Annotated in this window: 57 protein-coding genes, 2 tRNA genes, 1 other RNA gene and 1 pseudogene (1 of these 61 only partly in view); 24 read left to right on the forward strand and 37 right to left on the reverse strand. The window is 50.0% G+C overall.

All coding sequences use genetic code 11. The features are described from left to right. Positions 1-117: 117 nt before the first annotated feature. Entirely contained in the window at positions 118-1329 is a 1212-nt protein-coding gene (yedE, locus tag ACMGGH_RS18380) for a selenium metabolism membrane protein YedE/FdhT (RefSeq protein WP_048960531.1), read from the forward strand. Next, complete coding sequence (yedF, locus tag ACMGGH_RS18385) at positions 1326-1559, forward strand: sulfurtransferase-like selenium metabolism protein YedF (RefSeq protein ID WP_232948341.1); 234 nt, start codon at positions 1326-1328, stop codon at positions 1557-1559. The genes yedE and yedF overlap by 4 nt, the downstream gene beginning before the upstream one ends. A 43-nt stretch (positions 1560-1602) precedes the next feature. On the opposite strand, the gene ompW is transcribed toward yedF, so the two are convergent. After that, the gene (gene ompW / locus ACMGGH_RS18390; protein WP_232948342.1) at positions 1603-2235 is read right to left on the reverse strand and encodes an outer membrane protein OmpW; all 633 of its coding nucleotides are present in this window, start codon (positions 2233-2235) and stop codon (positions 1603-1605) included. A gap of 281 nt (positions 2236-2516) precedes the next feature. Here ompW and ACMGGH_RS18395 point away from each other — a divergent pair, with 281 nt between their 5' ends. From ACMGGH_RS18395 to yciA, 4 genes are all read left to right on the forward strand, one after another. Continuing rightward, on the forward strand, positions 2517-2921 hold the full coding sequence (locus ACMGGH_RS18395; RefSeq protein WP_052682991.1) for a YkgJ family cysteine cluster protein: 405 nt from the start codon (positions 2517-2519) through the stop codon (positions 2919-2921). Positions 2922-2946: 25 nt separating this feature from the next. Beyond that, positions 2947-3690, forward strand: a complete 744-nt coding sequence (locus ACMGGH_RS18400; RefSeq protein ID WP_045630546.1) for a YciC family protein — start codon at positions 2947-2949, stop codon at positions 3688-3690. A 56-nt stretch (positions 3691-3746) separates the two neighbouring features. Beyond that, positions 3747-4286 (forward strand): septation protein A, encoded by a 540-nt coding sequence (locus tag ACMGGH_RS18405; RefSeq protein WP_150144055.1) that lies wholly within the window; start codon positions 3747-3749, stop codon positions 4284-4286. Positions 4287-4390: 104 nt separating this feature from the next. Further along, a complete protein-coding gene (yciA, locus tag ACMGGH_RS18410; protein ID WP_041909616.1) occupies positions 4391-4786 on the forward strand; it encodes an acyl-CoA thioester hydrolase YciA in 396 nt (131 codons plus the stop codon). Between the two features lie 38 nt (positions 4787-4824). Here yciA and tonB read toward each other — a convergent pair whose 3' ends face one another. After that, positions 4825-5547, reverse strand: a complete 723-nt coding sequence (gene tonB, locus ACMGGH_RS18415) for a TonB system transport protein TonB (RefSeq protein ID WP_232948388.1) — start codon at positions 5545-5547, stop codon at positions 4825-4827. Positions 5548-5769: 222 nt separating this feature from the next. On the opposite strand from tonB, the gene ACMGGH_RS18420 reads away from it, so the two are divergent. Together ACMGGH_RS18420 and ACMGGH_RS18425 are read left to right on the forward strand one after the other, a co-directional pair. Continuing rightward, a complete protein-coding gene (locus ACMGGH_RS18420; protein WP_045260670.1) occupies positions 5770-6066 on the forward strand; it encodes a YciI family protein in 297 nt (98 codons plus the stop codon). 440 nt (positions 6067-6506) lie between these two features. After that, positions 6507-10322, forward strand: coding sequence for a DNA-binding protein (locus ACMGGH_RS18425; protein WP_420299192.1), 3816 nt, complete (start codon positions 6507-6509; stop codon positions 10320-10322). 103 nt (positions 10323-10425) lie between these two features. On the opposite strand, the gene ACMGGH_RS18430 is transcribed toward ACMGGH_RS18425, so the two are convergent. The 3 genes from ACMGGH_RS18430 to ACMGGH_RS18440 all read right to left on the reverse strand — a co-directional run bounded on the left by ACMGGH_RS18430 (position 10426) and on the right by ACMGGH_RS18440 (position 12246). After that, a complete protein-coding gene (locus ACMGGH_RS18430) occupies positions 10426-10647 on the reverse strand; it encodes a DNA-binding transcriptional regulator (protein ID WP_072202539.1) in 222 nt (73 codons plus the stop codon). A gap of 76 nt (positions 10648-10723) precedes the next feature. Then, on the reverse strand, positions 10724-11617 hold the full coding sequence (locus ACMGGH_RS18435) for a GPW/gp25 family protein (protein WP_332909143.1): 894 nt from the start codon (positions 11615-11617) through the stop codon (positions 10724-10726). After that, positions 11614-12246 (reverse strand): phage baseplate assembly protein V, encoded by a 633-nt coding sequence (locus ACMGGH_RS18440; RefSeq protein WP_232948345.1) that lies wholly within the window; start codon positions 12244-12246, stop codon positions 11614-11616. Before ACMGGH_RS18440 ends, ACMGGH_RS18435 begins: the two co-directional genes overlap by 4 nt. A gap of 77 nt (positions 12247-12323) precedes the next feature. Here ACMGGH_RS18440 and ACMGGH_RS18445 point away from each other — a divergent pair, with 77 nt between their 5' ends. Beyond that, positions 12324-13547: a hypothetical protein gene (locus ACMGGH_RS18445; RefSeq protein ID WP_232948346.1), complete on the forward strand. Its 1224-nt coding sequence runs from the start codon at positions 12324-12326 to the stop codon at positions 13545-13547. A gap of 97 nt (positions 13548-13644) precedes the next feature. On the opposite strand, the gene ACMGGH_RS18450 is transcribed toward ACMGGH_RS18445, so the two are convergent. From ACMGGH_RS18450 to ACMGGH_RS18505, 12 genes are all read right to left on the reverse strand, one after another. Beyond that, positions 13645-14598 (reverse strand): nucleoside 2-deoxyribosyltransferase, encoded by a 954-nt coding sequence (locus ACMGGH_RS18450; RefSeq protein ID WP_232948347.1) that lies wholly within the window; start codon positions 14596-14598, stop codon positions 13645-13647. 45 nt (positions 14599-14643) lie between these two features. Then, positions 14644-15072 (reverse strand): phage virion morphogenesis protein, encoded by a 429-nt coding sequence (locus tag ACMGGH_RS18455; RefSeq protein ID WP_232948348.1) that lies wholly within the window; start codon positions 15070-15072, stop codon positions 14644-14646. Continuing rightward, positions 15065-15532 carry a phage tail protein gene (locus ACMGGH_RS18460; protein WP_232948349.1) on the reverse strand — a complete coding sequence of 156 codons (468 nt, stop codon included), beginning with the start codon at positions 15530-15532 and terminating at the stop codon, positions 15065-15067. Before ACMGGH_RS18460 ends, ACMGGH_RS18455 begins: the two co-directional genes overlap by 8 nt. Next, on the reverse strand, positions 15495-15740 hold the full coding sequence (lysC, locus tag ACMGGH_RS18465; protein WP_232948350.1) for an Rz1-like lysis system protein LysC: 246 nt from the start codon (positions 15738-15740) through the stop codon (positions 15495-15497). The genes ACMGGH_RS18460 and lysC overlap by 38 nt, the downstream gene beginning before the upstream one ends. After that, complete coding sequence (gene lysB, locus ACMGGH_RS18470) at positions 15628-16053, reverse strand: Rz-like lysis system protein LysB (RefSeq protein ID WP_232948351.1); 426 nt, start codon at positions 16051-16053, stop codon at positions 15628-15630. Before lysB ends, lysC begins: the two co-directional genes overlap by 113 nt. Next, entirely contained in the window at positions 16050-16559 is a 510-nt protein-coding gene (locus tag ACMGGH_RS18475) for a lysozyme (RefSeq protein WP_232948352.1), read from the reverse strand. The genes lysB and ACMGGH_RS18475 overlap by 4 nt, the downstream gene beginning before the upstream one ends. Beyond that, positions 16543-16764 carry a hypothetical protein gene (locus tag ACMGGH_RS18480; RefSeq protein ID WP_014170137.1) on the reverse strand — a complete coding sequence of 74 codons (222 nt, stop codon included), beginning with the start codon at positions 16762-16764 and terminating at the stop codon, positions 16543-16545. The genes ACMGGH_RS18475 and ACMGGH_RS18480 overlap by 17 nt, the downstream gene beginning before the upstream one ends. Further along, positions 16755-16958, reverse strand: a complete 204-nt coding sequence (locus tag ACMGGH_RS18485) for a tail protein X (RefSeq protein WP_232948353.1) — start codon at positions 16956-16958, stop codon at positions 16755-16757. Before ACMGGH_RS18485 ends, ACMGGH_RS18480 begins: the two co-directional genes overlap by 10 nt. Further along, a complete protein-coding gene (locus ACMGGH_RS18490; protein ID WP_232948354.1) occupies positions 16958-17464 on the reverse strand; it encodes a head completion/stabilization protein in 507 nt (168 codons plus the stop codon). Before ACMGGH_RS18490 ends, ACMGGH_RS18485 begins: the two co-directional genes overlap by 1 nt. Before the next feature lie 99 nt (positions 17465-17563). After that, positions 17564-18319, reverse strand: coding sequence for a terminase endonuclease subunit (locus tag ACMGGH_RS18495; RefSeq protein WP_232948355.1), 756 nt, complete (start codon positions 18317-18319; stop codon positions 17564-17566). Between the two features lie 3 nt (positions 18320-18322). Then, positions 18323-19390, reverse strand: a complete 1068-nt coding sequence (locus tag ACMGGH_RS18500) for a phage major capsid protein, P2 family (protein WP_232948356.1) — start codon at positions 19388-19390, stop codon at positions 18323-18325. Positions 19391-19445: 55 nt separating this feature from the next. Next, a complete protein-coding gene (locus tag ACMGGH_RS18505; protein ID WP_232948357.1) occupies positions 19446-20300 on the reverse strand; it encodes a GPO family capsid scaffolding protein in 855 nt (284 codons plus the stop codon). A gap of 166 nt (positions 20301-20466) precedes the next feature. On the opposite strand from ACMGGH_RS18505, the gene ACMGGH_RS18510 reads away from it, so the two are divergent. The 3 genes from ACMGGH_RS18510 (at position 20467) to ACMGGH_RS18520 (ending at position 27679) form a co-directional block, all read left to right on the forward strand. Next, a complete protein-coding gene (locus ACMGGH_RS18510) occupies positions 20467-22236 on the forward strand; it encodes a terminase ATPase subunit family protein (RefSeq protein ID WP_232948358.1) in 1770 nt (589 codons plus the stop codon). Between the two features lies 1 nt (position 22237). Further along, positions 22238-23263 (forward strand): phage portal protein, encoded by a 1026-nt coding sequence (locus tag ACMGGH_RS18515; RefSeq protein ID WP_232948359.1) that lies wholly within the window; start codon positions 22238-22240, stop codon positions 23261-23263. 432 nt (positions 23264-23695) lie between these two features. After that, positions 23696-27679, forward strand: a complete 3984-nt coding sequence (locus ACMGGH_RS18520) for an NACHT domain-containing protein (protein WP_232948360.1) — start codon at positions 23696-23698, stop codon at positions 27677-27679. Between the two features lie 197 nt (positions 27680-27876). On the opposite strand, the pseudogene ACMGGH_RS18525 reads toward ACMGGH_RS18520, so the two are convergent. Together ACMGGH_RS18525 and ACMGGH_RS18530 are read right to left on the reverse strand one after the other, a co-directional pair. Next, positions 27877-28722: pseudogene (locus tag ACMGGH_RS18525) on the reverse strand (replication endonuclease); the annotation flags it as partial. Between the two features lie 249 nt (positions 28723-28971). Continuing rightward, the gene (locus tag ACMGGH_RS18530) at positions 28972-29247 is read right to left on the reverse strand and encodes a regulatory phage cox family protein (protein ID WP_032667449.1); all 276 of its coding nucleotides are present in this window, start codon (positions 29245-29247) and stop codon (positions 28972-28974) included. Positions 29248-29367: 120 nt separating this feature from the next. Here ACMGGH_RS18530 and ACMGGH_RS18535 point away from each other — a divergent pair, with 120 nt between their 5' ends. Beyond that, entirely contained in the window at positions 29368-29667 is a 300-nt protein-coding gene (locus ACMGGH_RS18535) for a helix-turn-helix domain-containing protein (protein WP_062935724.1), read from the forward strand. Between the two features lie 96 nt (positions 29668-29763). Next, the gene (locus ACMGGH_RS18540; protein ID WP_420299193.1) at positions 29764-30774 is read left to right on the forward strand and encodes a phage integrase; all 1011 of its coding nucleotides are present in this window, start codon (positions 29764-29766) and stop codon (positions 30772-30774) included. Positions 30775-30884: 110 nt separating this feature from the next. Here ACMGGH_RS18540 and leuE read toward each other — a convergent pair whose 3' ends face one another. Then, complete coding sequence (gene leuE / locus ACMGGH_RS18545) at positions 30885-31520, reverse strand: leucine efflux protein LeuE (protein WP_048999271.1); 636 nt, start codon at positions 31518-31520, stop codon at positions 30885-30887. Between the two features lie 106 nt (positions 31521-31626). Further along, positions 31627-31800: a YciY family protein gene (locus tag ACMGGH_RS18550; protein ID WP_086379783.1), complete on the reverse strand. Its 174-nt coding sequence runs from the start codon at positions 31798-31800 to the stop codon at positions 31627-31629. A gap of 144 nt (positions 31801-31944) precedes the next feature. Here ACMGGH_RS18550 and cls point away from each other — a divergent pair, with 144 nt between their 5' ends. Together cls and ACMGGH_RS18560 are read left to right on the forward strand one after the other, a co-directional pair. Next, positions 31945-33405 (forward strand): cardiolipin synthase, encoded by a 1461-nt coding sequence (gene cls / locus ACMGGH_RS18555; protein ID WP_028013424.1) that lies wholly within the window; start codon positions 31945-31947, stop codon positions 33403-33405. A gap of 33 nt (positions 33406-33438) precedes the next feature. Then, on the forward strand, positions 33439-33768 hold the full coding sequence (locus tag ACMGGH_RS18560; RefSeq protein ID WP_006810881.1) for an HI1450 family dsDNA-mimic protein: 330 nt from the start codon (positions 33439-33441) through the stop codon (positions 33766-33768). Positions 33769-33799: 31 nt separating this feature from the next. Here the strand turns inward: ACMGGH_RS18560 and ACMGGH_RS18565 are convergent, their stop codons facing one another. The 7 genes from ACMGGH_RS18565 to ACMGGH_RS18595 all read right to left on the reverse strand — a co-directional run bounded on the left by ACMGGH_RS18565 (position 33800) and on the right by ACMGGH_RS18595 (position 41688). After that, on the reverse strand, positions 33800-34636 hold the full coding sequence (locus tag ACMGGH_RS18565; RefSeq protein ID WP_028013425.1) for an ion transporter: 837 nt from the start codon (positions 34634-34636) through the stop codon (positions 33800-33802). A 48-nt stretch (positions 34637-34684) separates the two neighbouring features. Beyond that, positions 34685-35689 (reverse strand): murein tripeptide/oligopeptide ABC transporter ATP-binding protein OppF, encoded by a 1005-nt coding sequence (gene oppF / locus ACMGGH_RS18570; RefSeq protein WP_041909608.1) that lies wholly within the window; start codon positions 35687-35689, stop codon positions 34685-34687. Continuing rightward, on the reverse strand, positions 35686-36699 hold the full coding sequence (locus ACMGGH_RS18575) for an ABC transporter ATP-binding protein (protein ID WP_028013427.1): 1014 nt from the start codon (positions 36697-36699) through the stop codon (positions 35686-35688). The genes oppF and ACMGGH_RS18575 overlap by 4 nt, the downstream gene beginning before the upstream one ends. A gap of 11 nt (positions 36700-36710) precedes the next feature. Then, a complete protein-coding gene (gene oppC / locus ACMGGH_RS18580; RefSeq protein WP_028013428.1) occupies positions 36711-37619 on the reverse strand; it encodes an oligopeptide ABC transporter permease OppC in 909 nt (302 codons plus the stop codon). Positions 37620-37633: 14 nt separating this feature from the next. Beyond that, positions 37634-38554: an oligopeptide ABC transporter permease OppB gene (gene oppB / locus ACMGGH_RS18585; RefSeq protein WP_028013429.1), complete on the reverse strand. Its 921-nt coding sequence runs from the start codon at positions 38552-38554 to the stop codon at positions 37634-37636. Positions 38555-38637: 83 nt separating this feature from the next. Further along, the gene (oppA, locus tag ACMGGH_RS18590; protein WP_028013430.1) at positions 38638-40269 is read right to left on the reverse strand and encodes an oligopeptide ABC transporter substrate-binding protein OppA; all 1632 of its coding nucleotides are present in this window, start codon (positions 40267-40269) and stop codon (positions 38638-38640) included. A gap of 771 nt (positions 40270-41040) precedes the next feature. Next, positions 41041-41688, reverse strand: a complete 648-nt coding sequence (locus ACMGGH_RS18595) for a YchE family NAAT transporter (protein ID WP_232948362.1) — start codon at positions 41686-41688, stop codon at positions 41041-41043. A 478-nt stretch (positions 41689-42166) separates the two neighbouring features. Here ACMGGH_RS18595 and adhE point away from each other — a divergent pair, with 478 nt between their 5' ends. After that, complete coding sequence (gene adhE, locus ACMGGH_RS18600) at positions 42167-44845, forward strand: bifunctional acetaldehyde-CoA/alcohol dehydrogenase (protein ID WP_048999273.1); 2679 nt, start codon at positions 42167-42169, stop codon at positions 44843-44845. Between the two features lie 66 nt (positions 44846-44911). On the opposite strand, the gene tdk is transcribed toward adhE, so the two are convergent. Next, positions 44912-45526 (reverse strand): thymidine kinase, encoded by a 615-nt coding sequence (tdk, locus tag ACMGGH_RS18605; RefSeq protein ID WP_028013433.1) that lies wholly within the window; start codon positions 45524-45526, stop codon positions 44912-44914. Positions 45527-46074: 548 nt separating this feature from the next. Here tdk and hns point away from each other — a divergent pair. Further along, the gene (hns, locus tag ACMGGH_RS18610) at positions 46075-46488 is read left to right on the forward strand and encodes a histone-like nucleoid-structuring protein H-NS (RefSeq protein ID WP_028013434.1); all 414 of its coding nucleotides are present in this window, start codon (positions 46075-46077) and stop codon (positions 46486-46488) included. Positions 46489-46686: 198 nt separating this feature from the next. Here hns and galU read toward each other — a convergent pair whose 3' ends face one another. The 3 genes from galU to rssA form a co-directional block, all read right to left on the reverse strand. Next, the gene (galU, locus tag ACMGGH_RS18615; protein ID WP_028013435.1) at positions 46687-47595 is read right to left on the reverse strand and encodes a UTP--glucose-1-phosphate uridylyltransferase GalU; all 909 of its coding nucleotides are present in this window, start codon (positions 47593-47595) and stop codon (positions 46687-46689) included. Between the two features lie 200 nt (positions 47596-47795). Next, positions 47796-48809, reverse strand: coding sequence for a two-component system response regulator RssB (gene rssB, locus ACMGGH_RS18620; RefSeq protein WP_028013436.1), 1014 nt, complete (start codon positions 48807-48809; stop codon positions 47796-47798). Positions 48810-48900: 91 nt separating this feature from the next. Further along, positions 48901-49803 carry a patatin-like phospholipase RssA gene (gene rssA, locus ACMGGH_RS18625; protein WP_047368711.1) on the reverse strand — a complete coding sequence of 301 codons (903 nt, stop codon included), beginning with the start codon at positions 49801-49803 and terminating at the stop codon, positions 48901-48903. Between the two features lie 114 nt (positions 49804-49917). Between rssA and ACMGGH_RS18630 the strand changes: the two genes are divergently transcribed. The 5 genes from ACMGGH_RS18630 to ACMGGH_RS18650 all read left to right on the forward strand — a co-directional run bounded on the left by ACMGGH_RS18630 (position 49918) and on the right by ACMGGH_RS18650 (position 51803). Then, a complete protein-coding gene (locus ACMGGH_RS18630; protein ID WP_041909602.1) occupies positions 49918-50376 on the forward strand; it encodes a YchJ family protein in 459 nt (152 codons plus the stop codon). 46 nt (positions 50377-50422) lie between these two features. Continuing rightward, a complete protein-coding gene (gene purU / locus ACMGGH_RS18635; protein ID WP_028013439.1) occupies positions 50423-51265 on the forward strand; it encodes a formyltetrahydrofolate deformylase in 843 nt (280 codons plus the stop codon). 158 nt (positions 51266-51423) lie between these two features. Then, a tRNA-Tyr gene (locus ACMGGH_RS18640) sits at positions 51424-51508 on the forward strand. Positions 51509-51543: 35 nt separating this feature from the next. After that, positions 51544-51628: transfer RNA gene (locus ACMGGH_RS18645), tRNA-Tyr, on the forward strand. A gap of 44 nt (positions 51629-51672) precedes the next feature. Continuing rightward, a non-coding RNA gene (locus tag ACMGGH_RS18650) (RtT sRNA) lies at positions 51673-51803 on the forward strand. A gap of 84 nt (positions 51804-51887) precedes the next feature. Here the strand turns inward: ACMGGH_RS18650 and ACMGGH_RS18655 are convergent. Beyond that, positions 51888-52331, reverse strand: a complete 444-nt coding sequence (locus tag ACMGGH_RS18655; RefSeq protein WP_041909598.1) for an Lrp/AsnC family transcriptional regulator — start codon at positions 52329-52331, stop codon at positions 51888-51890. A gap of 107 nt (positions 52332-52438) precedes the next feature. Between ACMGGH_RS18655 and ACMGGH_RS18660 the strand changes: the two genes are divergently transcribed. Continuing rightward, on the forward strand, positions 52439-53335 hold the full coding sequence (locus ACMGGH_RS18660) for a DMT family transporter (RefSeq protein WP_232948363.1): 897 nt from the start codon (positions 52439-52441) through the stop codon (positions 53333-53335). Here the strand turns inward: ACMGGH_RS18660 and narI are convergent. The 4 genes in view from narI to ACMGGH_RS18680 are tightly spaced (each overlapping or abutting the next) and all read right to left on the reverse strand, a layout consistent with a single transcriptional unit that may run on beyond the window. Further along, entirely contained in the window at positions 53332-54009 is a 678-nt protein-coding gene (narI, locus tag ACMGGH_RS18665) for a respiratory nitrate reductase subunit gamma (protein ID WP_021240339.1), read from the reverse strand. The two genes, ACMGGH_RS18660 and narI, sit on opposite strands and share 4 nt — an antisense overlap. Next, positions 54009-54719 (reverse strand): nitrate reductase molybdenum cofactor assembly chaperone, encoded by a 711-nt coding sequence (gene narJ / locus ACMGGH_RS18670; protein ID WP_028013443.1) that lies wholly within the window; start codon positions 54717-54719, stop codon positions 54009-54011. Before narJ ends, narI begins: the two co-directional genes overlap by 1 nt. Further along, a complete protein-coding gene (gene narH, locus ACMGGH_RS18675) occupies positions 54716-56251 on the reverse strand; it encodes a nitrate reductase subunit beta (protein WP_028013444.1) in 1536 nt (511 codons plus the stop codon). Before narH ends, narJ begins: the two co-directional genes overlap by 4 nt. Beyond that, a protein-coding gene (locus ACMGGH_RS18680; protein ID WP_193051683.1) for a nitrate reductase subunit alpha crosses the window boundary here: on the reverse strand, positions 56248-57134 show its final stretch. The gene runs 2857 nt beyond the window's last position; only the last 887 of its 3744 coding nucleotides appear in the window; its start codon lies beyond the right edge, outside the window; the stop codon is at positions 56248-56250. The genes narH and ACMGGH_RS18680 overlap by 4 nt, the downstream gene beginning before the upstream one ends.

Genomic DNA, 57134 nt, shown 5'->3' on the forward strand with positions numbered 1-57134 from the left:
TTACGTCAAAATTGATCCCGTCGATATTTTCGGTGTGAATAGCTTTTCAAACTTTCGCGTAAGCGTATGATCTGGACTCTTTTTAGCACTAATCCTTCTGAGTTCAGAGGCTTATTCATGTCATGGCAATCCTTCAAACAGACTTACCTGGTTAAGTTCTGGTCACCTGTTCCGGCCGTCATCGCGGCAGGCATTCTCTCTACTTATTATTTCGGCATTACCGGCACCTTCTGGGCCGTCACCGGTGAATTCACCCGCTGGGGTGGGCAACTGCTGCAGCTCGCAGGCGTACACACCGAAGAGTGGGGATACTTCAAACTCATTCACCTGGACGGTACCCCTCTTACCCGCATCGACGGAATGATGATTATCGGCATGTTCGGCGGCTGTTTCGCTGCGGCGCTGTGGGCAAACAACGTTAAGCTGCGCATGCCCAAAAGCCGCGTTCGCATCATGCAGGCGGTAGTCGGGGGTATGATTGCCGGGTTTGGCGCCCGCCTGGCGATGGGCTGTAATCTGGCCGCGTTCTTTACGGGGATTCCGCAGTTCTCCCTTCATGCCTGGTTTTTTGCCGTGGCCACGGCGATTGGCTCTTACTTCGGAGCAAAATTCACCCTTCTGCCGCTGTTCCGCATTCCGGTGAAAATGACAAAAGTCAGCGCGGCGTCCCCGCTAACCCAAAAACCGGAGCAGGCAAAGCGCCGTTTCCGCCTGGGTATGCTGGTCTTTTTTGCTATGATCGCATGGGCCATTTGCACGGCGATGAATCAGCCGAAGCTTGGCCTGGCGATGTTGTTCGGCGTCGGCTTTGGCCTGCTGATCGAACGCGCGCAGATCTGCTTTACCTCTGCGTTTCGCGATATGTGGATCACCGGAAGGACGATGATGGCGAAGGCAATCATTGCCGGCATGGCGGTGAGCGCTATCGGCATTTTCAGCTATGTTCAGCTCGGTGTTGAACCGAAGATCATGTGGGCTGGCCCGAACGCGGTGATTGGCGGTCTGCTGTTTGGCTTCGGGATTGTGCTGGCGGGCGGGTGTGAAACCGGCTGGATGTACCGCGCGGTTGAGGGACAGGTGCACTACTGGTGGGTCGGGCTTGGGAATGTCCTTGGATCCACACTCCTCGCATACTTCTGGGACGACGTGTCCCCGGTGCTTGCCACAAACTGGGACAAGGTTAACCTGCTGAGCGCTTTCGGCCCTCTCGGCGGCCTGCTGGTGACTTATGCCCTGCTGCTGGTCGCTTTTTTACTGGTTGTCGCGCAGGAGAAACGCTTCTTCCGCCGTGCCGTCGTCAAAACTGAAACGCAGGAGAACGCTGCATGAAAGAGCTCGTCCCCGACTATCGTCTGGATATGGTCGGTGAACCCTGCCCGTATCCGGCGGTTGCCACGCTTGAGGCACTGCCGCAGCTGGAAAAAGGTGAAATTCTGGAGGTGGTGAGCGATTGTCCGCAATCCATCAACAACATTCCGCTGGATGCAAAAAACCACGGTTATACGGTGCTGGATATCCAGCAGGACGGGCCAACCATTCGCTATTTGATTCAGAAGTAATAGACGAAATGCGCCCCCTCGGGGGCGCATTAAACATACAGAATTAGAAACGATAACCCGCAGAGAACATGAACACCCACGGATCCAGACGCGTATTGATGCTTTGCTGCTCGCCGCCCGCCTTGAAGCGTACGTCCGTATCAATATCCATATACCAGACCGAGGCGTTGATCAGCCAGTCGCGGTTAATCAGATAGTCCAGACCAACCTGCCCAGCCATACCCCACGAGTCTTTCAGGCTGAGATCGGAGAGTCCTGCCTCTTTACCGGTATCGTTGAATTTCTCATCGAAGAAGGTGGTGTAGTTCACACCCGCGCCAATATATGGACGCACCTTGCTGCTGGCATCGCCAAAGTACCATTGCGCCATCAGCGTTGGCGGTAAATGGTGAACCGTGGCGATATCACCGGTCACACCAAGACCGACACGGTGACGGAACGGCGTTGCCGCCAGAAGCTCAACCCCAACGTTATCCGTCGCCATCCAGGTGAATGTTAAACCTAACTGGGTGTTGTTACTGACGTTAAAACCGCCCATCCCCAGCACGTTATCCGATCCTTCAGTTGGGCGAACCGTAGCCGAACCGGCACGAATAAAGAATTCGCCTGCTTCATGCGCATACGCGCCGCCAGAGAGACTGCTTAATACAAGGGCTGCCACCGCTAATTTTTTCATATCCGCTCCATCGTTGTGGTTTTAATCGCGGATGAGAATATACTCACAAAAGAGTAATAAGTGATCTGCCACAGATCACATTAAAACCAGTAAGTTAACATTCATTGATCTGGGTTAATTTTTTGTGGTGCTTTGAAAAGCAATAAGTTGTTTCTATGTCAATTTTTGGCATTTCACAGTTACAAAATTTTCTCTTTTCCCCCTCTTGCTCTTCCTCTGTCGGCTGGATAATTTATCGCTCTCACAAGTTGATTTGATGCGTTCTTTTTTGCAGGTGTGCCATGAGTGAAGTTAACCCGTGCATGACGTGCGGAGCCTGTTGTGCGTATTTTCGAGTCTCTTTCTACTGGGCTGAAGCCAGCGATGGCGGCGGTACCGTTCCGGTTCATCTTACTGAGCCGTTAACCCCCTTTCTGCGCTGCATGAGCGGCACCAATCAAAAGCAGGCCCGCTGCGCGGCCTTACAAGGGGAGCCCGGGGTTTCGACCCGGTGCGCGATCTATGAGGATCGCCCCAGCCCGTGCCGGGAATTTGCCATGTCGGGGGAAGATGGGCAGGTCAACGAAGCCTGTAATCGCGCCCGCGCGCGCTTTGGATTACCGCCGCTTTACAAAGATATGCTTTTCCATACAAGCCTTGATGCTGCCACAGCAGGTTCATCCGGTGTACAATTGCCGGCTAATTAACACCTGCAATACGCAAGGAGAGTGCATGTCTATCACGGCGAAGTCTGTCTACCGTGACACGGGAAATTTTTTCCGCAATCAGTTCATTACCTTTTTACTGATCGCGTTGCTTTGCGCCTTTATCACTGTGGTGCTGGGTCATGCGTTCTCACCGAGTGAAGAACAGATTGCCAGCCTGAGCCAGGGCGACCATCTTGCAGGAAGCGTTGGGCTATTTGAACTGGTGCAAAACATGACGCCAGAGCAGCAACAAATTCTGCTCCGGGCGTCTGCCGCATCCACGTTTTCTGGCCTGATTGGTAACGCCATTCTGGCGGGCGGCGTTTTGCTGATGATCCAACTGGTGTCGGCGGGCCACCGGGTCAGCGCCTTGCGGGCGATTGGCGCCAGCGCGCCGGTCTTACCTAAGCTGTTTATCCTGATCTTTTTAACCACCATGCTGGTGCAGATGGGAATTATGCTGGTTGTGGTGCCGGGCGTGTTACTGGCTATTGTGCTCGCTTTTGCCCCAGTAATGGTCGTGCAGGATAAAATGGGAATTTTTACCGCGATGCGCAGCAGCATCCGACTCGCATGGGCTAATATGCGACTGGTGGCTCCCGCAGTCATTGCCTGGCTGCTGGCAAAAACGCTCCTGCTCCTGTTTGCACCGAATTTTGCGGTATTAACCCCAAACGTTGGCGCGGTGGTCGCGAATACACTGAGCAACCTGATTTCAGCGGTGCTGCTTGTCTATCTGTTCCGCCTGTATATGTTAATTCGTCAGTAACCCTGATGCCGGGTGCATGACAGGGCCCGGCTCAACAGAGAAGATGGAATCACAGAATGAAGCAGTTTCTTGATTTTTTACCGCTGGTGGTCTTTTTCGCGTTTTACAAACTGTATGACATTTATGCTGCCACCACGGCGCTGATTATTGCGACAGCGGTTGTACTGATCTACAGCTGGGTGCGCTACCGTAAAGTTGAGAAAATGGCGCTGGTAACGTTCGTCCTGGTCGCCGTATTCGGTGGGCTAACCCTCTTCTTCCACAATGATGAATTTATCAAGTGGAAAGTTACGGTGATCTACGCGCTGTTTGCGGGTGCGCTGCTCATCAGCCAGTGGGTGATGAAAAAGCCGCTGATCCAGCGCATGCTCGGCAAAGAGCTGACGCTGCCTCAGGAAGTCTGGTCGCGCCTGAATATCGCCTGGGCCGTGTTCTTTATCCTTTGCGGTCTTGCCAATATCTATATCGCTTTCTGGCTGCCACAGAATATCTGGGTCAACTTCAAGGTCTTCGGCCTGACGGCCCTGACGCTGATATTCACCCTGATAAGCGGCATTTATATCTATCGCCACATGCCGCAGGACGACAAGCACTGATTGCTGACTGGCCAGAACGTGTTCGACAGGCGTTCTGGTCTATTCTCTCCGCTGTGAAATCATAGTAGCATCCCGCCTGAAGTCTTCCGTTATGAGTTAAAACAATGACAACAAATAACGCCCCTCAGGGCGAACTGGTTTTACGCACACTGGCAATGCCCGCTGACACCAATGCCAATGGCGATATTTTTGGCGGCTGGCTGATGTCGCAGATGGATATGGGCGGCGCAATTCTGGCAAAAGAGATTGCTCACGGACGCGTGGTGACCGTGCGGGTGGATGGAATGACCTTCCTGCGCCCGGTTGCAGTAGGTGATGTGGTTTGCTGTTACGCCCGCTGCGTAAAGCGCGGCAATACATCCATCTCCATCAACATTGAAGTCTGGGTGAAGAAAGTCTCTTCTGAACCGATTGGACAGCGCTATAAAGCAACTGAAGCGCTGTTTATTTATGTCGCTGTCGATAGCGACGGTAAACCTCGTCAGCTTCCGCCAGCCTGAATGGCAGGCAAAAAAAAGCCTCCTTTCGGAGGCTTTTATTATTCCATCTGCGCCCCGCCATTCAGGCGGAAAACAATGTTCACGATCAGTCCGCTTCCCGGTTTACCGGGTTCGTAGCGCCATCTGCGCATCGCCGACTTCACTTCGCGCTCAAACATATTTGAAGGTTGAGCAGACAGAATTTCCACGTTATCCACGCGGCCATCCGCAGTCACGTCAAATTTCACCCGTACGCGACCTTCAATACGCAAGGCCTGAGCCCGCGCCGGATACTGAGGCTGATTACGGCTCAACGCACGTGGGCCCGCTGGTGCGGCAACCGTCGGCTTCGCCACCGGTGCGCTGTTATTCATGACCGGACGCGAAGGCGCTGCATTCTCGACCGGCTGGGTCGCGCGCGGTTCAACCGGGCGTTCTTCACGTTTCGGACGCTCCTCGACCTTCTTCACCGGCTTTGGCTTCGGCTTAGGTTTTGGCTTCGGTTCAGGTTTGTGGATCACCACCGGTGCCTCCTTCGGTGGCTCCGGTACAGGCTCGGGTTCCGGTTCAGGCTCGGCAACCGGCTGTGGCGGTGGTGGCGCAACCTGCGGCGGTTCGAGATCCGCTGGCGAGACCATGGTTACCGAGATCGGCTGGGCGGGTGCGGGCATTTCAATAACCTGATGAACCGAGGTGTAGAGCAAACCCGCCACGACGGCACCGTGAATCACGACGGACAACAGCGTCGGCCAGGGAAAGCGGCGAGGTAAATCAAGGGTCATCGAAGTCATAATCATCAACGTTAAAAAACCGGACCCTGATTTTAAATGCAAATAGCAATCATATTCAATAAGACACTTTGTTCTGGCGCAATTAAAGCACAGGAGTGGTCAAAAAAAGGACATCCAGATCGGGGTATTAACGTTGTTTTTATCTTTACATTGCAGTCAATTGCCCTTTCACATAACGTAACTGACACTTTATAACGCTTAAGGAGCTTCACCGTGCTTTACGTGATTTACTCTGAAGATGTCGCTGATTCCCTCGAAAAACGTCTCTCTGTTCGCCCTGCCCATCTGGCTCGCCTGCAGCTGCTCCAGGACGAAGGCCGTTTGCTGACCGCGGGTCCAATGCCTGCTGTTGACAGCAATGACCCGGGAGCCGCCGGTTTTTCTGGCTCCACGGTTATTGCTGAGTTTGAGTCTCTTGAAGCGGCGCAGGCTTGGGCTGACGCAGACCCATACGTTGCGGCGGGTGTGTATGCAAAAGTGACGGTGCGACCGTATAAGAAAGTGTTCTGAGGTAAAAAGGCTCCCTCAGGAGCTTTTATAACCATATCAACACACTGAAAAAAAAGGATTTATTTCAGTTCATGTCCACAGATTGACCACATCATCACTAAAGCCCCATACTCTGGGGCTTTAGCTTATTGTACTTTTAAAAGGCTGGAGAGCTTTAAACAACGGCCAACGCCGGTTTACACTTTGGTGAATTGTTTGAACATTGTGTCAGTTCTGCTTTGTTCCTTAACCCATCGCGATGAAGTCAAACCAATAAGCGATCTGCACTCAAATCTCTGTCTTTCATCTACAGATAAAATCGGTAGGTACTCACAGCCATACTCTGACAGAAATCATGCACAATCCCAAAAGAAGCGGTACGATGTACCAAACGGATAACCCCTATTGGCTGGCCACATTGGTACAGCTCACCTCCTCTTACAGTGTTACGGAGTAATTGAATGGACGTGTTAGGTAAAGCAATAGAACTTTGTAAAAGTATTGAAACACTGCTGATAAAGGCACAATCCCGAAATCCATCATTAGATGCATCTAGCACCTACGATACCTTGGCACCTAAATGCATCAATAATGAGAATATGCAGGAGTATTTCAGAGCATTAAAGTTTGCATTGTCCAAAAAAGAAGTTAGAAATATTGCCATCACGGGTAACTATGGCGCAGGAAAAAGTACTGTTGTATCCTCATTTATGAAATATCACTGCAGTGAAAAGTACATGAATGTATCTTTGGCAGGGTTCGATATGATGGAAAATGACAAAAACACTTCCCTTACTAATCAGGAAGTCGAACTCAGTATCTTGCAGCAAATTCTATATAAAGAAAATAGAGATAAACTCCCAGACTCAAAGATAGATAGAATATTAAATAGGAGTTTATTTCATACCCTGAAAACATATTTTTCATTGATAAAAATTGCTATACCCACAACCGCTTTTCTGGGGATTCTATTTTTTGAGAGGGTTTCAGAATGGTTTAAACTCCCTCAAGAATGGACCAATATATTGCATGAAAATGCAATCGCAAGAGTTCTAGCGTTGACTATACTCGCATTCATTTCACTTTTTTTCCTCACACAAACTGCATCACGAGTTGGTATATTTGATAAGAAAATCAGACTAGGTAAAATTGCCTTTCTTAGCGGAGGTATGGAATTTAACGATAAAGAATCTTCATCTTTGTTAAACAACTGCCTGGATGAAATTGTTTATTTTTTTTCACGCCGCCCATATAAAATCGTTGTATTTGAAGATCTTGACCGACTTGGAACACCAGAGATCTTCGTTAAACTCCGTGAAATAAATAAGATTATCAACAATAATCTTTCAAATAAAAAACCAGTTAGGTTCATCTATGCTGTTAGAGACGATATGTTCATGAATGCCGATGGTAGAACAAAATTCTTTGATTTTATCCTACCTATCGTGCCATTTATGGATAGCAGAAATGCTTTTACGCTACTCAAAAACAAAACTCCGTCTCTTGATAAATCAAGCGATAAGCATCTCAAAAGCATTGCCCCCTACATCAACGATATGCGAAGCTTACTTAATATAATAAATGAATTCAACACATTCAGTAAAATAGTTGACAACTCTAAAAACACCATAAAACTTTTTGCACTTGTCTTTTATAAAAACATTTACACTTTAGATTATCATCTTGCTGATAAAAAAACCGGATTGCTTTATCTGTTCATCCATAATTATCGCACTCAAAGGCTGCATGCTGAATATTTTGAATCTCTTGATGAGAGACTTGAAGAACTTTTTGAAACATCCATCAAGCTTGAAGAGGATATTGCCAATACGCCTTATGATATTCGAAAAGATATTCTTATAAAATTTATCCCAGAATTACTCTGGGGAAAAGTTTTCATTGCATATAAAAACAACAATAATCGATTTACGCTTTGCGACAGTGCTGAACTGGTTAAAAATGAAGAATACTTCCTAGAAACATTCTCTGGAAATAAAACACTTTATGTTGGATATACAAATCAATATGGTAATGATCAGTTTTCCTCTCTAACAGCAGAGGCCACAAACATTCTTTTATCGAGTTACTATGATAGGGTCAAATTAGTTGGTCAAGATAAAACAAAAACATTCCAGCTTGTAAATCGCGAAATACGTGATTTAGAAAACACAATAAGATCCAGAAATGCCATACCTCTTGATGAATTAATTAAGTCCAGTGGTCGTGATAAGTTTGAAGTTACTGCAAAGCAATATCTTGATGAGATGGAAATGCATGATTATGTGTCAAAGCAGCAACTTCATATATTGCGGACTGATATGCAATATGGTGGATTAGATGCCTTGTATGTTCTGCTCTCTGGTGGATTATTAATGCAAGATTTTATGTCATATCGCTCCATTTTTCATGAAGGATCAATGACGGTGAACGACAATGACTTCATCAAAGCCATAGGTCAGGGTTTAGAATTTGAAAAATCCAATCAAGATTTTTACATAGATGATGCTGAAAAGGTTATTTTAGAACTGGCAGAACAAAAAAGAATTTACTCCGATGGCGCACTGCACTACCAATTATTAACCCACATCATTGATATAAACAGCAGATATCTTACGGGAATGGTAGCATCGCTTTTTAGAAAATCAGATCAGTACATTTACAATGCTTTTGAAATACTTAGCATTAAGTTTGTTACCTACTCAACTTTCGAAGCTTTTGTTATCAGAGCATTAAAGATCAGTGGTTATCTGGAACGTATGCTAATAGCATTAAAAACGAATAGAGAATCACCTTATAATACTAACATATCAATCACCGTGCTTTCCTGCACGTCACCAGAGAAATATGAAGAAAAAGAAGAATTCAGAAACTATCTTCATTTCATAGGTAGTAAAATCATTCACCACATCAAAGATGATAATTTACCTGCATTTCTTACCAACATCCTAAAAGTTAACGTATGTTACAATGAATTATTCACTCCAAAAACACCTAATGAATTTTCAGCTATAAGTTTCATTGCTGAAAATAACCTCTATCAAATAACTAAAGAAAACGTAGGTGTAGTTCTATACTCTTATGTACATTCTGACGAAACCATTAATCCTGAATACGCTCAGAAAAGACCATGGAGTATTATAACGCAGTATAAGTTAAGCGCCCCATTTAAATATTATACAGCTAACATCAATACTTTTGTCCAAAATGTATTCGTCTATGCCGATGAACCCAGTCATTACATTAAAGAAATGCTCGCGAGAAATGAATTAAGTGATGAATCAAAAGAAAAAATTGTTAAAATCATGGATTTCACTCTTTCCGAACTCACTGGACTGACATCCGAATCAACATTTAATGATGGTAATGAGTTAATTTCTTTTGAGGACCTTTTCTATCAGTATGACCGCGTCATTCCAAGCTGGTCAGCACTAATGGATTACATATCTATTGACTGTAACGCGGCTATTTTGCATGATTGGTTGACAAATCATGCTTTGGATTTAGCAAAACTTAGCAAACCATCAATTGATGTCGAAGACTATGTTCCATTATATAAAAAAATAATCTGCAGTGATTTATTCGATGATAATACTTATGAAACTCTCCTATCCTCCATTGAAATCAATATTGAACAGATTGACGATCAACTGAGTGTTCGTAACTTCGGTAGGCTTGTTAAACTTGGCAAGATTATACTTTCTAATGAATCATATCGAATTATAGAGTCAACATACATCGAGCCTGACGAAAAACTGACTGAGTATTTAGTCCTATTGTTCAGCCAACATAAAGATATTTTTCTATCCAATAGCGATTTTTACCTAGGGAAAAACAAATCTTCCTTCGATAAAATCCTTGATTCTTTAATGCTTAGTGACTTATTTAATGATGATATTAAGGCGCAATTAGTCCTTCAATATTCTGAATATTACCTTGACTTGGATATTTCTAAAATTAACTTACCTAATTCTGTATCATTACTGTCAATCAAATTAAGTAATAATTTAAATCTTAATGCAATACTTCTCGCCAGAATGATTTCCCGCGGCTACCGTAATAAACCTATCATTGCCGATATATGCCATAATATTAATGAGGCTGATTTATCTAATGTATTCATCAAACGTACTCAAGCAACTATCACAGCCAATAATGATGATCTCGTATATCTCATCCTTGAATATTCCCGTGATGCAGGCATCATTAAGGACTTTGAGAAACGTGATGACAGTAAAATTACTGTTACAATTACACGAGAAAGAGATGACATTAGCTAATAAAATATACAAGCAGACCTAAAAATTCATTAGAGCCAAGCGTATTAGACTACAATAGTGTTAAATAATAGAGAGCCCCGCATTTGCGGAGCCCTCTAGTTGATCACATCCATTGGATCTGATGTTGACCTGACGTGGTAGGATGCGGCGGCGCTGGCACTACTTCACCCGGCGAAACGATAAAGCGCTCTATCGTTTCAGTGGTGACAAACGTTGCGCTGCAGTTGATGTTAGTGCACTGGTGATAACGCTCTTTGGTCGTGTCAGTAAAATAGCGACTTGTGCGAGCGTGGGCGGCGTAATGACATTTTGGACAGTGGAACATGGCGAGCACCTCAGAGCGTTATTGATGCATCAATTTTAACCATTAAAACCTTATATATCAAACACATAAACAAATTTTATTGTGTTATTTCTTCGCTTTCATACTCCACATCCGAAACCTTAACCTCAAGCTCTAAGCCCGTCGTGTAGCCGTTCCCGTTAAGGTTATGCACCACCCGGCTGATTATCCACGCCTGCTCGTCTATAACGCGCTTAAAGCCTTTCTCCGCCACCGGCGTTTCAGGAAATAAATCAGCGCGGCCAATAGCCAGCGAGATTGAAAACTCCGCGACGCCGCGCTGCAGCTTGTCCCACTTTGCCTGAGCAGCGCGCTTGGCCTGCGCCTTTGTCGCGTAGATGGTAGTCAGCTCCAGCACGTTGTCAGACTCACCGGCCATATACTCACCCTCGCGGGCTTCCTGCTCTTTTTTGGCTTTTACCTTTGCAGTGGTTTTGGTCGCTTTCGGATGCTGCAGCGCGCGCAGGTGCTGTACCTTTGGCTTGCGTTTGAGCTTCACCTTTTGCTTTTGCGGTTTCGGGTCTTTGGTGTGCAGCCATTTTGCCGTTACGCCGGTGTAGGCTTCCCGGTCAGCAATCGCAAATTGATGACGGTCGCCGTCGCCGCGTTCGATCGTCAACTGCGGGATGGGCTGGCCGTTAGCCGAGCGCGTGCCGGTGATGTCGACATACAGCCCGCCGTCATTTTCCGACCGCTCAAAGGTGATGCTTGTCAGGCTGACGCGGGGCTCCCATTTCTGGATCGCGGAATAACACGCGGCCATAATCTGCAGGCGCAGCGCCCTGGTCTGCGGCTGGTCAATCAGAGCCGACAGGAGCGAGCCGTATTCACGGCGCATGACGCGCGAGCCAATCGGCGTAACCAGAATGTCGCGCACACTTTGCCTGATATGCTCGACCTCAGAGATACTGAGGCCGGTCTGGCTGTTCATTCCCAGATAACGCACCGTCATTTAGTGCCCTCCGTCCAGCTTCCGCCCCGTTCGACGCCGCCGTGGTCGTGGTCATCCACCTGCACGCCGTTTGAGGTAAATGTCCCGCCGGTATGCTCGATGTTCCCGGACATCTTCCCGCCTTTCTGCACTTCGAGCGTGCCGGTCGTCAGCTTGTTGGTGCATACCACCTCGGGCGTATCGAGCGTGATGCGGGTCGAGGCTTTCACAAGTACCACCGGCACGGTCGCCGTAATGGAATCTGACGCGGTGACGTTGGCGGTTTTAATGCCTGACACGGTGAGCGCGCTGTTTTGGAGTTCGTACTCGATGACAGCGCCATCAGGAAAGGACACATGAAACGCATCGGTTGAGGCCGAGGGTGCGGGATGGTCATCAGAGAAAATGCCCGGCAGCACAAAAGCGGTATCGAGCTCGCCGCCGATGGCCAGCAATAACACCTGCTCACCGACGGAGGGAGCCCACCACACGCGAGAGCGACCGGCGCGACTGGTAAGCCAGTTAAGCCAGGTGGTTTGCATGCCGCCGGTCTGGACACGACACAACCCCTCGTTGAGGTCGATGTCGGTCACAATACCAGTGCGAATAATGTTGCGTAATAATCTTGAAATCTCAGATAATGTTTTCATAGAACGATTATCTTTAGAATTTTAAAATTAGCCCAACTGCATTAGCAGTGTAGTTATTTGCACAACAAAGGAATAATATGACAAACAGTACAACAATCGGTGGACTGCTTGAGAGCACGTTGAAAATCGATGTATCTTTTTATGACGAAAAACATAAAAAACTATTGACTGAAGGTGAGTACCCCAAGGCAGCAGTTGATAGAATGAACCATATCGTAAACCATGGGCTAACGATATCCGGCGCAGAGTTTCTTCTATATTATTTTTTCCATTACAGGAAAATCTCGCCAGATGATTATAAATCACGATCAGACATTATTGAACTATCCAAAGAATTGTCTGGCGTCTTGCGTAATGTTCTAAGCACGACTAACGGAAGCATTCATACTAAAAACATCAATACAAACCTCTCGACAGAAATGGCAGAACATATTGGTGAATCAATCGGGATGCTTGTGACAGCTAGCATTTACAACCTTATCGAGGTCGACTGGGAAATAATTCCTGTTAAAAAAACAAAAGATTTCGATTTCAAATATGCATATACCAATCACGCAAGCATCTTACTCGAAACTAAAGGAAGTCAAACTCAGGACAACTTAAAAAAGTCCTCATCAATTTCACAACTAAAAAAAGATATCATTGAAAAAAAAGATGTTATCAGACAACCTAATGCAGCCGATCATTTCCATGGCACGATTACAGCTATAGACTGTAACCCTCAACACAATGTAAAATGCTGGCTACTTGATCCACCCTCACAAAAAAGCGATAAAAATATATTCAAGGCAAAACTTCTTACACGCTTTTCCAATATCACATCATTCCTATCAATCATATCTCCAAAGTCGAGACTCATCGAAGCATTATCCCTAAGAGAATCCATAATCAAAACATCCGAAAACATACAAAAAATAAATCGACACGACCTCATGGACAAAAATGGAAATAGTTACAACTACAATACAACTAAATCACCTTTTTTTCATCACAAGACATACATCACCGACAAAGAACTCGATGGTGGAGGTATATTCTTAGAGGAAAGCAGAGGTCATTTTATCTTCCTTGGGGCGAAAAAATCCTTAATACGCTTAGTTGAAGATCAAGACTTTGAAGAAATAAATAATTATAAATTCGATCAATTCAAAAAAAACATAGAGATAACATGGCATATAGATCAATCAATTAAAAGAGAAAGAAATATAGCTAAAGATTATCGTAGTAACAAAATAAAACTCATTGGGCAAATTTATTCTTCTGCAAGTGGATTTATGGTTGGATACTTCAGAGCTGATTAAAGATTAAAGGTAAAAGTGCGAAGTATATCTTACTTCCATACAAAGCATGGCGCGTAATGGTGATGCCATGCTTCTATCACCAAGTAAAAAAAATTCATCACTGGTGTTGGCTTCGCTGATCCCTCCTTAATATTTCTTCTAAATGCTTCCTTAATTTAATTTTAATTTGTGAATGACCAGCAATGCTATCTTTATAAAAAACAGTTCTATAATCGGCCAAATCAAATGGTAAGTTTGTTCTTGCATCATTACAAAGCAAAACAACCTCTTTTTTAAGAGCGTGCGCATAACCAACTTCATAGTATACGTTAGGGTTATCCGGCGTTATATCTGCGATTATTAATGTTGACTCAGCCAATTCAGTTAAAATCTCGCGAATGATCGAGCCATTTCTATATGAATCATCTGATCTTGTGACATCTAATCCATACTCATAACATATAGGTTTAATAACCTCCTCATAAATTTCATTATATGAATCTTTAAATTGCATCACCACAAACACTTTAGGCTTTTTATCAACAACAGCAATATTTAGTAATTTTAGCGGTGACGGGCCATAAACGTTAAAACCAATTCCAACACCAGTATTTAAAAAATACTGAGTAAGCACAATAATCTCATTAATCAAAACTGTAATGAATGAAGAATTAATTTTTATCATTAGCGCAGACTTTTCATTCTTCGTCACCGCAGATGATGCCCCAACATAATTTACAAGCTCGTAAGTATTATTTTGATATCTCTTAACGGAACAAAAATAGGGAAACTCATTTATTCTAATTAATAAATGATCGCTAGCCCCCCAAAGATTAACAGAAAAAAACGAGCTATCACCTTCCAAAATAAATTCAAACCCCAACTCCCCCTCTATAATATGCGCATTCGTTCTAATATCAACTGGAGGCGGGGGGACAAATGGTACTGATTGTGGTAAAAGTGTGGTTGTTGACTGGACTGGGGGAGTCAAATACCCTTTGTAAAAAACATCCCTTTCAGTAATTTCAGCATTACCAGCCATTAGTATTAAATTGATGTTATTTTTTTTCATAAATCACCTCCTTGCAAACTCGTTAAAAACTATTTATAAGCAAAATCAACATGTTTTCAATGTTTTTTTCTGATTGCTGTTAAATCCTAAAAGAGGTCTTGAAGGATACTGTACTTCCTGCGCATGTGAGTTTGATCGTTCTTTAAGCCCATACTGGTGAATCTGCGCAATACGTTGCACTTTTCCGGCAAACTCCACCACAGCAGTATCACTGCGTCCAGTGGCTTTCATGTACCGACTCGTACGCAGCTTCTCAAACATCGCCCGTTTAATCCGTCCCGTCTTTGCCCTCAGTGGCTGACGTTTTCGTGCCTGATACGGCGAGCCATCCGGGGCTTTTTGCAGTTTAATACGTTGTTGTTGCGCCGCTCTCAGTTGTTTTGCTATCTCCCCTGCCAGCTTTCGACGCCCTGCCGGTGACAGGGAAGCAAGCAGCCCGGCGAGCTTGTCATCAAATGGCTTAAATTCACTCATCCCATTTGCTCACCAGTTCGCCGTTGATATAAAGCTCTTTTGGCCGGGTGACGGGCTCTGGCAGCGGCGGCTCAGGGGCATAGCTTACGTGCAGCGCGCCGTTTTCCTCTTTGATGAGGGTTCGCTCGGTGAGCTGGAGGCTGATGCTGATATCGACACTATCCTCGTCGTTTAAATCCATCTGGAAACGGTAGCCCTTTTTGCGCCCGTCATCGAGCGTGCAGATATCCGGCTGATTCTCACGCAGCCATGCCGCCACCGGCACGAATATCAAATCGGGGTCGCCCACAAAGTCACACACGATCACATTCAAAGTGTAAATTTTCTCATGGGACAGGGAAGCCGCGAGCCGCGCATCGATATTCCCCTCGTCGGCAAAAATGCGCATCATCTCGGGATTGGTTTTAAGCTGCGGGACATCGTCAGTTAACGCTTTTCGCAGGCTGTGTGCTTTCTTCATCGAGTTTATCCTGACAGTCTTTGACGGTTTCAATCTGCAGCGCGCAGGCGGCGAGCGCGTGCTCAAGCCTGCGGATATCTGCACTCAGGTCGCCATTAACGACTGGATCGCTTTCCGGCATCGGGCAATAACTCACCTTCGGGCAGGCGCTGTAAACAATGACCGGCGGAGGCGCAACCGGCGCGGGTGTGCAGCCGACGCACAACATCAGGCAGCTTATCGCTATACCAGCGACGTAACGTTTCATTCTCATTAATCAGCCTCGTAATGGTTTCTTCCCTTCGCACGGCCATTGCAACGGCGGCGATTAACTCGCCGCGTAACGTGACCTGCGCGGTTTCGTTTTTTCTGGCAATTCGCTGCGAAATGGAAAGCTGATTTTTCAGCATTCCGATCACGTTTTTTTGTTCACCTGCGACCTTGTTTGCCCGTTCAAAGGAGCGCGTCAGGTTGCCGTTTTCATGACGCTGCCAGAGCACAACCGCCATCAGCGCGGCCAGTAAAAACAACATCATTTTCATTGAATCCCCCTGAGGCAGTAGGCAAGCTCACGCGCGCGGCGATTTTCCAGCCCGGCGCTGACTTTGCCATTCACATAAACCCAGCGGGTGAGCTGGTCGCACGCCTGCCACCATTGATGACGCTTGATGTACGAAACCAGCGTTGAGCGGCAGGCCGCGCCGGTTCCCACATTGAATGAGAAGCTGACCAGCGCGTCGTAAACGTGCTGCGGCATTTCTACCGGCGCGCAGACCGCGAGACGTTTCTCGACGTTCATCACATCCGCGACGAGGTTCGCCGCCGCCTGACGCTCGGTGATGTCGCCTTTCGGGACGACGCCTGCAGTGTGGCCGATGCCTGACGTCCACACTCCCGCGCTGCACTGGTAAGGCGTCAGGCGACAACCTTCGAGGTCGGCAATCAGCTCCAGCCCCTCGGGCGAGGTGTTAAGCATCCGAAAGTCAGGCATCAGCGCCGCCAGCGCCAGCACAGCGGCCACACTGCAACGTTTAACGATTGATTTCACGAATAGCCCCCTTATCGAGTCCGAGTGACGTCAGATAGAGATAGGTTTTGCGCTTAAACCAGTAGTTCGTCAGCGCGGTAAAAATGGCGCATCCGCCGCCCACGTAAAGCGCCATCTTTTCGGGTGAAATTGCCCCGAGATACGCCAGCGCAACGGCCAGCCAGTAGGCGATAAACGTGGTGATTTTTTCCATGCTCAATCCCATAGATTCACCGTTTCGGTTCTGGCCGCGTTGTCGGTCTCGGGCAGCTCAATTGCCGTGCCGTGCGGCAGAATGACGCCGAGCTCAGACAGGCCGGGATTATCCGCCAGCACTGCTTCGACTACCCCCTCGGTGCGCCCGTAATACCGGGCGCAAATCGCGTCGAGGGTGTCGCCCTGCAGCGCATACGCTTTCATCAGATTTGCCCCACAATACAGCGCGCTTTGTCCTGGATACGCGCCACTGACCAGCGCATATCCCGCCACATATCATCGATAGTGCTGTCGATGCTGTCGGCCTTTTTGTCACCTTTGGCGGTCGCATCCACGCCGCGAAAGCGCTCATAGAGCGTGGCGGTCGTCATGGCACACACGGCGTTGAAATAGTGGAAAACGCGCACGCTCTCGCCGTCGAGCTGGTCGGTCGGGACATCCGCCAGCGTGGCGTGACCGGCTTCGAGCTGACGCTCGCGCCATTCGCCCAGCTCCGCGTTCGTCTCCGCGATGGCGGTCTTAATCGCCCGGCGCAGGCGCACGGGGGAAACGGTCTGCTCTAACCGCATTTCCTCCCGCACGCGCTTCGGATCCACGTCAGGAAAAAACGGGGTGTTTTTGATTACCGGCTCGCTCACGCCCGGTGGCGGTATCACCACGCCCGGCACATCCTGCGGCTCTTTGTTTTGCTCAATAATCAGCGTCGTCATGACAACCTCGGGTAATGGGTGGGCGGTGGACGCCGTTCGCAGTCAGGGTAAGGAATACCCGCATTGAACGGCGTGCCGCCCGGCTCGGGGAGCGCTCAGTTAACCTGCGGATTTTGCCGCCTTTGGTGGACGCCCGCGCCGTGCCGCCGGTTTAGCGGCAGGTTTGCGCGTGCGCGGTTTAGTCGTTTTGGTTTTCGGGGCGGGTTCAGGTTTTGGCCTGAGCTGACGCTCTAACTGCTCGATATCTTTTTTCACCCCGATAGTGCTTTCTAACTGGATCGCACGCTGCAGGTGCGCCAGTGCCTCGGGCATTTGCTCCGCATCGCGCAGCACGTAGCCGGTGATTTTGTGCAGCTTCGCACGCACGATATCGGGCATATCCGCGCGCTCCGTCAGCGCGATGGTGTCGAGCAGGTTCGCCAGTTCGACCGGCTGTTTTGCAGCGAGCAGGCGCTGCGCGGCGAGCTTGACCTCTTCGGCCAGCAGGCACGGCGTCGGACGGCGACCGACCGGCATGGTGAGGCCGTAGGTCATGGCGTAACGGGCTATCTCCAGCGCCCCGGCGATATCGTCAGCATCGAGACGCCACAGCATGACCGTCATGACGATGTCATCCTGCGCCCCTTTACCACTGTCGAGGACGCCACCCACCCACGGTAGATAGAACGGCAGCAGCTCGCGTTTTTTCGCGGCTTTGCGCTCTTTTGAACTGATTTGTTTTAGCGTGCGGTTGTCTGCGGCCAGCTTAACGAGCATCTGCTCATAGGCAGTTGCATTACGCAGCGGGACTGCAGCCCGCTGCGCAGTTTCAGAGGCCGAGACCCGCATCATGTGACGCGCTGCGGGACTCGTCATGGCTTATTCCCCGCCTTCCGGTGCTGCAGGTGCGGTGAAGTCACCGAGCGTGATGTTTTCAATCAGGCACCCGGCGGCGTAAGCCTCGACCACGTAGTCGATATTCATTGACTCGTAGTTTTCGACGCGATCTTTTTTCGGTTCTTCGATGATGGCGCGGCGGTGTGCGTCATCCATGAAGTAAATCGACAGGTTGTCGAGGCGCGTCACCATCAGGGCATTAGCCGGGAAGTACGGCACGCGCACGGCTGGCAGGTTGCCGATTCGCTTCTGGCTGATGATGATGTCAGCGGCCAGCGACTCGGTGTTTGCCTGCTCCTGATTAACGATAGGGAAATATTTATCCGCCATCAGCTTACGCCCGGTGATGACAACCAGCTCCGGGTCGTCCTGATAAATCTCGTCAATCAGATTGCCGGTGGCATCCATGACCAGCGCGTCGAGGTTCGCATAGTCGCCGTTTTTACCCACGCGGATCACTTCAGAAATCACCGTCCCTTCCTCGTCGGTGATTTTTGACATCACGCGCGTTGGCGCTTCATTGCGGTACTTCTGCAGCCAGCCGGTCGCCACGTCCTGCAGCATCGGATTCTTTTTGCGGTCGGACGTCGCCGCGCGCTCGATGCCGTTGAATCCGGCCATGATGAAATCGAGCGACTGGCGCTTGATGATCGCGTCACGAATGCGGGTCTGGAAGTCCTGGAATCGCGCCCACAGGTCGAGCTGTTTGTAGCGGATATGGAAGTCAAAGTTAATCTGCGCACACTCGTATTTATTGGACTCCAGCGCGGTGAAATCAGCGGTTTTACGCTCATCGTAACCGGCGGTGTCGGCAGTGCTGGCAATCGTACCGTTAACGCCGACCCCAACTTTTTCGCCTTTCAGCTCGTCGACCGGCACGATGTTGATTTTGGTCAGAAACGCGGATGACATCTGCAGCGTGGTCATCAGGGTTTGCGTGACCGACGGCTCGACGGTGAATTTCTTCGCCACGTCATCGGTGGAAACGCCGTTCAGCTCCGCGACGCGGGACAGGTAGGCATTGAATTTGAAGCGGGTATCTTTACGCATGGTTATTCCTGTTCAGGTAATAGGTATCTGGCCGGGCAGCTCACCCGGTGGGTTATCAGCAGTTGGTCAGCAGCTCGTCGCCGGTACCGCCTTTTGAAAGCTCGCGGCGCGGCTGGCGCTGGCTTTCAGTGCTGTCGAGGGAGCTTTTCAGTGAGGTAAACGCCTGCGCGTTTTCATCGACTTTGCTGGTCACGTGCTGCTTAAGCTGCGCAAAAGCGGTCTGCAGCTCGGTGATGCGCTGGTCGGTGGCGTTGAGATTGATTTGCACCAGCTCGGTGACGGTGGTGACAGCCTCATGCACATCGGCGAAACGGGCGTCATCGCTGGCCTGCTTACGGCCAAAAATGGCTCTGACCTTATCGGTCAGGCTGTTGAGCATGGTGTCGGGAACGTCCTCAAATTCCAGCTCAGCCAGCGAGGCCACAGAAAAAACGTCATCCGGCTGGTCTTTTTTACCGGCGAGGGGGTTTTGCATGGCGCGGCTGCAGAATTCGAGGTATTCGGTGCCGAGACTTGCCGGGTCATCGGTGACGGCAAGGCCAACGAGGTAACATTTGCCGCTGTTGGCAAAGTTCGGGCGAATCTCCATGGAGGTGTAAACCTTCTGCCCGGCCTTAACCATGCTGACCAGCTCGTCGAGCGGCTGGATTTTGCCAAACAACGCTTTTTTGCCATCAAGCGCAGAGCCATCGCTGATAATCTCCGCCTTAAGCTCGGTTACATCGCCATAACGTTTAAACTGGCTGTCAGGCATCAGCCCCCGGATATGTTCGAGGTTAATGCGGCAGCCGTAGACGCGCGGGTCGAACGTGTCGGCCATATCCTGAATATCATCGCCGCTGATGACGCGGCCATCGCAGGTGTCACCCTCGACGCCGATGCGAAACCATTTAGAGACTTTCTTTGCCATTGTTCAGGTGTCCTGATGTTGGGTTTTCGGTTCGGGGTTAGTTTCCCGACTCTGACCCGTATCAGCCACCGCTTACGATCTGATTAGATCTGACACAACAGGCACTTAGCGCGAATAACACCCCATTTCCTTAGCCTTGCCACGTCACACCAGAAACGAGGCAAGCATGACCATTTCAACAGACCTTTCACTGCTCAATGACCCGCGACGACAGGCGCGCCTGTTGTACTGGCAGGGGTTCGCCGTGCCGCAAATCTGCGACATGCTGCAGCTCAAGCGCCCGACCGTGCAGAGCTGGAAACAGCGGGATGGATGGGAAGAAACCGCGCCGATTAACCGCGTGGAGTCGACATTCGAGGCGCGGCTTATTCAGATCTATGCAAAGCCAGACCTGACCGCGCATGACTTCAAAGTCGCTGATTTTCTGTCGCGCCAGATGGAGCGGCTCGCGCGCGTTAACCGCTACGGCCAGACCGGAAACGAGGTGGATTTAAACCCTAATATCGCCAGCCGCAACAAAGGGGATCGCAAAAAGCCGAAACGAAACTATTTCAGCGAGGAAGCCATCGAGAAACTGGAGGAGATTTTCTTCGACCAGTCGTTTGACTATCAGCTCCGCTGGCATAAAGCGGGATTAGAGCACCGCATCCGCCACATCCTGAAATCCCGCCAGATTGGCGCGACGTTCTACTTTGCGCGTGAGTCCCTCCTGCGCGCGCTCAAAACCGGGCAAAACCAGATATTTTTGTCTGCCAGTAAGACGCAGGCTTACGTGTTCCGTAAGTACATCATCGCCTTTGCCCGTCTGGTAGACGTCGACCTGTCAGGCGACCTGATCGTCATCGGCAACAATGGCGCTGAGCTGATTTTTCTCGGGACCAATTCCAACACCGCGCAGAGCCACAACGGCGACCTGTACGTAGACGAAATTTTCTGGATCCCCAATTTTCAGAAGCTGCGCAAAGTCGCTTCGGGCATGGCCTCGCAGTCGCACCTGCGCACAACCTATTTTTCGACCCCGTCGACGCTGGCGCACGGCGCTTACCCGTTCTGGTCAGGCGAGCTGTTTAACCGTGGCCGCAGCAACCGCGACGAACGTGTCGACATCGATATCAGTCATCAGGCGCTTGCCGGTGGCGTGCGGTGCGGAGACGGCCAGTGGCGGCAGATTGTCACCATTGAGGACGCGCTTGCCGGTGGCTGCACCCTGTTTAACCTCGACCAGCTTAAACAGGAAAACAGCGCGGATGACTTCCGTAACCTGTTTATGTGCGAGTTCGTCGACGATAAGGCGTCGGTATTTCCGTTCGAGGAGCTGCAGCGCTGCATGGTCGATGCGATGGAAGAATGGGAGGACTTCGAGCCGTTCGCCGACCGTCCGTTTAACTGGCGTCCTGTCTGGATTGGCTATGACCCGTCACACACCGGGGACAGCGCCGGGTGCGCGGTACTGGCTCCGCCGCTGGTTGCCGGTGGCAAGTTCCGCATCCTTGAGCGTCATCAGTGGAAAGGCATGGACTTTGCCGCACAGGCCGAGGCCATCCGGGCGCTGACCGAGAAATACACCGTTGACTATATCGGCATCGATGCGACCGGCATCGGCCAGGGGGTTTACCAGCTCGTGCGCTCATTCTTCCCCGCGGCGCGCGCCATCCGCTACACGCCGGAAATGAAAACCGCAATGGTGCTGAAAGCGAAAGACACCATCAGGCGCGGGTGTCTGGAATATGACGCCGGTGCGACCGACATCACGCAGTCATTTATGGCTATCCGCAAAACCATGACCAGCAGCGGCCGCAGCGCGACCTATGAAGCCAGCCGCAGCGAGGAAGCCAGCCACGCGGATATCGCGTGGGCGACCATGCACGCCCTGTTAAACGAGCCGCTTTCCGCCGGAAGCGGTATGCAATCAAGTTCAATTCTGGATATTAACTAAGATGAAAAAACGCCAAAACAAACAGCCAAAACAGACCAGCATGACCGCCAGCGCGTCGCAGAAAATGGAGGCGTTCACCTTTGGTGAGCCGTCACCCGTTCTGGATCGTCGCGATATCCTCGACTATGTCGAGTGTATCAATAACGGCAAATGGTACGAGCCGCCGGTCAACTTCTCGGGGCTGGCAAAAAGCCTGCGCGCAGCCGTACACCACAGCTCCCCGATTTACGTAAAGCGCAACATTCTGACCAGCACCTTTATCCCGCACCCGTTGCTGTCCCGTCAGGACTTCAGCCGCCTTGTGCTTGATTATCTGGTGTTTGCAAACGGCTATCTCGAAAAGCGCATGAGCGTGACCGGCCAGCTCTTTAAACTGGAAACCTCCCCGGCCAAATACACCCGCCGTGGTGTAGAGGATCGTGTTTACTGGTACGTGTCGGACTATACGCACCCGCACCAGTTCGCACCCGGTTCGGTGTGCCATTTGCTTGAGCCCGATATCAATCAGGAGCTCTACGGGATGCCGGAATACCTGAGCGCGCTCAATTCCGCCTGGCTGAATGAGTCCGCCACGCTGTTTCGTCGCAAGTATTACCAGAACGGTGCGCATGCGGGTTACATAATGTACGTGACCGACGCGGCGCAGAGCAGCACCGACGTCGAGTCGCTCCGCTCCGCGATGCGCGACTCGAAAGGACTCGGGAATTTTAAAAACCTGTTTTTCTACGCCCCGAACGGGAAACCGGACGGCATTAAGATCGTGCCGTTGAGTGAAGTCGCCACGAAGGATGATTTTTTTAACATCAAGAAGGTAAGCGCCGCTGACCTGCTCGATGCGCACCGCGTGCCGTTCCAGCTCATGGGCGGCAAGCCTGAAAATATCGGCTCAATGGGGGATATCGAGAAGGTGGCGCGGGTGTTTGTGCGTAACGAGCTGACGCCGCTGCAGGAGCGTTTCAAAGAGATTAACGATTGGTTAGGGATGGAGGTGATCCGCTTTAAGGATTACAGCATCGAGACCGACTAACCCCCGCCCAACATGCCGCCTCCGGGCGGCACATCTTCAAAGCACGTCAGACGGCGCACACGCGACGCAATGACCACCGCACCAATTGACCGCCACCACAGCTCAGCGCGCCACGAGGACGCGCACAGACGCGCAAAATAAATCCTTTCACCACGTCCAGCGCGCAGTGCTATCCCCGCCTCGCCTGCCCGCTTAAGGAGCCATGTTTAACGCAAATTGATTTAGATGAATATTTAAAAACACGTTAAGCTGGATAAGGTCTCAAGAAGGAGCCAATTACTTGAAAAAGGTAATGCAAATGATTGCAAACTGATGCACATTATAATGTCTCTCAATTGAATACTCAGAGAAACTTAAATCAAGCAGTAAGGTACTTTCAGTTCACCTGAAATTAAGCATCAAACTCAGTCTAGGGAGCCAAAAAGGAAAGCTATGGCCGATTCATATGATTTAACACAACTTGACTCACACTCATTTGAACATTTAGTGAACTTTTTAGCATTAAAAGTTCTTGGTAATGGTATCACTGGTTTTGCTACTGGTGCCGACGGTGGCCGAGATGGGTACCTTCAGGGCAGAGCCCCCTACCCTACTGAAAAGGAAGCTTGGGAAGGGATTTGGTTCCTTCAATCCAAATTTCATAAACCACATTTAAGTAAAGATCCTCAAAAGTGGCTCATAAATGAAGTTAAGAAAGAAATCGAGCATTTTCAAAATGGAAATAGGATACAAAGACCAAATGTATGGATTATTGCTTCAAATATTGAACCCTCAGGCGTACCTGAGACGGGTGCTTATGATAGAATTAAAAAAATGGTATCCAAGCTAGACCCAAATATTAGCATTGATATTTGGGGAGGGCGTAGAATTATAGATTTTTTAGTTCACCACCCTGAAGCAGCCGCGAATTATGGACACTTTTTAACGCCTGGACATATCATTACAAAGCTTTATAAGGATTTAAACAAGCATGATAAAAATGTCAAAGAAATCATTAATCATTTCATTATCAATCAATTTCACGAACTAAGTTATACTAAACTCGAACAAGCAGGCTCCGGAAGCGACCAGAGGCCTAAAATATATGAATTATTTAGGGACCTGCCTGTAACATCATATAGTAAAGATAGTCATATGATAATGGATGCTTTAGTTTCAGCATCAAAAAACGTCCAAAAAAACTCCACATGGAATAATTTTGGCCATGGATGGAAAGAATGGTCAAGAAACCCTATACGTGCAAGAATCCTTCTATTAAAGGGTGGTCCAGGACAAGGTAAATCTACCGCCGGACAATATTTTGGTCAATTACAAAGAGCAGCATATATCCTCTCCGAAAACGGCCCGAATGTAACTCAACATTTGCATGAAATAGCTACTGAACTCAAAGAACAAGCAACTAAAGATGGCTACTGGCCTTCTGTCCCTCGCATACCGATATTTATTGAACTAAAAGACTTTGCAAATTGGTACTCTTCAAAGAATGAACATGATGCAAGAAATATTGTTGAATATCTGTGTGATAAAATAAGAATTAAAACCTCTAAGTTAGTCACTGCTGAAATGATGCATGAAGCATTTTGTTTATCAACTTGGTTTGCAAATTTTGACGGCCTTGATGAAGTCCCAAATGATTTGAAAGATCAAGTAGCAGATGAAATAATAACTTTTGCAAATGAATTAATACCACAACTTGATGCAGATTTTCTTATCCTTTGTACTACTCGACCTCAAGGATATTCAGGACAGTTCGAAAACCTTTACTCGGCGACTGTCACACTTACTCCACTACCACCTAAAATAGCCTTAGCGTGCGCATCTTCCGTTGTAAAGTTCAACAGGAGTGAAGATGAAGCTTCAGAATCAATTAAAATTCTTGAATATGCAATGGAGTCTGATCAAGTTCGAGAATTAATGACCACCCCCTTACAATCACATATTATGGCTGTTGTTGTAAGAGATGGGGGGAGACCTCCTGAAAAAAGATGGGAACTTTTTAACAACTTTTATAACGTAATGAAAAAAAGAGAAAGTCAGAAAAATTTCCCTGACATTCGTATATCAGCACTATTAAGAGATAGAGACCAGCTTTTAAAGTCAATACATGATCGGCTTGGTGTTTGTTTACATACTAAATCAGAAAATAGCAAAGGTGCTGAGGCAACATTTGAAAAAAGTGAATTCTATCATTTAGCCAAACAAACCACAGCTATGCAAATTGATGGTGATACGGACGATGTTGTAGATACTTTAATGGAAGCAACAACTGAAAGACTTGTTTTCGTCAACACACCTGAAAGCAATGAATCCGTCAGGTTTGACATCAGGCAATTGCAAGAGTTTTTTGCAGCAGAGTTTATTTATAGTGCTGTATCCAGTATTGAGCTCAGAAGAAGACTAGAAATTATTTGTGGAGATGCTCACTGGCGCGAGGTAGTACATTTTTTATTAAGCGCCTTAGCCCACAATAAGATATTAAATGAACTTTCCGTTGCAGTTCAAATTATTCAACAACTCGATGATGATTTAGAAAACCATAGAATAAAAACCTTTAAAAGAAGAATGGGGACCGGTTCACTATTAACGTTAAGGTTAGTCGAAGAAGGCGTACTTGAACAGGATAAGCGAATTAGATACCAATTTAATGGCACCTTATCGCCTTTATGGAACAACATTGACCAGGAAGTTCTTAATAGGATTACGCAAATTAGAAAAGAGCAATCCCGAACTTGGCTAATAAATAACATGGTCGAATCATTTATCGACTTTGATTATAGCGAACATGTTACACTCGGCTATCTCCTTGCTATGATGCTTCCATCCGAACATATTCGCATAGAGGAAGTGAAGCAGAGGTTATTATGTGCCCCTGACTACTACTTTGCAGCTACATTTGAGGTTGCTAATCCAGATGAATATGACAGTGAAAATGTGACCGTATATAAAAGCTGGTTTATTGAGTTAATCTGTAAATTAGTCATGTCACCAAATAAGTTTAAAATCAAGACACAATTTGAAATGATCAAGTTTTTGCTTAAAAACATAGACGTAATAAATAAAGAGCAAAATCCATCTCTCCCTAAAGAGTTACTTGATATACTTGAAATTTTAAACTCACATAAAAACCATGACAGACATGAAAAAGCAAAAAACATTAAGCATGACGATAAATATTGTTTTGTTGCGACTGTCAATCACGATAAAAATTGGAGATGCTCCGATAAAGATGAGAAAATAATGAGCATTCAATTATCTCAAGAAACAAACTCATCTCCATTAAACTTAATAAAGGCTACAATTAGGTTTGTTCAAATTGCATCTGTAGAAAATTACAGGGCTATACTGGAGCAGATTCGCACCAATGATTTTAATGATGAAATACTCCCATCAACTCTAAAAGCTTTAGTCCCCTTAAGCTTTAACACTGCTAACATCAAAGAGCATGTGGAATATTTAGAAAAATTGGATGATTTATCGTTAAAAGAGGTGATTACGAATGGTAAATCTGGCGACCTGGAAATAATAACTGCAATTGATTTCATTCGTCTCGATGAGACGCCATTTAATAAAGATGGTTGGATGCGCTTTTGTAAAGACTTTCCTAAATATGCAATGAATTTATGCTCTGGACCATTTTTAAACTTTCCGGCCATTCAAAAGGCTAAATCTGAGAATAGCAAAGAATTTTTCGAACCTATCATCAATATAGCAAGAGAGCATACAAATATATTCGCAGCATACCCTTTAATTTGGGGGGAGGTTTTTTTAGCTCATCCAGAACATGAGTCGGAAGTTCGTAAAAAACTAATAGAGACTCCGATACAAAACTCATCAAATAGGTTTAACATTATTACTAATAAAACGGTATTTATTAAAATTGATATTGAAAATGAAAAAAACCTATTGGTAAATTTCTCAAGAGCATTTTTGCAATATAGAATAGACAAATATATCGCACCTGACATTCATTACACCCCATCATCAGATAAGTCTGATGGAAACTTCCTTGCTGCAATAGGAATTTCTACTGACTTCCTGATATCCATTTTTACCAACCCCCATGAGAAAGATGAACTCAGGTCTGCGGCTATAATATGTTACTTAACGCAGCAATTCGAAAATAAAAATGTAATTATTAGCGAGTTCTTCGCACAAAAATACGATGTAGTGATAATCAATTTATTAAAATCTTGTAATCAAGAAAGATTAATTGATTCATTATACGTTTTTTTATACGATGTACAAACTTACGATTCAACTCTCATGGATTTCATAGGAAATATATCGATTATAACAAAGGAAGATCACCGTTCGAGAATTACGCTTCAGAATATTTATCAGAAATGGAGGGAACGCTCTTTCGCTCCAGTGCAAAAACATAATGTTCTGGAAAGTTGGTTAAGCTACACCTATTAAAAAACTATACTGCATGTCTCGTTAAGTAGGCATGCAGTCATAATTATACAATTCATAAAACTCTATTCTGATAGTATTAAACTTTTACGCTACGCTTTCATCAAAACAACAAAATAGACTCCACTCTCCCTCACTTGATTCCATATCCAAGTATTTAACTAAGCTCATTTTTTTTGTACATCTACGTTTTTGATTTTTTCCCCACAGTTATTGACAGGACTCCGAGGCGCGGCAATGCCGCTTTTTAAAGTCAAAGGCTCAACGGCCAAAAGCTTTGGAACGATGCGCCATTCGACTGTCCTGGTAACACGTACCAGCTCAGGACCCAAGTGCGGAGCGTAGATGCCCACGACTCTCTTTATATCCTCTTCGTAGGCGTTGACCTCATCAGTCACGTTACGAGCCACACGGACGGTCTGGTTATCGCGGGGAACATTTGCTCCACCCTGCGCTGAGATATACAGGTCAAATTCACCTTCATCCGCTGCAGCTCTGGTCGCTTCGACACGCTCATCGAATTCATCAGCAATGCTCACACCGCGTGGCAGTTTGCGCAGCTCGCGATATGCGCCCATCGTTGGCAGGCCAATAGATTTGAATTGCGGGATGCGCCACGTAGACGCCCATGCGGTTACAGCTGCGGCAGTATCAGTGAGAGGCTTGCCTGTGTCATGATCGACCTGGCCATCGAGCGCGTAACCATCGATATTCTTCGCAATGTATTTTGCGATGTAACCGGCTGCACCACCTTGATTGAGGTGCTTCGCTTCAAAGCGCTGTGCTGCAGCGCCCTTTTCATCGCCATCTTCTTTTAAGGCATAACGGTGCATGATTTCGGTGATGTGTTTGCGTTGCTCTGGTTTGCAAAAAAGCATCATGTGCCAGTGCGGCGTTCCGTCATGATGCGGCTCGACAACGCGCATCCCGTAGACTTGCAAATCGTTATCTTTAAAAGCTGTACGCATCAGGCTCCAGATTCGATACAAATACCGCTGTCCATCCTTCGGAGTAAAAGCGGTTTCATTCCAGCCGTGATTAAGTTGCGAGGCTGAGCCAGATACTTGCAGACTAAACCGCGAAGTGCTGTTGGTTGCTTCTGGATCACATTAAGTGTCATTACCGTCATAACCACAGCCCTCTATTTTTGACCAAGCGACGAAGCTTCTCGATAACACCCGTCTTACGGGTTCGGATGATGATGCCCTTGCGTCCGCGACCGTGAGTGATAGTGAAGTTGATCGGATGAGGGCTTTCTCTTCGAAGCAACTGTGCAATACAACGAGGTTCATTCTTCATACTGGCTCCCCTAATCCGAGCCACATCAGCCAACCGTCTCTAATTTCCTTCGGGCGGCTGTCATAGGCCATCTTCATGCCCTTGTTCCACGCTGGCAGGTAAACCCAATATTCCCCTGCGCGCCCACTCGTTGACTGCGGATCAGTCATCTCGACTACAGGCAGCTTGCCCTTCTCAATCATGCCTTTAACGGCTGCAGGTGTTTTACCAATAAGGCGCGCGAATTCCTGATATGGAACCGCATCTGTTCTACTTACAAGCTGGTTGTTCATCTGCTAAGATTCTCCTTTAGTGTGATTAATTGCTCTTAATGGGCTTTAATTGCTCTCACTAGATAACCCAATAAGAGCAAAACACCCTGATAGGGTCAACATTCTTCCATAGGAGTAACTATGTCAACCCCGGTATTTGAGAAGATAAAGCTGATTAGAGAATCAGAGAGATTAAACAAGAGACAATTCAGTGAGTTAACAGGGATAGCGTATAGCTCTCTTGCTGGTTATGAGTCCGGTGACAAGAAGCCCGGAGTTGAGCAAATCATGAAAATCCTGCAACACCCCCGGTTCACAAAGTACACGTTGTGGTTCATGGCCGATCAAATAACACCTGAAGCTGGGCAGATTGCACCGGCTCTCGCGCACTTTGGGCCACAGACAACCACATCACCCCACTCAGACCAGAAAACTGGCTAACTATTTACGGCGCTTATTTGTGCAGTAAATGCACAGTGAGTTTTTGCTATTTAAATCAGGATATTGAAGTACGCAGTAACATCATCGGGAGGCTTTATGTCTGTTAAAAAGCTCGATGATGGTCGATATGAAGTGGACATTAGACCGAGCGGGCGTAACGGAAAACGCATCCGTCGGAAGTTCGACAAGAAAAGCGAGGCGATGGCTTTTGAAAAGCATACTCAATATAACCATCACTCAAAGGAATGGCTTTCAAAACCAACGGACAAACGCCAATTGTCGGAACTGAAAGAGTTGTGGTGGAAGCTGAAAGGTAAACATGAGGAGCACGGTCAATCGTATCTCAGGAAAATTGAGCGTTTCGAAACGATGACCGGAAACCCGTGCGCTTTCCAGATCACCAAGAGCCTGATAACGCTATATTGTGCTCAACGCCGGGGTGAAGGTATTAAGCCAACTACCATCAACCGCGACCTGATCACGCTAGGTGGGATGTTCACAACCCTGATTGAGTCAGAACTGTATAACGGTGAGCATCCATTCAGGGGATTCAAAAAACTGAAAGAGCAGACAGCCGAAACTGGCTATCTCACACTTGAGGAAATTGACACCTTACTTGCTGCACTCTCAGGTGATAATCGTAAAATTGCGGTTTTGTGTTTGAGTACCGGAGCAAGATGGGGAGAAGCTGCGCGATTGAAGGCTGAGAATGTGATTCATAACCGGGTGTCTTTCGTTAAGACTAAAACCAACACACCGCGCACGGTCCCGATCTCTGACGACGTTGCGGCTTACGTAGTCGGCAAAACGCGAGGCTTTCTGTTTCCTGAGGCCAGTTATGCTGAATTCAGGCGAATCCTCAAAGAAGTTAAGTCCGACTTACCGGCGGGGCAAGCGACACATGCGCTACGACAATCTTTCGCCACGCACTTTATGATTAACGGGGGCAACATCATCACACTGCAGAGGATCTTAGGTCATACGAAAATTGCGCAGACAATGGTCTATGCGCACTTCGCTCCTCAGTACCTGCAGGACGCGATTTCGCTTAATCCGTTGAAGGGTGCTAATGGTGGTCAGAGTGTCCACAATGTGTCCACACACTAGCCGCTTTTCATGGCTTTTGACTGCTAGTAGTAAAACGTGAAGCCTTGTCTGGCGCGGCTTTCCAGCTACGCCAGACATTAAAAAGGCTCCCGCAGGAGCCTTTCTTCACATCAATGCAGTGACGCTAACCGCGCCGCAAACCCGACAAACAGCAGCCCTATCAGCCCGTTCCCCAGCTTTGCCAGTTTCTTTTTGGTTTTCAGATAACGCGTAACAAACGCCCCAGAGAAGATCAGGAAGCTCATGTACATAAAGCTAATCAGCTCAAGCGTGGTAGCGAGGATCAGGAAAGAGGTCCCGGTATTTTGCGCATTCACGTCGATAAACTGCACAAAGAACGAAACGTAGAACAGAATCGCTTTTGGATTGGTCAGGCTCAGGACGAGGGAGCGTTTCATGATCGTGCTGGCAGGCTCGGTTCCGCTCTCTTGAGTATTATTCTGACGTGTGATCACCGACCAGAGCATTTTTCCGCCCAACCACAGCAGATAGAAAGCCCCGAGATAGCGCACGATATTAAAGAGTACGGGGGTCGTCTGGATCAATGCCGCAACACCCGCCCAGGCCAGGAACATCAATACCGCATCACCGATAAACACGCCGGTCGCGGCAAGATACCCTTTTTTAACACCGTGACCGATCCCCGTTTTCAGCACAAACAGGGTGTTTGGCCCGGGAACCAGCACGATAAAAAATGCGCCAACAACATACGTCCAGAAATTCAGTACGCCAAACTCCGCAAACACCTCTCCCTCCTTTTGCTAAAAATAACCGGAATATCGCCGCAATAACGATATTCGCAAAATAAGACACAATATAATCAGCGGGCACCTTGCGGTGCCCTCATGGGTTTCAGATATCCTGGACTGCGAACAGCAACGCATTGCGGTGCCGGGTCAATCCACATTTTCTGATGGCGTGGATACGCATATTGCGGCGGGATTGTGCTTCCAGCCAACGAGCCTTGCGACGACTCACCTGTCGCAACATACGCCAGCGCCCTACTTCTGTTCTACTGCGCTTCATGTCTACAACTCTTTCTCAAACAGAGCCGCCATTATAAACCCAACCCGACAGCAAACCAGCGCTTTTACCTGGCGTTTTTATTTGCCAGATGAATCCTGATGCGTACACTCATAACAATACGCTTTCAAAAGGATTTTTTTATCTATGACAACCTTCTACACCGTGGTGAGTTGGCTGGTCATTCTGGGATACTGGCTGTTAATCGCGGGTGTGACGTTACGCATCCTGATGAAGCGCAGAGCCGTACCCTCTGCCATGGCCTGGCTTCTGATCATTTATATCCTCCCACTGGTGGGAATTATTGCCTATCTCTCTTTCGGTGAGCTTCATCTTGGTAAACGCCGTGCCGAGCGGGCGCGCGCAATGTGGCCTTCCACCGCGAAGTGGCTTAACGATCTCAAAGCCTGTAAACATATCTTTGCCGAGGAGAACAGCAGCGTCGCCTCCTCGCTGTTTAAGCTCTGCGAGCGCCGCCAGGGGATTGGCGGCGTTAAGGGCAATCAGCTCCAGCTTCTGACGTCGTCCGATGATGTCATGCAGGCGTTAATCCGCGATATTCAGCTGGCTCGCCATAATATTGAGATGGTGTTTTATATCTGGCAGCCCGGCGGCATGGCTGACCAGGTCGCTGAATCCCTGATGGCGGCCGCACGCAGGGGGATCCACTGCCGTCTGATGCTGGACTCCGCGGGCAGCGTGGCATTTTTCCGTAGCCCTTGGGCGGGCATGATGCGTAACGCCGGTATCGAGGTGGTTGAGGCACTGAAGGTGAATCTCCTGCGCGTGTTTCTGCGCCGAATGGACCTTCGCCAGCACCGTAAAATGGTCATGATCGATAACTATATTGCCTACACCGGCAGTATGAACATGGTTGACCCGCGCTTCTTTAAACAGGACTCCGGCGTCGGGCAATGGGTGGATCTGATGGCGCGAATGGAGGGGCCGATTGCCACCTCGATGGGCATCGTTTACTCCTGCGACTGGGAGATAGAGACCGGCAAGCGTATCCTGCCGCCACCGCCGGATGGCAATATTATGCCGTTTGAAGAGGCCAGCGGTCATACAATTCATACTATCGCCTCCGGACCAGGCTTCCCGGAGGACTTGATTCACCAGGCGCTGCTGACGGCAACCTACTCCGCGCGTGAATATCTGATCATGACGACGCCCTACTTTGTCCCCAGCGATGATCTGCTGCACGCGATTTGTACCGCAGCGCAGCGCGGCGTCGATGTCAGTATCATTCTGCCACGTAAAAATGACTCCCTTCTGGTGGGCTGGGCCAGCCGTGCCTTCTTTAGCGAACTGCTTGCCGCCGGGGTGAAAATTTACCAGTTTGAAGGCGGGCTCCTGCACACTAAGAGCGTGCTGGTCGACGGCGAATTAAGCCTGGTGGGCACGGTTAACCTTGATATGCGCAGCCTGTGGCTAAACTTTGAAATCACCCTGGTGATTGATGACGCCGGCTTTGGCGGTGACCTGGCGGCGGTTCAGGATGACTATATCTCCCGCTCGCGGCTGCTGGATGCCAGGCTGTGGGTAAAACGTCCGTTATGGCAGCGAATAGCTGAACGACTGTTTTACTTCTTTAGTCCGTTGCTGTAAAACGTGCCCAACGATGTTAAACAGGTAGTCATCATGGAAATGGATCTGAACAATCGCCTGACCGAAGACGAAACGCTCGAGCAGGCCTATGACATTTTTCTCGAACTGGCGGTTGATAACCTCGATCCCGCAGACGTGATCCTCTTTAATCTGCAGTTCGAAGAGCGCGGCGGTGCCGAATTGTTCGACCCTTCAGAGGACTGGGCCGAACATGTAGATTTCGACCTGAACCCTGACTTCTTTGCCGAAGTGGTTATTGGGCTGGCTGATGAAGACGGCGGTGAAATTAACGACATTTTTGCGCGCGTCCTGCTGTGTCGTGAGAAAGACCACAAGCTGTGCCACATACTCTGGCGCGAATAATAAAAAAGGCTGCGATAGCAGCCTTTTTTATTTAATCCGGCAACGCGCTTCCGCAGCGGTTGCAAAACCGCGCGCTGTGTTCATGATCGACCTGGTGGCAGTTCGGACATTTGCGCCGCTGTTTATGGTTCTGAAACGCGCTGCTCATGTGCGTGGTAATAAGCCCCGTCGGAATGGCAATTACCGAATACCCAATCAGAATCAGCACGGATGCCACAATCCGCCCCAGCGGCGTATGGGGCGTGATATCACCATAGCCCACGGTCGTAACGGTCACTATCGCCCAGTAGACGGACGCGTTGAGCGTCGTGAAGCCATATTTCGGCCCTTCAATCAAATACATCAGCGCGCCAAAAACAATCATGACGATGGCAATAAACGAATAGAACAGAATAAGCTGATGGCGTGCGCTGACGATCGCACTCCAGAATACGCGCAGCGACGGCATAAAGCGCAGTAACTTCAGAATACGCAAGACCCGAATAACGCGCATCGCTCGCCAGGCGAAAACATAGTTGAGGCTGATCTCCGGCCACAGCCACATCACATAGAGCGGCAGGATCGTCGCTAAATCAATAAAGCCCCAGAAGCTAAAGACGTACTTTGCCGGGTTGGGCCAGCAAACAACACGCAGAATATACTCAGCGGTAAAAACCAGGGTAATAATAAGTTCCAGCCAGACAAACGCATGCCATTCCTCAAATGTCAGGTGATATTGCGTCCCCACACCCGATTCAATAAAGATGACCACTACGCTCAGTAGCGCAAACAGCGCACACAGACCTTCAAAACGGCGTCCCGATACCGTTTCAGGATCGAATAAAAGATGATAGAGCCGCCGACGGGCTGAAGTGAATAAACGCGACACGGTAACCTCGCAAAAAAATAAGGGCTGACGTCATGTCAGCCCTTGCGATTATAGCGGGTCTACTTTCAGGCAGGAAACCGCATGTCGGAAACTGCCCTCCAGCACCGGTCGCGTTTTCGCGCATTCCGGCCCGGCCATCGGGCATCGCGTGCGGAACACGCAGCCCGACGGCGGATTGATCGGCGACGGCAATTCCCCTTCCAGAAGCTGAATCGTTTTATTCTTTTCCAGATCCGGATCGGGGATCGGCACAGCCGACATCAGCGCTTTGGTATAAGGGTGCAGCGGGTTGTGGTACACCTCGTCATAGGTTCCCAGTTCCACGGCATGGCCCAGATACATCACCAGCACGCGGTCGGAGATGTGTTTTACCACCGCCAGGTCGTGCGCAATGAAGATCAGCGACAGCCCCATTTCGCGCTGCAATTTCTGAAGCAGGTTAACCACCTGCGCCTGAATCGACACGTCCAGCGCGGAGACCGGTTCATCACAAATAATCAGTTTCGGCTCAAGGATAAGCGCACGCGCAATGCCAATACGCTGACACTGGCCGCCTGAAAATTCATGCGGGTAACGGTTAATGAGGTTAGGCAACAGCCCGACTTTGAGCATCATCGCCTTCACGCGGTCGCGGACTTCCTGACGCGGCATCTTTGGATGATAGGTGCGCAGCGGTTCGGCGATAATCTCACCGATGGTCATACGCGGGTTTAATGACGCCAGCGGATCCTGGAAAATCATCTGGATATCGCTGCGCACGTCGCGCCACTCGTCAGGCTTCATGCCCAGCAGATCTTTACCCAGCCAGGCCACTTTGCCGCCGGTGGCTTTCACCAGACCGATAATCGCACGCGCAAAGGTGGATTTACCGCAGCCGGATTCGCCCACCACGCCCAGGGTTTCCCCCTCATACAGACGCAAGGTGACGCCATCTACTGCTTTCAGGGTCTTCGGCGGCTGCCAGAACCACTGCTTGCCGTCTTTGATGTCGAAATGCACCTTGAGGTCGGCGATTTCGAGCAGCACGTTGCGTTTTTCATCTACTGCGTTCATACCAGCTCCTCCTGCGGCTTAAAGCAGGCGCGCAGACGGCCTGGGGCAAATTCTTCCAGCGGCGGCGCGCTGTTACAGATTTCCATCGCGTGCGGGCAGCGCGGCTGGAACGGACAGCCTTTCGGCAGTCGCAGCAGGTTTGGCGGGTTGCCCGGAATGGTGAGCAGGGATTCCCCTTCCGCATCAAGACGCGGCACCGCGTTCAGCAGGCCAATCGAGTACGGATGGGCTGGCTGATAGAACACGTCGCGCGCTTTGCCGTATTCCATGGTGCGCCCGGCGTACATCACCAGCACTTTGTCACAGATACCGGCAACCACGCCCAGATCGTGGGTGATCATGATAATCGCCGTGTTGAACTCACGCTTAAGCTCGTTCAGCAGGGTCATGATTTGCGCCTGCACGGTGACGTCCAGCGCGGTAGTCGGTTCATCGGCAATCAGCAGTTTTGGCCGGCACAGCAGCGCCATGGCAATCATCACGCGCTGACGCATACCGCCAGAGAACTCGTGCGGGAACATGCGCATGCGCTTGCGCGCTTCCGGCATTTTTACCGCATCCAGCATTTTAACGGATTCCTCAAAAGCTTCCGCTTTGCCCAGACCTTTGTGCAGCATCAGGACTTCCATCAGCTGCTCACCGACGCGCATATATGGGTTCAGGGAGGTCATCGGATCCTGGAAAATCATTGAGATCTGTTCGGCGCGAAGCTTGTTCAGCTCGAGCTCCGGCAGGTTAAGAATTTCGCGACCGTTGAATTTCGCCGAACCGCCAATCACGCCGTTAGCGGCCAGCAGGCCCATTAACGCAAATGCCGTCTGGGATTTTCCGGAGCCGGATTCACCCACGATCCCCAGCGTTTCCCCTTTGCTCAGGTTAAAGTTGAGATCGTTGACCGCAGTAACATCGCCGTCCGGGGTTTTAAAGGTCACGCGGAGGTCTTTAACATCCAGCAGAAGATTGCTTTGCTGCTGCGCCTGTGGCGCGGTGGCCGTTTCAATAATTGTCATGACGGCGCTCCTTAACGGTCTTTCGGGTCGAGGGCATCACGCAGGCCATCGCCGATAAAGTTAAAACAAAACAGGGTAACGACCAGGAAACCCGCCGGATAAAGCAGCAGCCACGGTGAAACTTCCATCGAGTTTGCGCCGTCGCTCAGCAGCGCACCCCAGCTGCTCAGTGGCTCCTGCGTGCCCAGCCCCAGGAAGCTGAGGAAGGATTCAAACAGAATCATGCTTGGCACCAGCAGTGAGGCATAGACCACCACCACGCCCAGCACGTTAGGCACAATATGACGAACCACGATATTACTGGTTGATACGCCCCCTACCTGCGCCGCTTCGATAAACTCTTTGCGTTTGAGGCTCAGCGTCTGGCCGCGCACGATACGCGCCATATCCAGCCAGGAAACCATCCCGATGGCCACGAAGATCAACAGGATGTTCTGGCCGAAGAAGGTCACCAGCAAAATCACGAAGAACATAAACGGGAAGGAGTTCAGGATTTCCAGGAGACGCATCATCACCGAGTCTACTTTGCCGCCAAGGTAGCCGGAAAGCGCGCCGTAAAGCGTCCCCACGATCACCGCCACCAGCGCGGCGGCGATACCGACCATCAGAGAAATACGGCCACCAATCGCCACGCGCACCAGCAAATCACGGCCGGATGAATCGGTACCGAAATAGTGGCCGGACTCCATATCAGGCGCGCTGGACATCATGCCCCAGTCAGTATCGAAATAGGTAAATTGCGACAGCATCGGCGCCAGGGTGACAAACAGCGCGATGATCACCAGCACAACCAGGCTGGCGACCGCCGCACGGTTATGCATAAAGCGACGGCGCGCGTCCTGCCAGAGGCTACGACCTTCTACTTCCAGTTTTTCACTGAAGTTTTCCAGCGCCTCGCTGTTTTTCTTACTCAACATCATGGCGTGCTCCAGCGTTAGTAACGAATTTTCGGGTCGATAACGGCATAAAGCACATCGACAACGGCGTTAAAGAGAATGGTCAGTGCGCCCACGAGGATCGTGAGGCTCAGAACGAGCGAGTAGTCACGGTTAAGCGCCCCGTTTACGAACAGTTGACCAATACCCGGCAGGCCGTAAATTGTTTCGATAACCATTGAACCCGTAATGATGCCGACGAATGCCGGTCCCATATAGGAGAGCACAGGCAGGAGCGCCGGCTTGAGCGCGTGGCGGAAGATGATCCGGCGCATCGGCAGCCCTTTCGCGCGCGCGGTGCGGATGAAGTTTGAGTGCAGCACTTCGATCATTGAACCACGGGTAATACGCGCGATACTGGCGATGTACGCCAGCGATAATGCCACCATCGGCAAAATCATGAACTTCAATGCCCCGCCGTTCCAGCCGCCCCCGGGCAGCCATTTCAGCGTGATGGCAAATATCATCACCAGCAATGGCGCGACAACGAAGCTGGGTATGACTACCCCGGTCATTGCCACCCCCATTACGGCATAATCCCATTTGGTATTTTGTCTGAGCGCGGCGATAACGCCTGCGGTGACCCCGAGAACGACGGCCAGAATGAATGCTGCAGCACCCAGTTTTGCCGAGACCGGGAAGCTGGAGGCCACCAGATCGTTAACGGAATAGTCTTTATATTTAAATGACGGTCCAAAATCACCGTGCGCCAGCTGCTTCAGATAGTTGAAGTATTGGGTGGTGATGGGATCGTTTAAGTGATACTTCGCCTCGATGTTGGCCATGACTTCTGGCGGCAACGTACGTTCACCGGTAAATGGACTTCCCGGCGCGAGACGCATCATAAAGAAGGAAATCGTAATTAGAATAAATAACGTTGGTATCGCTTCTAGACAGCGACGCAGGATAAATTTCAACATTGCCCGTACCTTCTGGCGTGTGCCTGATGAATGTTACAAAGTAGACACAGTGGGGCAAGCCAGGCTCGCCCCACGTATTGCCATTAATGCTTGATAATATAAAGATTCTTAACGGAAATATTATCCAACGGGTCTTTACCGGTATAACCCCCTACCCACGGTTTCACCAGACGGGCATTAACGTAGTAGTAAACCGGTACAATTGCAGAGTCTTTATCGAGCTGTTCTTCTGATTTCGCGTACAGCTCTGCGCGCTGCGCATCGTCAGAGACTTTCAGGGTTTCAGCGATGATCTTGTCAAACGCCGGGCTCTTATAGTGCGCCGTGTTGTTTGAACTGTCGCTGAGCATGGTGTTCAGGAATGATGTCGGTTCGTTATAGTCCGCACACCAGCCCGCACGCGCCACGTCGAAGGTCCCCTGATGACGCGTATCGAGGAAGGTTTTCCACTCCTGGTTTTCCAGCTTAACGTTCACGCCCAGGTTTTTCTTCCAGATAGACGCAACGGCAATCGCCAGTTTTTTATGCAGATCTGATGTGTTATACAGCAGGTTGAACGTCAGCGGCTTGTCTGCGGTGTATCCTGCTTCAGCCAGCAGTTTTTTCGCTTCTTCGTTACGTTTTTCCTGCGACCATTTGAACCACTCAGGCTCAACCAGTTTCATCCCATCGGTATACGGAGGCGTGTAGCTGTACGCCGGCAGATCGCCCTGGTTTTTCACTTTGTTCACGATGATATCGCGATCCAGTGCCAGCTTCAGCGCGGTACGAACGCGCACGTCGGTGAACGGTGCTTTCTGGTTGTTGATTTCGTAATAATAGGTGCACAGATATGGATCGACGTGAACTTCTTTCGGGATCTCTTTCTTCAGCTTCTGGAACAGTTCAATCGGCATGTTGTTATAGGTCATGTCGATTTCACCGCTGCGGTAGCGGTTAACGTCGGTCACTTCGGAAGAGATTGGCAGGTAGGTGACCTGATTAATCACAGTCTTCGCGTTATCCCAGTACTGCGGGTTACGCTCCAGCACCATACGTTCGTTGACCACCCAGTCTTTCAGCTTATAGGCGCCGTTGGTCACGATATTGGCAGGCTGCGTCCATTTTTCACCAAATTTTTCCACGGCGGATTTTGGTACCGGCGAGACGGATGGGTGAACGAGCAGCTTATAGAAGTACGGAACAGGTTCGCTCAACGTCACTTCAAAGGTATTAGCATCGATCGCCTTCACGCCCAGGTCGGTGACCGGCTTTTTACCGGCGATAATGTCATCGATATTGGCGATGTGGCCATACTGCAGATAGCTCGCATACGGAGAGGCGGTATTTGGATTCGCCAGGCGCTGCCAGCTATATACGAAATCTTCGGCGGTAACCGGTGTACCGTCGGACCATTTGGCATCTTTACGCAGATGGAAGGTCCAGACTTTGAAATCTTTGTTTTCCCACTTTTCTGCCACACCCGGTGCCGGGTGGCCGTCTACGTCAGTCACCAGCAGACCTTCGAACAGGTCGCGGTTAACGTTTGACTCAGGAACGCCTTCAATTTTATGCGGATCGAGAGACTGCACTTCCGCACCGTTGTTACGCACCAGCGTCTGTTTTTCCGCCAGTTGAACACCTGCAGGAACGTCCGCAGCCATTGCAGCGTTTCCCGCGATTAGCGCAGTTAAAATCCCCGCCGCTACCAGATTTTTTTTTGTGATGATGGACATTGTGTTGGTACTCCACTCATTATAATTACTGGCTTTCGCCAGCTGTCTAATCCCCTGTTGGGGCCTGTACAGCGCAGGAGTTTTTTTTGCTGCTGTCAGGTTCTTTTTTTACTGCTTGCTATCACCGACTTTTTTATTACTGACCGCTCGTATGGCCGTCTTGCGTCGATTCTTGCCAGGCCTCCCCTGTTTGAGACCTGTGCTGGATATCTGAGAAGAGGATTATATGAAAATAATTCTCATCTACTTGTTTTAGGCTGCAAAATAGTAGGCCGGAAAGTATCAAATGGCGTAAACACGCGCCAATACATTTTGCAAATTTGTTAAGCAATTCTCTTTTACGGCCCAGGTCGTATCGTCCTTCCCAGCCCTTGCCTACGTTGAGAACCCTAAAAAATACTTAAAATTCAAACCAATATGGAAGATTTTCCCTTCAGGCGCGTCGCTGTATTCTCATCGCGTAGTTTTGTACGAAAATTTAACAATTGATTATTATTTAGCACATTCATCTAACGAAATGTTGAAATTACTAATATCATTTCGGTTATCCCGCAGCAAGCCCAAGACTATCGTGTGAGTAAAATAACAGTGCGTTCGAAGATTTTCTGTGCAGGCAGGCTTGAGATAAATTCATAACTCTATGAAATATATGAGATGAACATTATTAGTAGAATTTATTATGACAGGTAAGCTTTTCAACTTTATTTATATGATTTGCTGATATTTATACAAAAAAAACGGCGCCGAAGCGCCGTTCTTTCGTATGAAATATCAATGTAACAAGCCGGGGAAAATGCTTTTAATACCCGTGATAATGAATTCGATCCCGAGTGCCATTAACAGCAGCCCCATGATACGCGTAATAACGTTGATGCCGGTCTGCCCCAGCAGGCGCACCAGCCACGGCGCCATGCGGAATACGCCCCAGCAACAGAGTGCGAAAACGGCAATCGCGACAGAAAAACCAATCAAATGCATGAGGCTATGGTAACGCGTGCCCCAGACAATGGTTGAACTGATGGCACCCGGCCCGGCCATGAGGGGCAATGCCAACGGAACCACGCCGATACTTTCGCGGATGGCGGTTTCTGACTTTTCCTGCTTGTTCTGCTTATCCTCACCCAGCTTACCGCTGATCATGGACATGGCAATGGTCACCACCAGGATCCCGCCCGCAATGCGGAAGGAGTCAATCGAGATGCCAAAGAGCTGGAGAATGGCATCACCCAGGAAAAGCGAGGTGAGCAAAATGATTGCCACAGACAGGTTAGCGGTAAGATTGGTTTTGTTCCGGGCCGCCGCCGTCTGGTAACTGGTCATACTAATGAAGACAGGAATGATCCCCACCGGGTTGACCAGGGCAAACAGACCAATAAAAAATTTGAAATACGTTGGAAAATCAAAGAGCGTTTGGATCACGTTTTGCTCCGCTTTTGCGCATGCCCGGGACAGTTACATTGTTAGGAAAAAACGCGCTGAAGATACGCTTTTTATTAGCATACTTCACCAGAAATCTGTGCCAAAACGTTAGCATTTCAGAATGTTAAACATATGTTGAGACAATGATAGCGTCACTTCCAATAGTTACTTAATTAATTAACAGTGGAAATATATCCATTAAATAACCCTGCTGAAAGGTATCAGCTTGGTGGAAAATTGACGCAGATCATGATTTCCGTACTCAGAAGTGAGTAATCTTGATTACGCCCCCAGGGAGGTCACCTGACAAAAAGGGATGATGCTAAGGTAAGGCTCTTTTAGTAAATTAGTGTACTGGAGCATAAAGTAACCCTTTGTTTTACTTTATGTAACGCAAGTCATATTGGCACTGTCTATACTGTCTGACGTATCGAGCGCTGGTTTACTAAAAGAGTTTAAACATTATCAGGAGAGCATTATGGCTGTTACTAATATCGCTGAACTGAACGCCCTCGTCGAGCGCGTTAAAAAAGCCCAGCGTGAATATGCCAATTTCACCCAAGAACAGGTTGATAAAATCTTCCGCGCGGCCGCTCTGGCTGCTGCAGATGCTCGAATCCCTCTCGCTAAAATGGCCGTTGCCGAATCTGGCATGGGTATCGTTGAAGATAAAGTGATCAAAAACCACTTTGCTTCTGAGTATATCTACAACGCCTATAAAGATGAGAAAACCTGTGGCGTTCTGTCTGAAGACGACACCTTCGGGACGATCACCATCGCCGAACCTATCGGCATCATTTGCGGTATTGTTCCAACGACTAACCCTACTTCAACGGCTATCTTCAAATCGCTGATCAGCCTGAAGACCCGTAACGCAATCATCTTCTCTCCACATCCACGTGCGAAAGACGCAACAAATAAAGCAGCCGACATCGTTCTGCAGGCAGCAATTGCTGCGGGCGCACCAAAAGATCTGATTGGTTGGATCGACCAACCTTCTGTTGAACTGTCTAACGCGCTGATGCATCACCCGGACATTAACCTGATTCTGGCGACCGGTGGTCCTGGTATGGTTAAAGCAGCATACAGCTCCGGTAAACCAGCAATCGGTGTAGGCGCAGGTAACACCCCCGTTGTTATCGATGAAACCGCTGACATCAAACGTGCTGTTGCGTCTGTGCTGATGTCTAAAACCTTCGATAACGGCGTTATCTGTGCATCTGAACAGTCTGTAGTTGTTGTTGATTCCGTGTACGACGCAGTACGCGAGCGTTTCGCCAGCCACGGCGGCTACCTGCTGCAGGGCAAAGAGCTGAAAGCGGTTCAGGACATTATCCTGAAGAATGGCGCGCTGAACGCTGCTATCGTAGGTCAGCCAGCCTATAAAATCGCTGAACTCGCAGGCTTTACCGTTCCGGCGACCACCAAGATCCTGATCGGTGAAGTTAAAGTTGTTGACGAAAGCGAGCCGTTTGCTCACGAAAAACTGTCTCCTACGCTTGCTATGTATCGTGCGAAAGATTTCGAAGACGCGGTAGAAAAAGCCGAGAAGCTGGTTGCCATGGGCGGTATCGGTCATACCTCATGTCTGTACACCGACCAGGATAACCAGCCAGAGCGTGTCGCCCACTTCGGTCAGATGATGAAAACTGCCCGTATCCTGATTAACACCCCTGCTTCTCAGGGTGGTATCGGTGACCTGTATAACTTCAAACTCGCACCTTCCCTGACTCTGGGTTGTGGTTCCTGGGGTGGTAACTCCATCTCTGAAAACGTTGGTCCAAAACACCTGATCAACAAGAAAACCGTTGCTAAGCGAGCTGAAAACATGTTGTGGCACAAACTTCCGAAATCTATCTACTTCCGCCGTGGCTCTCTGCCAATCGCGCTGGATGAAGTGATTACTGATGGCCACAAACGTGCGCTCATCGTGACTGACCGTTTCCTGTTCAACAACGGCTACGCTGACCAGATTACCTCTGTGCTGAAAGCGGCTGGCGTCGAAACTGAAGTGTTCTTCGAAGTTGAAGCTGACCCAACCCTGAGCGTTGTACGCAAGGGTGCTGAACTGGCGAACTCCTTCAAACCAGATGTGATTATCGCACTGGGTGGTGGTTCCCCAATGGACGCCGCGAAAATCATGTGGGTTATGTACGAACATCCGGAAACCCACTTCGAAGAGCTGGCGCTGCGCTTTATGGACATCCGTAAACGTATCTACAAGTTCCCGAAAATGGGCGTGAAAGCGAAAATGATCGCCGTCACCACTACTTCCGGTACCGGCTCAGAAGTGACGCCATTCGCGGTAGTAACAGATGACGCAACAGGTCAGAAATACCCGCTGGCTGACTACGCGCTGACGCCAGATATGGCTATCGTTGATGCCAACCTGGTAATGGAAATGCCGAAGTCTCTGTGTGCGTTCGGTGGTCTGGATGCCGTGACTCACGCGCTGGAAGCCTACGTTTCTGTACTGGCGTCTGAGTTCTCTGACGGTCAGGCTCTGCAGGCTCTGAAACTGCTGAAAGAAAACCTGCCAGCGTCCTACAACGAAGGTTCTAAAAACCCTGTAGCACGTGAACGTGTCCACAGTGCAGCAACCATCGCCGGTATCGCGTTTGCGAACGCCTTCCTGGGTGTTTGCCACTCTATGGCGCACAAGCTGGGTTCACAGTTCCACATTCCTCACGGTCTGGCGAACGCCCTGTTGATCAGCAACGTTATCCGCTATAACGCCAACGACAACCCAACCAAGCAGACTGCGTTCAGCCAGTATGACCGTCCGCAAGCGCGCCGTCGTTATGCTGAAATCGCTGACCACCTTGGTCTGAGCGCACCGGGCGACCGTACTGCTGCGAAGATTGAGAAACTGCTGGCATGGCTGGAAAGCCTGAAAGCTGAACTGGGTATTCCTAAATCTATCCGTGAAGCAGGCGTTCAGGAAGCTGACTTCCTCGCTCACGTAGACAAGCTGTCTGAAGATGCCTTCGATGACCAGTGTACTGGTGCTAACCCGCGCTACCCACTGATCTCCGAGCTGAAACAGATTCTGCTGGATACCTACTACGGTCGTGAGTTCAAAGAAGGTGACGTTGCTGCTGTGAAAGCAGAAGCTCCGATCATTAAAGCTGACAAGAAAGCGAAGAAAAGCGCTTAATTGACAGTCTGAGGAAAAAACCCGCCTGTATGGCGGGTTTTTTTTATGTCTGAATAACGGCAGATATTATTTTCTGTTGTCGTGCTGGATCGCCGTCAGCGAGCCTACGGACAACGCTTCCTTATAATGCTTACGGCAGACCGACACATAGCGTTCATTGCCACCAATCACCACCTGCTCACCGTCCGCATAAGGTTTTCCAGCCTGGTCGAGACGAAGCACCATGCTGGCCTTGCGTCCGCAGAAACAGATAGTTTTTAGTTCAACCAGCTTATCTGACCAGGCAAGCAAATACTGGCTTCCGGCAAACAGCTCCCCGCGGAAGTCCGTACGCAGCCCGTAGCACAGAACGGGGATATCGAGCTCATCAACCACTTCAGAGAGCGCGTGCACCTGTTCACGCGTCAGGAACTGGCTCTCATCAACCAGCACGCAGTGAATGGGCTCTGACGCATGCGCAGCGCGGATATCCTCCAGCAGGTCAGTTTGCGGGTTAAACAGCCTGGCTGGCGAAGAGAGGCCTATTCTGGAACTCACCTTCCCTGCACCGAAGCGATCGTCGATTTCAGCGGTATAAACAACGGTACGCATTCCTCGTTCCTGGTAATTGTATGAGGATTGCAGCAGTGCGGTGGATTTCCCGGCATTCATTGCCGAATAGTAGAAATAAAGTTGTGCCATTGGCCGTAAAACCCTAATCAATGTGTAATATTCCCGATGATTCATTGTACCATATTTTGTCTGGTCATCAGCGACACTCCGCACAAACGATGCCGTGCTGAAAGGTGTAAAACACCCTCTTTTCGCAAAAATAATCCGCTAAAACAGAGAGTAATGGCGGTCATGCTGGTGAACAGGTTATATGATTAGCCAAACATAACACTTCTTTTTATTGTGGAATCTACGTTCATTAAAATTCACTATTTATTAACTATTCCTGCCTTAACATCGTCGCCTGGAACTAATACAAAAGGCTGATATTTATCCGCCGAAACTATAATTCCTGCGGCAAATGTCACAAAAAAAAGATGCAAGCGGCGGGGTTAAGCAGGTTATCGTGATAACAAGCGAGACTGCCAAAGAGGAAATTTAAGTTAGCGTAATTAATAATAGCGGCTTTATTTAGTATTTTTTGAATTCCTTACATTCCTGGCTATTGCACATCTGAATTTATGGCTCTATTATTAGGTCAACAAACCACCCCCCATTATAAGTTTGAGATTACTACAATGAGCGAAGCACTTAAAATTCTGAACAACATCCGTACTCTTCGTGCGCAGGCAAGAGAATGTACCCTTGAAACGCTCGAAGAAATGCTGGAAAAATTAGAAGTTGTAGTTAATGAACGTCGCGAAGAAGAAAGCGCTGCTGCTGCTGAAATCGAAGAGCGTACGCGTAAACTGCAGCAATATCGTGAAATGCTGATTGCTGATGGTATCGATCCAAATGAATTGCTGAACAGCATTGCTGCTGCAAAAACCGGTACCAAAGCAAAACGCGCTGCCCGTCCTGCTAAATATAGCTATGTAGATGAGAACGGCGAAACTAAAACCTGGACCGGCCAGGGCCGTACTCCTGCTGTAATCAAGAAAGCTATGGATGAGCAAGGTAAACAGCTGGATGACTTCCTGATCAAGGATTAATCAAGCCGAATTCAGAAAAATCCCGCCTCTGGTGGGATTTTTTTTGCCCGCAATTTATCACTAACATCCTCTTACACTCCGTCATAAAGCGTTATTCGACTATTTAGTTTCGCTTACAAACAGGCTGATCATGGCGTTTTATGGGCATAAAAAAACCGGTGGGCAGGGCCACACCGGTTTCATAGATTTACGCCTGGATTATTTCTTAATACCCATACTCTCTTTGAGCCAGCCTTTAAATTCTTCACCCAGCGTATTATGGCGAATGCCGTATTCAACGAACGCCTGCATATAACCGAGCTTATTACCGCAGTCATGGCTCTTACCTTTCATGTGGTAAGCCTCAACGGTCTCTTTCTCGATCAGCATATCAATGGCATCCGTCAGCTGGATTTCATCCCCTGCTCCTGGAGGCGTTTTCGCCAGCAGAGGCCAGATTTCAGCACTCAGGACATAGCGACCCACCACTGCCAGATTAGACGGCGCTACGTCGGCTTTAGGCTTCTCTACGACACCAACCATTGGCACGCTTTCGCCTGGCTCAAGGTTCACGCCCTTGCAGTCAACCACACCGTAAGCGGTCACGTCTTCAACTGGCTCAACCATAATCTGGCTGCAGCCCGTTTCGTCAAAGCGGTGGATCATCTCAGCCAGGTTGTCCTGAGAGAGATCGGATTCGTATTCATCCAGAATCACGTCAGGCAGAATAACCGCGACGGGCTCATCACCCACAACCGGGTGTGCACACATAACCGCGTGGCCCAGACCTTTAGCCAGCCCCTGACGAACCTGCATAATGGTAACGTGCGGAGGGCAAATAGACTGAACTTCTTCTAACAGCTGACGCTTAACGCGTTTTTCCAGCATGGCTTCGAGTTCAAAACTTGTATCGAAGTGGTTTTCGATAGAGTTTTTAGATGAATGCGTAACCAGCACAATTTCAGTAATGCCGGCCGCGATACACTCATTAACGACATACTGGATTAATGGCTTATCAACCAGAGGCAGCATCTCTTTAGGAATCGCCTTAGTTGCTGGTAACATCCTGGTCCCCAATCCCGCTACCGGGATGACGGCCTTTCTGACTTTCGAATTTAGGGCAGCCATTCAAATTCTCCTGAGCTGTTCAAGTTTTGAACTTTTATGCAATAAATAACGCGTTGAGTATATCAGCCTCGCCCCGCAGTCCGGGTCTGAAAAGAACGCGTTGCCGATGAATTAGGACAAATACGCATGAATCTGGGCAGCGATAGTAGCACTCCCGAGAAAACACAGGTAAAGCAATCTTAAAATTAAGATCCAATTGCTTATTCCGTGGACAACATTAAGCGAAGCCTTCCCCCGGCACCCCAAATTTGGCACTGCCAGGAAGAACAGCGATGGCTAATTTGATTTAGATACGCCGTTCCCAGTGTTCCAAGCGGCACCCCGTTACTCACCTGAATATGGTGTTCCCCGGTATTCAGTGACGCGTTGAGACCTGCAGAAACGAGGATAAGATTCTTTAAACCGCTATGGTAATAACCAACCAGCAGCGGGAACTGTCCGGGTAAATTGGCCTGACGAAAAAGCTGGTTTACCTGTTTGAGTAAACTGCCTAACTCAGGGAGCCGTTGTCCCTGATGTGATAACTGTTCCTGCAATAATCCATTAAAGAGCGCGCGAAGTAACAATGCAGCTAATACGCCATTATCCCCTGCACGGGTTACGTCCAGAGAATAAAATGCGAGGTCGGAATCAGACAGAGGTGCAATATCCAGCACCAGCCCAGGCTGATCGGCCGCCACCAGCTGGCGATAGTTTACGCGGCAGTGGGAAATAGTTTGCTGAACGGGAGGCTGAAGTTCTTGCAACAATTTCGCCGCCGCTGGCGGATTACTCACCAGCGCGTCCCAGTCCTGAAAAAGGCGTTCCTCTTCCTCAACGCGGGAATTAAACATATTTGGATAAAGGCACGCTAATACCGTCTCACGTAACCGGTTCAGATCTTTGACGGGTTTCAGCAGAATATCCTGAACGCCAAGACGTAATGCTTTGGCAATATCCGCCATATTTTCTGTCGCGGAGATCACCAGAATGGGCATCTGGTCCCCCTCGTTGCGCAGATGTTCAACCAGTTTCAGCCCATTCATTCGCGGCATCGCGATGTCGCAAATCATCAGATCGGGCGTAATACCGGTCATTTTTTCCAGCGCGTCGACACCATCTTCAGCCAGTAAAGTGTTTGCTCCCAGCGAGGATAACCACGAATCCAGTAGCGATCGGAAAACGGGCTCGTCTTCAACAATCAAAATGTGTTTTCCGGCCAATGGCTGCGTCATGGTTCCTCCCCTGGCTGACAGTTACTAAATAGTGGCATGCTATCGGCACTATCGCCTGTCAGATTTTGCTGAAGTAGTCAAAAAAAGGTGCTTAACGTGCTGTTCGCACAAACGGCAGCAACTCGTCTATTTTCTTTTCGACGGCTAGCGAGCCCGCTGCGATGGCGGCCTCAGCCCGATGGAAATCAAGGGTAGAGATTTGCGGACAGTAAGGCTGAATAAGAATATCCGGAGGATCGCCAGCCATACGGTTACGTTTAAGGCGATTCTCAAGAACCTGAATTGAGGTGGTCATGATCTCCATGGCCGTCGGTGCGGCAACCGAGCGTCGTGCGGCCAGGCGACCAATTCTTCCGCGCAGGCGTTCATGCCAGGCAAGCTTTTCGATGTCGGCATCTTCGCTCTGCAGATTGACCGGCATAAGGTCTTGCTGCATCAGATGAGCGTCGTGCTGCAAATCAACGGCGATGACGATGTCCGCCCCCATGGCGCGCGTCAGAGAGATGGGAACCGGGTTCACGACGCCACCATCGACAAGCCAGTAACCGTTATGGGGCACGGGCGCCATAAGCCCAGGAATACTGCATGAAGCACGCACCGCAAGGTGAATATCCCCTTCGGTCAGCCAGAGTTCACGGCCTGTGCTGAGATTGGTTGCGACGGCGCCGAAAGGCATCCGGCAGTCAGTAAAGTCTTCGAGAGGCATCACCCGGCGGAACTGGTTAAAGACGCGTTCACCGCGCAACAGCCCACCGCGCTGCCAGGAGAGATCCATCAGACGCAGCACGTCCCAATAGCTGAAGGAGCGCACCCAGGTTTCGAGATCCGGAAGCTTGCCGCACGCGTAGGCGGAGCCGACAAGCGATCCGATTGAACATCCTGCTACGATATCGACGTCAACGCCCATCTTGTTTAAGGCATTAATCACGCCGATATGAGACCATCCCCGGGCTGCACCTGATCCCAGCGCCAGTCCAATTTTAACCTTTCTCATTAGCCCTGTTTTACTTCCCCTGGATTCCTGACATAGCGTCAACGCAACTGCTCAGTTAACATAGTGCTACCCGAGGCGTTTTACGCCCTTATTTTTTGTTCCAGGAAGAGAATCGTGTCTCAACTCTGCCCCTGTGGTAGCGCTCTGGAGTATAGCCTATGTTGCCAGCGATATCTTTCTGGCAATCAGGTTGCACCGGATCCGTCACACCTCATGCGTTCACGGTATACTGCTTTTGTGATCAAAGACGCAGACTACCTGATAAAAACCTGGCACCCGTCCTGCCACGCCGCCGATTTCCGACAGGAGATCGAAGCCGGGTTCGCCAACACCCACTGGCTTGGGCTTACCGTGTTTGAATCGTCACCCGGTAGCCACCACGACGAAGGCTTTGTCAGCTTTGTTGCCCGTTTTACCGAGAACGCCAGGCCTGGCGCCATTATCGAGCGTTCCCGGTTCTTAAAGGAAAGCGGGCAGTGGTATTATATTGACGGTACGCGCCCACAGTTTGGTCGTAACGATACCTGCCCTTGTGGTTCAGGAAAAAAATTCAAAAAGTGTTGCGGGCAGTAACGCCTGACAACCCAGACTTCGCAAATACAAACAGGATTTCCCGGCGATGCAATCATTACAACGTAAAGTTCTGCGCACTATCTGTCCCGATCAAAAAGGGCTGATCGCACGAATCACCAATATTTGCTACAAGCATGAACTGAATATCGTGCAGAACAACGAGTTCGTTGACCACCGTACCGGTCGCTTCTTCATGCGTACCGAACTGGAAGGCATTTTCAACGACACCACCCTGCTGGCCGATCTGGACAGCGCGCTGCCGGACGGTTCCGTGCGTGAGCTGAATCCTGCGGGCCGTCGTCGCATTGTGATTCTGGTGACGAAAGAAGCTCACTGCCTGGGCGATCTGTTGATGAAGGCCAATTACGGCGGCCTGGACGTAGAAATTGCCGCTGTTATTGGCAACCACGAAACCCTGCGCACGCTGGTTGAGCGTTTTGATATTCCGTTTGAGCTGGTGAGCCATGAAGGCCATACCCGTGAAGAGCACGACAACCTGATGGCTGCTGCCATTGAAGCGCATAACCCGGACTACGTGGTGCTGGCGAAATATATGCGCGTGCTGACGCCTTCCTTCGTCGCCCGCTTCCCGAACAAGATTATCAACATTCACCACTCGTTCCTGCCGGCCTTTATTGGCGCGCGGCCTTATCACCAGGCGTACGAGCGCGGCGTGAAGATCATCGGCGCAACCGCGCACTACGTGAATGACAATCTGGACGAAGGTCCAATCATCATGCAGGACGTGATTCACGTGGATCACACCTACACCGCAGAAGATATGATGCGCGCCGGACGTGACGTTGAGAAGAACGTGTTGAGTCGTGCCCTGTATCAGGTGCTGGCGCAGCGTGTCTTTGTCTACGGTAACAGAACCATCATTCTTTAATCTTTCGGAAAATGAATTGATTAGCTTTGCGCCTTTACGGATAAAAAGCAGGCAAACAGCTTCTTTTCCCTAAAGGAATGCTTTACAGGGGCGTCTCATTTGATATGATGCGCCCCGCTTCCAGCAGGAAGCAGGCCAGTAAAAACGCATTACCCCGTGGTGGGGTTCCCGAGCGGCCAAAGGGAGCAGACTGTAAATCTGCCGTCATCGACTTCGAAGGTTCGAATCCTTCCCCCACCACCATCTCTCAGCACGACCTCAAAATTTGAATTACCCCTGGTGGGGTTCCCGAGCGGCCAAAGGGAGCAGACTGTAAATCTGCCGTCATCGACTTCGAAGGTTCGAATCCTTCCCCCACCACCATCACTTTCAAATGACACTTAACATTCTGCTCGCACCGTGCATTATGTATTTCCGCAAGGGGAAGGATGAGAAGCTTCGACTAAGGTTCGATTCGAGCGCAGCGAGAAAGCGTTGCCGCAGGCAACGACCCGAAGGGCGAGGCGCAACGCGCCGAGTAATCCTTCCCCCACCACCATCACTTCAAAAAACCCGAACAAAATCGAACCGAGTCCGCCTTCGTAGGCCTGGTAAGGCGCAGCCGCCACCCGGCGACAGACGACTACATTGGCGGCAAACGACGCTTCACCGGCGAACTTTTCACAATCGACGTATTACATTGGGCATGTTCCGCCAGCCCGTCCAGCAGCGCATCCAGTTGTTCTATCGATCGCACCACCAGCCTAATCACAAAGCAGTCTTCCCCGGTCACCTTGTCGCTCTCAATACACTCCGGCATCGCCTGTATGTATTTATCCACCTTATGCAACAGCCCCGGCAAAGGCCGCACCCGTACCAGCGCCTGCAGCGTATACCCCAGCGCCGCGAGATTCACCCGTGCGCCATAGCCCTGAATCACACCGCGCTCTTCCAGCCGCTTCAGACGCTCTGCCGTGCTGGGTGAGGTCAGGCCGATACGGCCGCTGAGCACCTTCAACGACATGCGCGCATCCTCAACCAGGCAGGCTAAAATTTGCCGATCGATATCATCAATAAGGTATTCCACTCGTTTCACCTAATTTAAAAAAGCAGTTAACACCTTCAACCTTATCTCATCCCTGTAAAACCCAACAGCGATTTCCGACAATAGCGTTATTAATCAGGAGGTGAATAATGCGTGATTTACATAAAGGCGTCTGGCAGATGAGTCTGGCGATGTTAATTTCCGGCTCTATCGGCGCGTTTGTTTTGCTCAGCGGTCTGCCGGTGACGGAAGTGGTGTTCTGGCGCTGCCTTATTGGGGCAATAGCGCTTTTCATTTTTATCCGGGTAAGTCAAAAGCCCTTTAGCCCCCTCACCCGCACCACGCTGCTGCTGGCGATTCTCGGCGGTGTGGCATTAGTGGTGAACTGGCTGCTGCTCTTCGCAGCCTATGAGCGGATCTCTATTGGTCTTTCGACCGTGGTCTATAACACTCAGCCGTTTATGCTGGTCCTGATGGGGATGTTTTTAGGCGAGCGCGTCAGCGTGGTGAAATGGGGCTGGCTGTTCCTCGCCTTCGGCGGCGTGGTGATACTGCTCTCCAGCGAGCTGACCGGCACCCACGACACTGAATGGCTGGCGGGTATCGGTCTGGCAATGGCCGCGGCCTTCTTCTACGCGCTGACGGCAGTCATTGCGCGCAAACTGAAAACTATCGCACCGCAGCATATTGCCTTTATTCAGGTGCTGACGGGCGTCGTGATGCTTCTGCCGTTTGCCAGCTGGCCGTCATTTTCCGGTGATTTTCCCTGGCCGATCCTGCTGACGCTCGGCATCGTCCATACCGGCATTATGTATCAGCTGCTCTACAGCGCGATTCAGAAGCTACCTACCCCCATTACCGGCTCCCTGTCGTTTATCTATCCGGTGGTGGCGATCGTTGTCGATAACCTGGTGTTCGGGCACTCGCTGAACCTGACGCAGCTGGCGGGCGGCGCGTTGATCCTGTTTGCTGCAGCGGGCAACAACCTGGGCTGGGGCGAAAAAAAACCCCGCGAAAGCGGGGTTGGTATCAAGACGCTGAATTAGCGACGGGCACGCACAATCTGGTATTTGCGCGTCAGGTACTCCACCGGCGCGCTCCAGATATGCACCAGTCGGGAGAACGGGAACAGCACAAACAGCGTCATCCCCAGCACCAGGTGAACGCGGAAGATAAACGCCACGCCGTCCAGGTGCTCAGACGCTCCGCCGTGGAAGGTCACGACGGACTGCGCCCACCCCACCAGCTTCATCATTTCACTGCCGTCCATATGCTGCGCAGAGAATGGAATAGTCAGCAGACCCAGCGCGCACTGCACCATCAGCAGGGAGAGGATCAGGATGTCCGCTGCAGTGGTGGTTGCACGCACGCGCGGGCTGAACAGACGACGTTTCAGCAGCAGCAGGCCACCCACCAGGGTCATCACGCCGCAAGCACCGCCGGCGATCATCGCCATCTTCTGCTTCACTTCAATCGGCAGCCACGCTTCGTACATCCAGTGCGGCGTCAGCATCCCAAGGAAGTGACCGGCAAAAATCCCCAAAATACCGATGTGGAACAGGTTAGACGCGACGTGCATCCCTTTGCGATCCAGCATCTGGCTGGAGGCAGCACGCCAGGTGTACTGGCCGTAGTCATAGCGCAGCCAGCTTCCCACCAGGAATACGGTGCCCGCGATATACGGGTAAATGTCAAAGAAGAACATATTCAGGAAGTGCATTAGTGCCGTCCTCCGTTAGAGATATTCAAATATTGCGGGGCAACCGCGCCGGCAAAACGACGCTGGTGAGCGGAGATTTCAGACTCGCCGCAGTTCTGGTCAGCAAAGAATTTCACCTGCTCTTCTTCCCAGACCGCATCCAGCGCTTGCGGGGTATCGTCGCGGGCTTCATCCGCAATTTTCTCCGCCACTTTTTCACTGTCTACAGAGGCGTTCGCCAGCTTCACCAGCAGATCGAACAGTACGGCATAGCGGCTCTCGCGCTGCTGTAGACGCGCGCCGAGCAGCGCAAGAATCGGGGCGATATCCTGCAGACCGCCCAGCGCCTCTTCTTTCGGCAGCTGCGCCAGATACTCCAGGTACAGCGGCAGGTGGTCCGGAAGCTCGCGGCTGTCGAGCTGCAGGCCGTGCTGCTCGTACTGGGCCATCAGGTCCACCATCGCCTGACCGCGGTCGCGGGATTCACCGTGAACGTGCTCAAACAGCAGCAGAGACGTCGCACGACCACGGTCAAACAGCTGGCTGTAGTCCGCCTGCGCGTCGAGCAGATCGCGCGCCAGCAGATCGCGGAGGAAAACGCCAAGCCGCTGGGCATCCTCTTTATCCAAGTTTTCAGATGACGCGAGTGCATCAAAGAGTTCCTGTTGATGCTGCGCAAGCGCAGCATCAGGGTACTCGAGCAGACGCGAAACAATGACGAGTTCAATCATTGGTGCGGCTCCGTTTTGCTGGTCACATCCATGGCGTCGATGCGGCGGCTGTTGAACAGGTTGAATTTACTGTCTGACCCGTGGCAACCGTCGCCAAAGGTAAAGCCACACCCGCTTTTCTCCGGGAAGGCCTCGCGCGCCAGCTCGCGGTGGCTGCTTGGCACCACGAAACGATCTTCGTAGTTAGCGATTGCCAGATAGCGGTACATCTCCTGGGCCTGCGCTTCGGTCAGGCCGACCTCTTCCAGCGCGCGGGTATCGTTCACGCCGTCAACGGTTTCCGCACGTTTGAAGTGGCGCATCGCCAGCATACGTTTCAGCGCCAGCAGTACCGGCTGGGTATCACCGGCGGTCAGCAGGTTGGCCAGGTACTGAACCGGGATACGCAGGCTTTCCACGTCAGGCAGAATGCCGTTGCTGCCCAGCTCGCCCGCGTCCGCCGCAGACTGAATCGGAGACAGCGGCGGCACGTACCAGACCATCGGCAGGGTGCGGTATTCCGGGTGCAGCGGCAGAGCCAGCTTCCAGTCCATCGCCATTTTGTACACCGGCGACTGCTGTGCGGCGTCGATGACGCTCTGCGGAATGCCGTCTTTCAGCGCCTGCTCAATCACCTTCGGATCGTTCGGATCGAGGAAGACGTCCAGTTGACGCTGATAGAGATCTTTCTCATTCTCGGTGCTTGCGGCATTCTCAATCGCGTCCGCGTCGTACAGCAGCACGCCGAGGTAACGAATACGACCTACGCAGCTCTCGGAGCAGACGGTCGGCATACCGGCTTCGATACGCGGGTAGCAGAAGATGCACTTCTCAGACTTACCGCTCTTCCAGTTGAAGTAGATTTTTTTGTACGGACAGCCGGTGATGCACATGCGCCAGCCGCGGCACTTGTCCTGGTCGATAAGTACGATGCCGTCTTCTTCACGCTTGTAGATGGCACCGCTCGGGCAGGTCGCGACGCACGCCGGGTTCAGGCAGTGTTCGCACAGGCGCGGCAGATACATCATGAAGGTGTTTTCGAACTGGCCGTACATCGCCTTCTGCATGTTCTCGAAGTTCTGGTCTTTGGCGCGCTTTTCGAACTCGCCGCCCAAAATTTCTTCCCAGTTTGGACCGCTGGTAATTTTGTCCATGCGCTGACCAGTGATCAGCGAGCGAGGGCGGGCGATCGGCTGGTGTTTGCTTTCCGGCGCGTTGTGCAGGTTCTGGTAGTCGTAATCAAACGGCTCGTAATAGTCCTCAATGCCCGGCAGGTGCGGGTTAGCGAAGATTTTACCCAGCAGCATTGCGCGGTTACCCATGCGCGGCTGCAGCTTGCCGTTGATTTTGCGGATCCAGCCGCCCTTCCACTTCTCCTGGTTTTCCCAGTCGGTCGGGAAGCCGGTGCCCGGCTTGCTTTCCACGTTGTTGAACCAGGCGTACTCCATACCTTCGCGGCTGGTCCAGACGTTTTTACAGGTGACCGAGCAGGTATGACAGCCGATGCATTTATCCAGATTCAGCACCATGCCGACTTGTGAACGAATTTTCATTTTACGCTCTCCTGTACCTGGTCATTACCTTCGCCGTCTAACCAGTTAATATTCTTCATCTTACGTACCACCACGAACTCATCGCGGTTCGATCCTACGGTGCCGTAGTAGTTAAAGCCGTAGGCCAGCTGCGCATAGCCACCGATCATGTGGGTCGGCTTCGGCGTAATACGGGTCACGGAGTTGTGAATACCGCCGCGCTGCTCGGTGATCTCTGAACCCGGCAGGTTCACGATACGTTCCTGCGCGTGATACATCATGGTCATCCCGGCCGGTACGCGCTGGCTCACCACCGCACGCGCCGTCAGGGCGCCGTTGCTGTTGAACACTTCAATCCAGTCGTTATCTTCGATACCCAAGTCTTTGGCGTCCGCTTCGCTCATCCAGACAATCGGCCCCCCGCGTGACAGGGTAAGCATCAGCAGGTTGTCGCTGTAGGTGGAGTGGATACCCCACTTCTGGTGCGGCGTCAGGAAGTTCAGCGCCTTCTCAGGGTTACCGTTCGATTTCGCGCCCATTACCGCTTTCACGGAGCGGGTGTCGATTGGCGGACGGTACACCAGCAGGCTTTCACCGAAGTCGCGCATCCACTGGTGGTCCTGATACAGTGACTGACGGCCGGAAAGCGTGCGCCATGGGATCAGCTCGTGAACGTTGGTATAACCAGCGTTATAGGACACATGCTCATCTTCCAGACCAGACCAGGTCGGGCTGGAGATAATCTTGCGCGGCTGGGCCTGAATATCGCGGAAGCGGATTTTCTCTTCCTCTTTATTCTTCGCCAGATGCGTGTGGTCGCGACCGGTAAATTCACTCAGGGCCGCCCACGCTTTCACCGCCACGTGGCCGTTGGTTTCCGGTGCCAGGGTCAGGATCATCTCCG

It is taken from the genome of Enterobacter sp. BNK-16 (genome assembly GCF_048684955.1).
In the GTDB taxonomy this organism is placed as follows: domain Bacteria; phylum Pseudomonadota; class Gammaproteobacteria; order Enterobacterales; family Enterobacteriaceae; genus Enterobacter; species Enterobacter bugandensis.

Bases quoted from the DNA above. Each gene is read 5' to 3' on its own strand.
- yedE (WP_048960531.1), top strand. From the start codon at position 118: ATGTCATGGCAATCCTTCAAACAGACTTACCTGGTTAAGTTCTGGTCA.
- yedF (WP_232948341.1), top strand. From the start codon at position 1,326: ATGAAAGAGCTCGTCCCCGACTATCGTCTGGATATGGTCGGTGAACCC.
- ompW (WP_232948342.1), bottom strand. From the start codon at position 2,235: ATGAAAAAATTAGCGGTGGCAGCCCTTGTATTAAGCAGTCTCTCTGGC.
- ACMGGH_RS18395 (WP_052682991.1), top strand. From the start codon at position 2,517: ATGAGTGAAGTTAACCCGTGCATGACGTGCGGAGCCTGTTGTGCGTAT.
- ACMGGH_RS18400 (WP_045630546.1), top strand. From the start codon at position 2,947: ATGTCTATCACGGCGAAGTCTGTCTACCGTGACACGGGAAATTTTTTC.
- ACMGGH_RS18405 (WP_150144055.1), top strand. From the start codon at position 3,747: ATGAAGCAGTTTCTTGATTTTTTACCGCTGGTGGTCTTTTTCGCGTTT.
- yciA (WP_041909616.1), top strand. From the start codon at position 4,391: ATGACAACAAATAACGCCCCTCAGGGCGAACTGGTTTTACGCACACTG.
- tonB (WP_232948388.1), bottom strand. From the start codon at position 5,547: ATGACCCTTGATTTACCTCGCCGCTTTCCCTGGCCGACGCTGTTGTCC.
- ACMGGH_RS18425 (WP_420299192.1), top strand. From the start codon at position 6,507: ATGGACGTGTTAGGTAAAGCAATAGAACTTTGTAAAAGTATTGAAACA.
- ACMGGH_RS18430 (WP_072202539.1), bottom strand. From the start codon at position 10,647: ATGTTCCACTGTCCAAAATGTCATTACGCCGCCCACGCTCGCACAAGT.
- ACMGGH_RS18435 (WP_332909143.1), bottom strand. From the start codon at position 11,617: ATGACGGTGCGTTATCTGGGAATGAACAGCCAGACCGGCCTCAGTATC.
- ACMGGH_RS18440 (WP_232948345.1), bottom strand. From the start codon at position 12,246: ATGAAAACATTATCTGAGATTTCAAGATTATTACGCAACATTATTCGC.
- ACMGGH_RS18445 (WP_232948346.1), top strand. From the start codon at position 12,324: ATGACAAACAGTACAACAATCGGTGGACTGCTTGAGAGCACGTTGAAA.
- ACMGGH_RS18450 (WP_232948347.1), bottom strand. From the start codon at position 14,598: ATGAAAAAAAATAACATCAATTTAATACTAATGGCTGGTAATGCTGAA.
- ACMGGH_RS18455 (WP_232948348.1), bottom strand. From the start codon at position 15,072: ATGAGTGAATTTAAGCCATTTGATGACAAGCTCGCCGGGCTGCTTGCT.
- ACMGGH_RS18460 (WP_232948349.1), bottom strand. From the start codon at position 15,532: ATGAAGAAAGCACACAGCCTGCGAAAAGCGTTAACTGACGATGTCCCG.
- lysC (WP_232948350.1), bottom strand. From the start codon at position 15,740: ATGTTGTGCGTCGGCTGCACACCCGCGCCGGTTGCGCCTCCGCCGGTC.
- lysB (WP_232948351.1), bottom strand. From the start codon at position 16,053: ATGAAAATGATGTTGTTTTTACTGGCCGCGCTGATGGCGGTTGTGCTC.
- ACMGGH_RS18480 (WP_014170137.1), bottom strand. From the start codon at position 16,764: ATGGGATTGAGCATGGAAAAAATCACCACGTTTATCGCCTACTGGCTG.
- ACMGGH_RS18485 (WP_232948353.1), bottom strand. From the start codon at position 16,958: ATGAAAGCGTATGCGCTGCAGGGCGACACCCTCGACGCGATTTGCGCC.
- ACMGGH_RS18490 (WP_232948354.1), bottom strand. From the start codon at position 17,464: ATGACGACGCTGATTATTGAGCAAAACAAAGAGCCGCAGGATGTGCCG.
- ACMGGH_RS18495 (WP_232948355.1), bottom strand. From the start codon at position 18,319: ATGACGAGTCCCGCAGCGCGTCACATGATGCGGGTCTCGGCCTCTGAA.
- ACMGGH_RS18500 (WP_232948356.1), bottom strand. From the start codon at position 19,390: ATGCGTAAAGATACCCGCTTCAAATTCAATGCCTACCTGTCCCGCGTC.
- ACMGGH_RS18505 (WP_232948357.1), bottom strand. From the start codon at position 20,300: ATGGCAAAGAAAGTCTCTAAATGGTTTCGCATCGGCGTCGAGGGTGAC.
- ACMGGH_RS18510 (WP_232948358.1), top strand. From the start codon at position 20,467: ATGACCATTTCAACAGACCTTTCACTGCTCAATGACCCGCGACGACAG.
- ACMGGH_RS18515 (WP_232948359.1), top strand. From the start codon at position 22,238: ATGAAAAAACGCCAAAACAAACAGCCAAAACAGACCAGCATGACCGCC.
- ACMGGH_RS18520 (WP_232948360.1), top strand. From the start codon at position 23,696: ATGGCCGATTCATATGATTTAACACAACTTGACTCACACTCATTTGAA.
- ACMGGH_RS18530 (WP_032667449.1), bottom strand. From the start codon at position 29,247: ATGAACAACCAGCTTGTAAGTAGAACAGATGCGGTTCCATATCAGGAA.
- ACMGGH_RS18535 (WP_062935724.1), top strand. From the start codon at position 29,368: ATGTCAACCCCGGTATTTGAGAAGATAAAGCTGATTAGAGAATCAGAG.
- ACMGGH_RS18540 (WP_420299193.1), top strand. From the start codon at position 29,764: ATGTCTGTTAAAAAGCTCGATGATGGTCGATATGAAGTGGACATTAGA.
- ACMGGH_RS18550 (WP_086379783.1), bottom strand. From the start codon at position 31,800: ATGAAGCGCAGTAGAACAGAAGTAGGGCGCTGGCGTATGTTGCGACAG.
- cls (WP_028013424.1), top strand. From the start codon at position 31,945: ATGACAACCTTCTACACCGTGGTGAGTTGGCTGGTCATTCTGGGATAC.
- ACMGGH_RS18560 (WP_006810881.1), top strand. From the start codon at position 33,439: ATGGAAATGGATCTGAACAATCGCCTGACCGAAGACGAAACGCTCGAG.
- oppF (WP_041909608.1), bottom strand. From the start codon at position 35,689: ATGAACGCAGTAGATGAAAAACGCAACGTGCTGCTCGAAATCGCCGAC.
- ACMGGH_RS18575 (WP_028013427.1), bottom strand. From the start codon at position 36,699: ATGACAATTATTGAAACGGCCACCGCGCCACAGGCGCAGCAGCAAAGC.
- oppC (WP_028013428.1), bottom strand. From the start codon at position 37,619: ATGATGTTGAGTAAGAAAAACAGCGAGGCGCTGGAAAACTTCAGTGAA.
- oppB (WP_028013429.1), bottom strand. From the start codon at position 38,554: ATGTTGAAATTTATCCTGCGTCGCTGTCTAGAAGCGATACCAACGTTA.
- oppA (WP_028013430.1), bottom strand. From the start codon at position 40,269: ATGTCCATCATCACAAAAAAAAATCTGGTAGCGGCGGGGATTTTAACT.
- adhE (WP_048999273.1), top strand. From the start codon at position 42,167: ATGGCTGTTACTAATATCGCTGAACTGAACGCCCTCGTCGAGCGCGTT.
- tdk (WP_028013433.1), bottom strand. From the start codon at position 45,526: ATGGCACAACTTTATTTCTACTATTCGGCAATGAATGCCGGGAAATCC.
- hns (WP_028013434.1), top strand. From the start codon at position 46,075: ATGAGCGAAGCACTTAAAATTCTGAACAACATCCGTACTCTTCGTGCG.
- galU (WP_028013435.1), bottom strand. From the start codon at position 47,595: ATGGCTGCCCTAAATTCGAAAGTCAGAAAGGCCGTCATCCCGGTAGCG.
- rssB (WP_028013436.1), bottom strand. From the start codon at position 48,809: ATGACGCAGCCATTGGCCGGAAAACACATTTTGATTGTTGAAGACGAG.
- rssA (WP_047368711.1), bottom strand. From the start codon at position 49,803: ATGAGAAAGGTTAAAATTGGACTGGCGCTGGGATCAGGTGCAGCCCGG.
- purU (WP_028013439.1), top strand. From the start codon at position 50,423: ATGCAATCATTACAACGTAAAGTTCTGCGCACTATCTGTCCCGATCAA.
- ACMGGH_RS18660 (WP_232948363.1), top strand. From the start codon at position 52,439: ATGCGTGATTTACATAAAGGCGTCTGGCAGATGAGTCTGGCGATGTTA.
- narI (WP_021240339.1), bottom strand. From the start codon at position 54,009: ATGCACTTCCTGAATATGTTCTTCTTTGACATTTACCCGTATATCGCG.
- narJ (WP_028013443.1), bottom strand. From the start codon at position 54,719: ATGATTGAACTCGTCATTGTTTCGCGTCTGCTCGAGTACCCTGATGCT.
- narH (WP_028013444.1), bottom strand. From the start codon at position 56,251: ATGAAAATTCGTTCACAAGTCGGCATGGTGCTGAATCTGGATAAATGC.